The 54,142-nt window shown below is 32.1% G+C and carries 46 protein-coding genes and 1 riboswitch (1 of these 47 running past the window's edge); of the genes, 18 read left to right on the forward strand and 28 right to left on the reverse strand.

Translation table 11 applies throughout. The features are described 5' to 3' along the window. Window positions 1-299: the 5' portion of an acyl-CoA carboxylase subunit beta gene (locus EC396_RS16600; RefSeq protein WP_129367977.1), read on the reverse strand. Its footprint begins 1,258 nt before the window's first position; the window shows 299 of its 1,557 coding nt (coding positions 1-299); it begins with the start codon at window positions 297-299; the stop codon falls past the left edge of the window. Between the two features lie 603 nt (window positions 300-902). Between EC396_RS16600 and EC396_RS16605 the strand changes: the two genes are divergently transcribed. The 5 genes from EC396_RS16605 (at window position 903) to cobC (ending at window position 5,632) form a co-directional block, all read left to right on the forward strand. After that, window positions 903-2,447, forward strand: a complete 1,545-nt coding sequence (locus tag EC396_RS16605) for a bifunctional GNAT family N-acetyltransferase/carbon-nitrogen hydrolase family protein (protein WP_129367978.1) — start codon at window positions 903-905, stop codon at window positions 2,445-2,447. Window positions 2,448-2,779: 332 nt separating this feature from the next. Continuing rightward, on the forward strand, window positions 2,780-3,283 hold the full coding sequence (locus EC396_RS16610; RefSeq protein WP_129367979.1) for a bifunctional adenosylcobinamide kinase/adenosylcobinamide-phosphate guanylyltransferase: 504 nt from the start codon (window positions 2,780-2,782) through the stop codon (window positions 3,281-3,283). 8 nt (window positions 3,284-3,291) lie between these two features. After that, on the forward strand, window positions 3,292-4,332 hold the full coding sequence (cobT, locus tag EC396_RS16615; protein WP_129367980.1) for a nicotinate-nucleotide--dimethylbenzimidazole phosphoribosyltransferase: 1,041 nt from the start codon (window positions 3,292-3,294) through the stop codon (window positions 4,330-4,332). Window positions 4,333-4,340: 8 nt separating this feature from the next. After that, the gene (locus EC396_RS16620) at window positions 4,341-5,099 is read left to right on the forward strand and encodes an adenosylcobinamide-GDP ribazoletransferase (RefSeq protein WP_129367981.1); all 759 of its coding nucleotides are present in this window, start codon (window positions 4,341-4,343) and stop codon (window positions 5,097-5,099) included. Beyond that, window positions 5,084-5,632, forward strand: coding sequence for an alpha-ribazole phosphatase (cobC, locus tag EC396_RS16625; RefSeq protein WP_129367982.1), 549 nt, complete (start codon window positions 5,084-5,086; stop codon window positions 5,630-5,632). Before EC396_RS16620 ends, cobC begins: the two co-directional genes overlap by 16 nt. A 223-nt stretch (window positions 5,633-5,855) precedes the next feature. On the opposite strand, the gene EC396_RS16630 is transcribed toward cobC, so the two are convergent. Then, window positions 5,856-6,905, reverse strand: coding sequence for a YncE family protein (locus tag EC396_RS16630; RefSeq protein WP_129367983.1), 1,050 nt, complete (start codon window positions 6,903-6,905; stop codon window positions 5,856-5,858). Window positions 6,906-6,908: 3 nt separating this feature from the next. Then, complete coding sequence (locus tag EC396_RS16635; RefSeq protein ID WP_129367984.1) at window positions 6,909-8,768, reverse strand: TonB-dependent siderophore receptor; 1,860 nt, start codon at window positions 8,766-8,768, stop codon at window positions 6,909-6,911. Window positions 8,769-8,790: 22 nt separating this feature from the next. Continuing rightward, window positions 8,791-8,998: riboswitch (cobalamin riboswitch) on the reverse strand. A 66-nt stretch (window positions 8,999-9,064) separates the two neighbouring features. On the opposite strand from EC396_RS16635, the gene EC396_RS16640 reads away from it, so the two are divergent. After that, window positions 9,065-10,198 carry an ABC transporter substrate-binding protein gene (locus EC396_RS16640; protein WP_129367985.1) on the forward strand — a complete coding sequence of 378 codons (1,134 nt, stop codon included), beginning with the start codon at window positions 9,065-9,067 and terminating at the stop codon, window positions 10,196-10,198. A gap of 6 nt (window positions 10,199-10,204) precedes the next feature. Further along, the gene (locus EC396_RS16645; RefSeq protein WP_129367986.1) at window positions 10,205-10,768 is read left to right on the forward strand and encodes a cobalamin adenosyltransferase; all 564 of its coding nucleotides are present in this window, start codon (window positions 10,205-10,207) and stop codon (window positions 10,766-10,768) included. Between the two features lie 3 nt (window positions 10,769-10,771). On the opposite strand, the gene EC396_RS16650 is transcribed toward EC396_RS16645, so the two are convergent. Both EC396_RS16650 and EC396_RS16655 read right to left on the reverse strand, forming a co-directional pair. Beyond that, entirely contained in the window at window positions 10,772-13,432 is a 2,661-nt protein-coding gene (locus tag EC396_RS16650) for a DNA gyrase/topoisomerase IV subunit A (protein ID WP_129367987.1), read from the reverse strand. A gap of 87 nt (window positions 13,433-13,519) precedes the next feature. Next, on the reverse strand, window positions 13,520-15,373 hold the full coding sequence (locus EC396_RS16655) for a DNA topoisomerase IV subunit B (protein ID WP_129367988.1): 1,854 nt from the start codon (window positions 15,371-15,373) through the stop codon (window positions 13,520-13,522). 293 nt (window positions 15,374-15,666) lie between these two features. On the opposite strand from EC396_RS16655, the gene EC396_RS16660 reads away from it, so the two are divergent. Beyond that, window positions 15,667-17,808, forward strand: a complete 2,142-nt coding sequence (locus EC396_RS16660) for a cation:dicarboxylate symporter family transporter (RefSeq protein WP_129367989.1) — start codon at window positions 15,667-15,669, stop codon at window positions 17,806-17,808. An 87-nt stretch (window positions 17,809-17,895) separates the two neighbouring features. On the opposite strand, the gene EC396_RS16665 is transcribed toward EC396_RS16660, so the two are convergent. The 4 genes from EC396_RS16665 to pepE form a co-directional block, all read right to left on the reverse strand. Then, window positions 17,896-18,591, reverse strand: a complete 696-nt coding sequence (locus tag EC396_RS16665) for a Bax inhibitor-1/YccA family protein (RefSeq protein ID WP_129367990.1) — start codon at window positions 18,589-18,591, stop codon at window positions 17,896-17,898. A gap of 20 nt (window positions 18,592-18,611) precedes the next feature. Further along, window positions 18,612-19,706 carry a redox-regulated ATPase YchF gene (gene ychF / locus EC396_RS16670; protein WP_129367991.1) on the reverse strand — a complete coding sequence of 365 codons (1,095 nt, stop codon included), beginning with the start codon at window positions 19,704-19,706 and terminating at the stop codon, window positions 18,612-18,614. 218 nt (window positions 19,707-19,924) lie between these two features. After that, window positions 19,925-20,578, reverse strand: coding sequence for a fructose-6-phosphate aldolase (gene fsa, locus EC396_RS16675; RefSeq protein ID WP_129367992.1), 654 nt, complete (start codon window positions 20,576-20,578; stop codon window positions 19,925-19,927). Window positions 20,579-20,667: 89 nt separating this feature from the next. Beyond that, window positions 20,668-21,375: a dipeptidase PepE gene (gene pepE, locus EC396_RS16680; protein ID WP_129367993.1), complete on the reverse strand. Its 708-nt coding sequence runs from the start codon at window positions 21,373-21,375 to the stop codon at window positions 20,668-20,670. 100 nt (window positions 21,376-21,475) lie between these two features. On the opposite strand from pepE, the gene EC396_RS16685 reads away from it, so the two are divergent. From EC396_RS16685 to EC396_RS16700, 4 genes are all read left to right on the forward strand, one after another. Then, the gene (locus EC396_RS16685; RefSeq protein WP_129367994.1) at window positions 21,476-22,255 is read left to right on the forward strand and encodes a carboxypeptidase-like regulatory domain-containing protein; all 780 of its coding nucleotides are present in this window, start codon (window positions 21,476-21,478) and stop codon (window positions 22,253-22,255) included. Beyond that, window positions 22,239-23,003 (forward strand): hypothetical protein, encoded by a 765-nt coding sequence (locus EC396_RS16690; protein WP_129367995.1) that lies wholly within the window; start codon window positions 22,239-22,241, stop codon window positions 23,001-23,003. The genes EC396_RS16685 and EC396_RS16690 overlap by 17 nt, the downstream gene beginning before the upstream one ends. 52 nt (window positions 23,004-23,055) lie before the next feature. Further along, window positions 23,056-23,553: a DUF6702 family protein gene (locus EC396_RS16695; RefSeq protein WP_164975338.1), complete on the forward strand. Its 498-nt coding sequence runs from the start codon at window positions 23,056-23,058 to the stop codon at window positions 23,551-23,553. 82 nt (window positions 23,554-23,635) lie between these two features. Continuing rightward, the gene (locus tag EC396_RS16700; protein WP_129367997.1) at window positions 23,636-25,900 is read left to right on the forward strand and encodes a M1 family metallopeptidase; all 2,265 of its coding nucleotides are present in this window, start codon (window positions 23,636-23,638) and stop codon (window positions 25,898-25,900) included. Between the two features lie 136 nt (window positions 25,901-26,036). Here the strand turns inward: EC396_RS16700 and aroQ are convergent, their stop codons facing one another. The 6 genes from aroQ to EC396_RS16730 all read right to left on the reverse strand — a co-directional run bounded on the left by aroQ (window position 26,037) and on the right by EC396_RS16730 (window position 31,665). Next, window positions 26,037-26,453, reverse strand: a complete 417-nt coding sequence (gene aroQ / locus EC396_RS16705; RefSeq protein ID WP_129367998.1) for a type II 3-dehydroquinate dehydratase — start codon at window positions 26,451-26,453, stop codon at window positions 26,037-26,039. A gap of 165 nt (window positions 26,454-26,618) precedes the next feature. After that, complete coding sequence (locus EC396_RS16710; protein ID WP_129367999.1) at window positions 26,619-26,999, reverse strand: hypothetical protein; 381 nt, start codon at window positions 26,997-26,999, stop codon at window positions 26,619-26,621. Between the two features lie 181 nt (window positions 27,000-27,180). Continuing rightward, a complete protein-coding gene (locus EC396_RS16715; protein WP_129368000.1) occupies window positions 27,181-28,296 on the reverse strand; it encodes an efflux RND transporter periplasmic adaptor subunit in 1,116 nt (371 codons plus the stop codon). A 190-nt stretch (window positions 28,297-28,486) separates the two neighbouring features. Further along, the gene (locus EC396_RS16720; RefSeq protein ID WP_129368001.1) at window positions 28,487-29,734 is read right to left on the reverse strand and encodes an ABC transporter permease; all 1,248 of its coding nucleotides are present in this window, start codon (window positions 29,732-29,734) and stop codon (window positions 28,487-28,489) included. Window positions 29,735-29,736: 2 nt separating this feature from the next. Then, complete coding sequence (locus EC396_RS16725) at window positions 29,737-30,969, reverse strand: ABC transporter permease (RefSeq protein ID WP_129368002.1); 1,233 nt, start codon at window positions 30,967-30,969, stop codon at window positions 29,737-29,739. A 3-nt stretch (window positions 30,970-30,972) separates the two neighbouring features. Further along, window positions 30,973-31,665 carry an ABC transporter ATP-binding protein gene (locus EC396_RS16730; protein WP_129368003.1) on the reverse strand — a complete coding sequence of 231 codons (693 nt, stop codon included), beginning with the start codon at window positions 31,663-31,665 and terminating at the stop codon, window positions 30,973-30,975. Between the two features lie 83 nt (window positions 31,666-31,748). Between EC396_RS16730 and EC396_RS16735 the strand changes: the two genes are divergently transcribed. Continuing rightward, on the forward strand, window positions 31,749-32,159 hold the full coding sequence (locus EC396_RS16735; protein WP_240665762.1) for a thiol-disulfide oxidoreductase DCC family protein: 411 nt from the start codon (window positions 31,749-31,751) through the stop codon (window positions 32,157-32,159). A 1-nt stretch (window position 32,160) separates the two neighbouring features. On the opposite strand, the gene EC396_RS16740 is transcribed toward EC396_RS16735, so the two are convergent. Further along, a complete protein-coding gene (locus EC396_RS16740; RefSeq protein ID WP_129368005.1) occupies window positions 32,161-33,462 on the reverse strand; it encodes a dicarboxylate/amino acid:cation symporter in 1,302 nt (433 codons plus the stop codon). A 150-nt stretch (window positions 33,463-33,612) separates the two neighbouring features. On the opposite strand from EC396_RS16740, the gene EC396_RS16745 reads away from it, so the two are divergent. Together EC396_RS16745 and EC396_RS16750 are read left to right on the forward strand one after the other, a co-directional pair. Next, complete coding sequence (locus EC396_RS16745) at window positions 33,613-34,230, forward strand: DUF937 domain-containing protein (protein ID WP_129368006.1); 618 nt, start codon at window positions 33,613-33,615, stop codon at window positions 34,228-34,230. Window positions 34,231-34,342: 112 nt separating this feature from the next. Then, complete coding sequence (locus EC396_RS16750) at window positions 34,343-34,651, forward strand: DUF6787 family protein (RefSeq protein ID WP_129368007.1); 309 nt, start codon at window positions 34,343-34,345, stop codon at window positions 34,649-34,651. On the opposite strand, the gene EC396_RS16755 is transcribed toward EC396_RS16750, so the two are convergent. The 3 genes from EC396_RS16755 to EC396_RS16765 are packed head-to-tail and all read right to left on the reverse strand — an operon-like array spanning window position 34,648 to window position 36,667. After that, window positions 34,648-34,923, reverse strand: coding sequence for a hypothetical protein (locus EC396_RS16755; protein ID WP_129368008.1), 276 nt, complete (start codon window positions 34,921-34,923; stop codon window positions 34,648-34,650). The genes EC396_RS16750 and EC396_RS16755 overlap by 4 nt on opposite strands. A 38-nt stretch (window positions 34,924-34,961) precedes the next feature. Then, on the reverse strand, window positions 34,962-35,588 hold the full coding sequence (gene msrA / locus EC396_RS16760) for a peptide-methionine (S)-S-oxide reductase MsrA (protein WP_129368009.1): 627 nt from the start codon (window positions 35,586-35,588) through the stop codon (window positions 34,962-34,964). Between the two features lie 56 nt (window positions 35,589-35,644). Next, window positions 35,645-36,667: a low specificity L-threonine aldolase gene (locus EC396_RS16765; RefSeq protein WP_129368010.1), complete on the reverse strand. Its 1,023-nt coding sequence runs from the start codon at window positions 36,665-36,667 to the stop codon at window positions 35,645-35,647. Between the two features lie 159 nt (window positions 36,668-36,826). Between EC396_RS16765 and prfB the strand changes: the two genes are divergently transcribed. The 3 genes from prfB to EC396_RS16780 all read left to right on the forward strand — a co-directional run bounded on the left by prfB (window position 36,827) and on the right by EC396_RS16780 (window position 41,089). Next, complete coding sequence (gene prfB / locus EC396_RS16770; protein ID WP_129368011.1) at window positions 36,827-37,933, forward strand: peptide chain release factor 2; 1,107 nt, start codon at window positions 36,827-36,829, stop codon at window positions 37,931-37,933. After that, on the forward strand, window positions 37,933-38,553 hold the full coding sequence (locus EC396_RS16775) for an HAD family phosphatase (RefSeq protein WP_129368012.1): 621 nt from the start codon (window positions 37,933-37,935) through the stop codon (window positions 38,551-38,553). Before prfB ends, EC396_RS16775 begins: the two co-directional genes overlap by 1 nt. A gap of 145 nt (window positions 38,554-38,698) precedes the next feature. Then, complete coding sequence (locus EC396_RS16780; RefSeq protein WP_129368013.1) at window positions 38,699-41,089, forward strand: TonB-dependent receptor domain-containing protein; 2,391 nt, start codon at window positions 38,699-38,701, stop codon at window positions 41,087-41,089. A 1,147-nt stretch (window positions 41,090-42,236) separates the two neighbouring features. Here EC396_RS16780 and arsC read toward each other — a convergent pair. From arsC to EC396_RS18315, 9 genes are all read right to left on the reverse strand, one after another. Then, on the reverse strand, window positions 42,237-42,578 hold the full coding sequence (gene arsC / locus EC396_RS16785) for an arsenate reductase (glutaredoxin) (protein ID WP_129368014.1): 342 nt from the start codon (window positions 42,576-42,578) through the stop codon (window positions 42,237-42,239). Between the two features lie 73 nt (window positions 42,579-42,651). Further along, window positions 42,652-44,037 (reverse strand): exopolysaccharide biosynthesis polyprenyl glycosylphosphotransferase, encoded by a 1,386-nt coding sequence (locus EC396_RS16790; RefSeq protein WP_129368015.1) that lies wholly within the window; start codon window positions 44,035-44,037, stop codon window positions 42,652-42,654. A gap of 110 nt (window positions 44,038-44,147) precedes the next feature. After that, entirely contained in the window at window positions 44,148-44,897 is a 750-nt protein-coding gene (locus tag EC396_RS16795) for a glycosyltransferase family 2 protein (protein ID WP_129368016.1), read from the reverse strand. After that, window positions 44,898-46,202 (reverse strand): phenylacetate--CoA ligase family protein, encoded by a 1,305-nt coding sequence (locus EC396_RS16800; protein ID WP_240665764.1) that lies wholly within the window; start codon window positions 46,200-46,202, stop codon window positions 44,898-44,900. Next, window positions 46,181-47,185, reverse strand: coding sequence for a glycosyltransferase family 4 protein (locus EC396_RS16805; protein ID WP_240665766.1), 1,005 nt, complete (start codon window positions 47,183-47,185; stop codon window positions 46,181-46,183). The genes EC396_RS16800 and EC396_RS16805 overlap by 22 nt, the downstream gene beginning before the upstream one ends. After that, entirely contained in the window at window positions 47,182-48,531 is a 1,350-nt protein-coding gene (locus tag EC396_RS16810) for an O-antigen ligase (protein WP_129368017.1), read from the reverse strand. The genes EC396_RS16805 and EC396_RS16810 overlap by 4 nt, the downstream gene beginning before the upstream one ends. Beyond that, window positions 48,521-49,609, reverse strand: coding sequence for a glycosyltransferase (locus EC396_RS16815; protein ID WP_129368018.1), 1,089 nt, complete (start codon window positions 49,607-49,609; stop codon window positions 48,521-48,523). The genes EC396_RS16810 and EC396_RS16815 overlap by 11 nt, the downstream gene beginning before the upstream one ends. A gap of 569 nt (window positions 49,610-50,178) precedes the next feature. After that, window positions 50,179-50,469 carry a GIY-YIG nuclease family protein gene (locus tag EC396_RS16820; RefSeq protein WP_129368019.1) on the reverse strand — a complete coding sequence of 97 codons (291 nt, stop codon included), beginning with the start codon at window positions 50,467-50,469 and terminating at the stop codon, window positions 50,179-50,181. 818 nt (window positions 50,470-51,287) lie between these two features. Beyond that, the coding region (locus EC396_RS18315) for a glycosyltransferase family 4 protein (protein WP_164975339.1) at window positions 51,288-54,142 on the reverse strand (2,855 nt) is incomplete at its 5' end.

Raw genomic sequence — 54,142 nt, forward strand, 5'->3', positions numbered from 1 at the left:
CCACCACTTGATGTAAAATCTTGTGAAAAAGCAAAAACTGTTCTACCGTGAACTAAACCGTGACCTACAATAACACCATCAGATGTTACTTCAACTTTTTCCATTCCAAAGTTTGTAGATCTATGTTTTACAAGAGAATCAATCTCATAAAAACTTCCTTCATCAAATAAAAGATCTAAACGCTCCCTAGCACTTAATTTGCCTTTAGCATGTTGTTTTTCAACTCTAGCATCACCTCCCATTTTAAGAGCTTGCTCTCTTTTAGCTTTAAGTAAGGCAATTTTATCTATAACTTTCATATTTTGGTATATTTTTTTTAAATAAAATACTAAATTCTCGATGTAAATTACATTCATTTAACATCACGTACAAAGATAGCCAAAATGAACATTTCACAAACTGATAAATATCATATTTTATATGTTCCAACAATTCGCAAATTACATATTTTTCAATAAAACAGCAACATTAAACAATATAATTTAAAAAAAAGCCATATTTTATGATTATTATATGCAATAAAACGATTTCGTAAATCCGTTAAAAACTGTAAATCTTTTCTAAAAATATTACATTTATGTGACAATTTTAACATAAATGTGAAAATTTGCTGAAAAAATTTTTTTTTGAAACATTTTTTTAGTAATTTAATAGTTGAGTTTTTATTTTAGAAGATGATTGTTTTAATTGAAAAATAGATTTAAATTTTATCAATTAGCAACTAAAACTAGCAAACAAAACTTAACAACTATTACATCTGAAACTACTTTATTTTTATTATAAAATTGTTACCTAATAGACTTGCTTTATTGTACTTTAAATCAATATTTTTTCTACATTTGAACCTTAAATTATAATTTAAAAAACACAACCAGCTTTAAGCAATCATATAAATACAAACAATGATAAAAAATATTGAAAATATTGAATTACAGTTTTTAACAATTGATGATTATCAAGAATTAAAAACAGCCATGATTGAGGCATACGCAACAATGCCTGATGCGTATTGGAGAGAAATTCAAATTAAAACACTTATTGATAAATTTCCTGAGGGACAGGTTGTTATTAAAATTAATGGACAAATAGCTGGCTGTGCTTTGTCAATTATTATTGATTACAAAAATTTTGATAAAAAACATACCTACAGTGATATTACCGGTAATTTTACTTTTAAAACCCATACCTATGATGGTGATGTTTTATATGGTATTGATGTTTTTATTAAATCTGAATACCGTGGCTTAAGACTTGGAAGAAGACTTTATGATTACAGAAAAGAATTGTGTGAAAAATTAAACCTAAGAGGTATTGCTTTTGGTGGTAGAATTCCAAATTACCACAAATATTCAGACACCTTATCTCCATTAGAATATATTAAAAAAGTTAAAAGAAAAGAAATTCACGATCCTGTATTGAATTTTCAAATATCTAACGACTTTCACCCTTCAAAAATTTTAAAAGGTTATTTAGAGGGTGACGAAGCATCTAATGAGTTTGCCGTTTTATTAGAGTGGGATAATATCTACTACGAAAAGAAAAGTACGAAAGCAACTTCTATGAAAACAGTGGTTCGCTTAGGATTGATTCAATGGCAAATGAGATCTTACAAAAACTTGGATGAATTAATGCATCAGGCTGAATTTTTTGTGGATGCAGTTTCTGGATACCGTTCAGATTTCGCGTTGTTTCCCGAGTTTTTTAATGCGCCTTTAATGGCTGAAAACAACCATCTTTCAGAATCACAAGCAATTAGAGAATTGGCAAAACACACTCCTCAAATTGTACAAAAATTTTCTGAATTGGCAATTTCATATAATATCAATATCATTACAGGTAGTATGCCCGAAATAAAGAACAATCTACTTTACAATGCAGGGTATTTATGTAAACGTGATGGTACTTTAGAAAGGTATGAAAAACTTCATGTAACACCCGACGAAGCAAAAGTATGGGGTATGCAAGGTGGTAGTGAATTAAAAACCTTTGATACCGATTGTGGTAAAATTGGAATTCTTATTTGTTATGATTCTGAATTCCCTGAACTAAGCAGATTATTGGCCGATGAAGGAATGGACATTTTATTTATTCCTTTTTTAACCGATACTCAAAACGGTTATTCAAGGGTGAGACATTGTGCACAAGCACGCGCCATTGAAAACGAATGCTATGTTGCTATTGCTGGTAGCGTAGGTAACTTACCTAAAGTACACAATATGGACATTCAGTTTGCGCAATCTATGGTATTTACACCTTGTGATTTTTCTTTTCCTGCAAACGGAATTAAAGCCGAAGCAACTACAAATACTGAAATGATTTTAATTGCAGACTGTGATATTGATTTGTTAAGAGAATTGAATCAATTTGGAAGTGTTCGAAATTTAAAAGATAGAAGAAAAGATATTTTTGATTTGAAAAAAACGGAACCTAAAAAGAAAACCGAATAATAGCATTCAACTTATTACAAACCCAAGAAGCCAGTTTTTGAACTGGCTTTTTTCATTTTTAGCTAAAACAAAAACACCTGAAAATTATTATTTTTGAAAAATATATTTTAAACCATTTTATAAATTAAATATATTCAATTAATATACAACTACTTACATATTAAAAAACTACATAACACCTTCATAATTTACACATATACAACTGTATATCAAACAATTAACCAGCTAGTAAAATAGATTCTAAAATCAGTATAAACAACAAATAATAAATTAAGACTATCTAGCCTTAATGTTTTTTTAAAATATTATATTTGTTCAAAATTTTGCTAAAAATGATCTATTATATCACCGGAGGTGAACGCTCTGGAAAAAGCAGTTATGCACAACAATTGGCCGAAAGTTTAAGCAACAAACCTTACTATTTGGCAACTTCAAGAATTTGGGATGAGGATTTTAAAAAGAGAGTTGAAAGACATCAAAACGACAGAGACGAAAGATGGACAACCATTGAAGAAGAAACCGAAATTTCAAAAGTAATACCGCCAAATGCTGTTGTAGTTATAGATTGCGTTACATTATGGCTCACCAATTTATATTTTGATTTTGAAAACAATGTTGAAAAAGCATTGGCATTTGCCACCAATGAAATTGAAAATTTATCAAAATTAAATAGTGAAATCATCATTATTTCAAACGAAATTGGCATGGGTGGTCATGCACAAAATCATATTGCCCGAAAATTTACAGAACTACAAGGTTGGACAAACCAACGCATTGCAAATAAAGCAGACAAAGCCACTTTTATGGTCTCAGGACTACCTTTAAAATTAAAATAAACACTTCAATGACAACATTTAACATTACACCAACTAACAAAGATTTTAAAAAAGAAATTCAACATAAAATTGACAATAAAACCAAACCCATTGGCTCTTTGGGTACATTAGAAATTATTGCTCAAAAATTATGTTTAATTCAAAACACATTATCTCCAAAATTAAACAAACCAACAATGCTTGTTTTTGCAGGTGATCACGGAATTGTAAATAATTACCCTGTAAGTTCTTGTCCGCAAGAAGTAACACCTCAAATGGTTTTAAACTTTTTAGAAGGTGGTGCAGGAATCAATGTTTTTTGCAATCAACATAACTTTGATTTAAGTGTTATTGATGCTGGTGTTAATTTTGATTTTGAACCAAATACCAAATTAATCAATGCTAAAATTGCCAAAGGAACAAAAGACTACTCGGTTGAACCTGCAATGACCAAAGAAGAATGCAACAAAGCGCTTGTAATTTCTGGAGAAATTGTAGCCGCAAAACATGCAAATGGCAGCAATGTTATTTCATTTGGTGAAATGGGAATTGGAAACACGTCTTCTGCATCGCTATTAATGAGTGCTGTTACAAAACAATCAATTGATTCATGCATTGGTAAAGGTGCTGGTTTAACAGATGAAGGTTTGGCAAACAAAATTGATATTTTAACTAAAGTTCAAAAATTTCATGGTGTTAGCGAAGACCCATTTGAAAATTTACAAAACTTTGGAGGTCTAGAAATTGCTATGATGACAGGTGCTATGTTAAAAGCCGCTGAATTAAAAATGGTATTAATTATTGATGGTTTTATAGCAACTTCTTCATTGTTAATTGCACAAGCAATTAACCCAAATATATTAGATTACTGCTTATTTTCTCATGTTTCAAACGAACAAGGTCATATTAAAATGTTGAATTTTTTAAATGCTACTCCTATTCTGCATTTAAACATGCGTTTAGGCGAAGGAACTGGAGCTGCAATTGCATACCCAATTATACAATCTGCCGAAATATTTATAAACCAAATGGCAAGTTTTGAAAGTGCAGGTGTTACAAGTCCTGTTTAAAATTAATTATGAAAAAAGAGCTCAGTATTTTTTTTACAGCCATAATGTTTTTCACTAGAATTCCTTGTCCGAAATGGATAAATTGTTCTAGTGAATCACTTCAAAAATGCACAAAATATTTTTCTTTAATTGGAATTATAGTTGGTGGATTTGGCGCACTAATATATTGGAGCGCTTCATACATATTACCTCAAAATATTGCGATTATTTTAAGTGTTATTTCAACCATTTGGATAACTGGCGCTTTTCATGAAGATGGTTTTGCTGATGTTTGCGACGGTTTTGGTGGTGGCTATACCAAAGAAAAAATTCTTTTAATTATGAAAGATTCTTTGGTGGGCACTTATGGTATTGTTGGACTAATTTGCCTTTTAACACTTAAATTTACATCACTTTCTCAAATTAACAGCCAACTTATAATTACCTTAATTGCAGGACATAGTGTTAGCAGATGCATAACTACATTTATTTTATACCTATACCCTTATGCCAGAATTGATGAAAGTAGCAAGTCCAAAGATGTTGCAGGAGGTTTTAAACCTACAAACTTGATTTTAAATGTTATTATCGGACTGATTCCGCTATTTTTTTACGATACTTATTGGGTGTTTTTAGCATTGATTCCTCCGTTTATTGCAATGTTATTATTAGGTCGTTTTTTTAATAAATGGATTGGTGGTCAAACTGGCGATTGTGCTGGTGCAACACAACAAATTACTGAAGTTGTATTTTATTTAAGCTTATTGGTTTTATGGAAATTTATTTAATTAGACATACAACACCTGAAATTGAAAAAGGCATTTGCTACGGACAAACAGATTTAGATGTAGCAGCTACTTTTGAAGAAGAAAGTGAAGTGATTTTAAAACAGGTTTTGTTTGACCAAAATAGTATTGTTTACTCAAGTCCTTTAAAAAGATGCACCAAATTAGCACACAAATTCACTAAAAATATAACTGTAGACAACCGGTTAATGGAACTTAATTTTGGTGATTGGGAACTTTTAAAATGGGATAATTTACCCAGAGAAAAATCAGACATCTGGATGAATGATTTTGTAAATCAACCTACACCAAACGGAGAAGCCTTCATTGATTTGGCCAATAGAGCAAATATATTTTTTAATGAAGTTATTGCTTCAACTTCAAAAAAAATTATTATCACAACACATGCAGGTGTTATTAGAGCTATACTTTCAAAAATTAACAATATTCACTTAAAAGATTCTTTTGATATTGATGTTGCGTATGGTCAGGTTTTTAAAATAACAAAGCAAAATAACACGCTTACCCTACTTTAAAACCAGTTAAGACTATAAAACTAAATTTTTAACATGAAAAAAGCCAGCACTAACACTGGCTCCTCCCATCCTTTTCATAATGATTTAGTTGAAATAAATACTGCTAGAAATAATTCCGATAGTTCATGTATTTACCAACAATTTTGTAGATAGGTAGTTATCTCATTTTTTAATATTTGGTTAACCTTCAGTATTTAAAGTGAATGCTACCACCATTTTTAATTTAGTTGAAATAAATACCTCCAGGATTTATTCCAACCTCAATTGTTTTTTCTAATTGTTTCGTGTCTAAGTTATAAATTCTCACTTCCCCACTACTTGCATAATCTTTAGCATCATTAACATATGCATAGTCATCATTAGCAATAAAACTGTATCCAGAATCAGTTATAATTGAAGTTGTAGGTAAAGCAGAACTTGAAGTTTCCATTTCAAAAATTCCTCCGTTGTTTTGGTAGTACAACTTTCCATTTGTGTATGAAAGGTGTTCAGGGTGCGAATCAACAAAATCAAAAGATGTAACTATTTCATTCGATGATGTATTAATTTTTTCTAACACACCGTAAGTCTCTACTGGAGCATAGTATGGGTTTCCTTTACAAAGAACCCATAAATTATTTTCATCATCAATAGTCAATGAAGCTGGTATATCGCCAACCGTAATTACTTTACTAACAGAATTAGAAGTAACATCAATTACAGATATTTTATTATTAAAACCATACGCTCCCTCGTGTGCAACATATATATTATTTCCTAGAGCAATTACTTTTTCTGGACCAAGATCAACAGAAATTGAAGTTTCATACACTAAAGTTTCAGCATCAAAAACAGCAACATAATCATCACTTTCATCAGAAGTATCTCCCCAATTAGTCACAAAAAGTTTACCATTTACTACAACTGCATATCTTGGGTTATTAAGGTTATTAATTATAGCTATTTCTTTTTCAAATGTGTATCTATTCACTTTTACCAATATGTTAGAAACGTTTACAACTAGATATGCACTTTCATTATTGAATGTTAAAGATTGTAATACATTCCCTAAATCCTCATTATTTACAGCTTTATAAATAGTATTTTGAGAAGTAGAAAAATCTTCTGCAATATAAGTAACAGTTCCTGTTCCTGAACCAAAAGGACCTTGATTAGTGATTAAAATTCCATTCTCATAATCCCCTTTTGGCAATTGAGGTTCATCGTCATCATCACACGACACTAATAATACACTTAGTAAAAAGATGCTAAGTAAAAATTTACTGATTTTCATAATTTAAAATTTAAAGTTTATGTTAATATTAAAGTTTCTATTGGGCATTGGTCTACTTGGTAAAACTTGATATTCTTTGTTAAATACATTGTTTACTTTTACGCCCACACCTAACTGATTGTTATTTGTTTTTATAATATTATAATTTACACCTACATTTCCAACATTGTAATACGGCATGGTATAATTGGCTGAATTGTCTGTAGTTGTATATACTTCACCTGTAAATAAGTGCTGATAAAAAGCACTAAACCTTTTGTAAGAATACCCAAAACTTCCGTTAGCCAAATGTTTTGGTACATAGGTTAAAAAGTTATTGGTGCTTTTATCTTTTGCAATTGTGTAGCTATAATTTAAGTTGAAATTCAAAAAATGCTTCCCAATTGCTTTGTTTACCGCCGCTGTAAACTCAATTCCTTTATTAATAGCCTCTGCCACGTTAATTGGAGTCCAAATACCTGGTCGTTCTGGATCACCACCAGGTGTCCAAACTATTTTATCTTTGGAATTTATATAGTAAACACCAACATCAAATTTCACCGTTTTGGTTTTATAACCTACACCAAATTCACCTTGTAAAGAAGATTCAGGAATTAAATCAGCATTACCCAAAGCTGGCCAATACAAATCGTTATAAGTTGGTACTCTGTAATTTTTTGAACCGTTTAATCTTATAAACGTATTTTTTAAAGGCGTTAATTCGGCTCCTAGCGCAAAAACAAAAGGCACATTGTAATCCGAATTAAAATCTTTTCTAACTTTTGCATTTATGGAAGCAATGTTTTCAAAACTAAGATTGTAAATAACGGATTGTGAAAACTGTTTTCGGTTTTTTTCTATAATTTCATCGGTACTTCCAAAAACAGATTCAAGTTCTGTAATACTTTCTATGCTTGAATATTGTGAAATTTTATAGTTAAAATCGTACTTCAACAAATAGGTTTTTGATTTTCCATAATTATAATTGTCTACATTTTTATTGGCAAAATACCGATACTCTTGTGTTAAATAAGCAAATTTAACAAGGTGTGTAAATGCGTTTTTATGAAAATTGTATTCGATTAAATTTCTAAAATTATAATCTTTATATTTTTCTTTTGCTGCGGAAGGATTTGGCAAAGTTCCTGAAAATTCACGATTCCCATTAAATTTAGACGAAAACAAACTCAACTTACTAAAATTATTTAGTCTATAAGCAAAGCCCAAACTAAAACTTAAATTATCATAAGCTCCATTTTCATTTTTCAAACCATCTGTCCCAAGCCATTTATAATCATTATCAGATTGATTGTACGAAACCCCAAATTTTGCTGCAATGCTTTCATTACCAAATGAAAACTTATATAAATTATTATAAGTATTAAAACTTCCTACAGAAGAAACCAATTGATTATTTAAATGATTTCCAAAACTTAATTGATCGTTTAAATGAACAGTTCCGCCAATAGCACCAGAACCAAATTCAATACTTCCACCACCACTTCTTACATCAATATGATCAAACAAATTAACGGTTAAAGCATTAAATCCTGTTTGCCCATTATTAACCGAATTGATATTAATCCCGTTCCAAACAACTGCTGTATTTGAGGCGCTAGTTCCTCTAAAACTTGCAGTACTTGTGCCACCAGCACCATATTCTTTAATATATATGGGTGTATTAAAACGCAATAACGCAGTAAAAGACTCCATATTTTTTACAATAACAGAATCAGACAATGCTAAAACCTTAAAACCTTTTGAGTGTTTTTGTAATTTTGCAGAACTTAGATTTACAACCTTTAACTGTTGAATACTATCTAGTTGTGCAAAAGACTTGCTACTAATTAAAAAAATAAAGAAGAATAAAATATATCTCATCATAATAACCTTTCTCCCGAAAGTTTTAATTAATTAAGATTGTGGCAGGTCTCCTGGCTTGCGTATTGTTATTTACCTTCCCGTTTAATTAACAGTGGCTTAAGTTTAATAACAACCATCGATTTCGTCGACTAAGCGTACAGTTGCGGGAACAGCATCGGATTTTAACCGATTTCCCTTTTAACTCGTTTTATGTAAAATAAAATTCGAGAACCATAATCGGGTGCAAAAGTAATTAATTAAGACTAACTAGTGCTATTATTTTATAGAAATCTTACATTTGCCTAAAATTTTATGAAATGAAATTAAAAAATCATCAAACAGTATTACTTTTTATCGCATCAATTTTTCTTATTTCTTGTAAAAATGAACCAAAAAATACAGAACAAGCAATTGAAAAAGCCAACAACAGCACTATAAAATACGCCAAAGGTTTTGACATTCAAAATTTTGAAAATTACACCAAACTTACAATTAGAACACCTTATCAAAATTCAACCGAAACTTTTGAATACCTACTTTCTAATGAAAACATTGAAAGTGATTTAATTACAATTAAAACACCCATTGAAAAAGTTGTAGTAACAAGCACCACTCATGTGCCTATGTTAGAGTTGTTAAATATTGAAAATAAACTAGTTGGATACCCAAATACACCTTTTGTGTCGTCTGTAAAAACCCGAAGATTGATTGATGAAGGAAAAGTTCAGGAATTGGGTAATGAAGAAAACATCAATACCGAACTTCTTTTAGATTTAAATCCAGATTTGGTTATTGGATTTTCAGTTAACAGCAACAGTAAAATGTTTGCAATTGTTGAAAAAATAGGAGTTCCAATTGTATTAAATGGCGATTGGCTTGAAAAAACACCGCTTGGAAGAGCTGAATGGATTAAATTTTTTGGGGTACTTTTTAACAAAGAAAAAGAAGCCGATAGCGTTTTTAAAGTCATTGAAAAAAATTATTTAGAAGCTAAAAAAATAGCCCTAAATGCCAAAGAAATTCCGACTGTACTTGCCGGTGGCTTGTACAAAGATATTTGGAATATGCCTGCTGGAGATAGTTTTGAAGCTACATTTTTAAAAGATGCAAATACCAATTATTTATGGAAAGATTCTAAAGGAACCGGAAGTCTTGCCTTAAATATTGAAAACGTTTTTGAAAAAGGTAAAGATGCTGATATTTGGATTTCACCTGGGTTTTATGCTACCTTAGAAGACCTTGAAAAAGACAATTTAGTGTGTGCTCAAACAAAAGCTTTTAAAAACAAAACAATTTATTCATACAACAACACAACAGGTGAAACTGGCGGAATTTGGTATTTTGAATTGTCTCCTATCAGACCCGATTTGGTTTTAAAAGATTTGATAAAAATTACACATCCAGAGTTGTTACCAGATTACGAATTCACTTTTTATAAAAAGCTAAACTAATTTTTAATGAAAAAACTTCGCCCAAAATCCAATATAGACGAACTTTGTTACCCTTACATTTACGAAGAATCTTTGCTTTGTGATTATGAGATTTTAACGGACGATTTAACCCGAATGGTTGGTTGGGCAATTAGTGAACTTGGTATTTTAAGACAACAATACACTGAAAGCACTGCACTTAAAACACTTGAAAATGAACTTAACTGGCTTTTACCGCTTTGTTATCATTTAAATGGTTCTATAAGAGGAACGTTGGCAATTACCGAAGAAGATCACCAACAATTATTAGAAAACTACCGCAACTTTAAAAAAACCACAGAAAAATCTATTAGTGGATTTGTTTTACCTGGTGGAGTGTCGCCTGTTGGTGTATTAAATAAATGCTCGTCTATGTGTAAACAAGCCATTAGATTGATGGTTAAAATACACAATGAAGAACAAAAAGAAGTCGCTGAAATTTTACCAAAATTTGCAAACTTATTGTGTAATTACTTTTTTACAGCCACTGTTTTAATCAATCAGGTTACAGGATTTAAAGAAACGCCCTTTGTTAGTAAAAGTTACAAATAGGTTTTAAAACAATGTAATTTGATCAGGATCTTCTTCAATCTTTTTTTTCGGTGGAATTATTGTTGGTTTTACTTTATTTTTATCAATTATTGATGGTTTAATTTCTACATCGTCTAACGGAAATGAATCTACAATCTCCTCATCACTAACCTCAACCTCCTCAACAACAGGTGGTTCATAAGGCAATGATTCTAACATATTTACGACTTTTATTTTATCCGTAGTTAATTGATTTCCTTGAGCTTTAATACCTTTTACTGCAATAAATTCTTCCAAATTAACTTCCATATTTTCAATGCTTCGTTTTGAAAATACAATTTCAGCCATTGGTCTGTAATCTGTTGAAACAATCTCTAATTGCGATTTTGGATGTTCAGAAATAAATATTTCTTCTTTATTTGGGTTATCAATCATAAAACGTTTTACATAATAACGCTCTTTTTCACCATCGTAATAAATTGCTGAAATTGGTTTCTCTGGAATCCATTTTTCAAGCACTATCATATCACTATCAAAATGAGTGGTTAACTCAGGTTTTATCGTTTTCACAACGCCTTTTTGAGTCATAATCAACAAGCGATCTTCACCTTTAAATTCGCCCAATAATTCTCCTCGCTCATCAACATTTAAACGTTGTACAGTTTCATCAAACCAAATTTTACGTGGTTTTAAAGTTGAAACACCTTCTGATTTTAATTCAATTTTTTTAATGGCATATTTGGTTACTGTATTTCCTTTTGAGCTTCGACCTTTGATTGCCAAATCTGAAAAATTAACATCCCACTTTAGTTTTTTAATAGATCCCACAGCTCTTAACAATATTGAAACTGTTTCAGCTTCACCATTAGGGTTTGCAGTAAAATACAATACATATGAACCCTTTGTACCAGCAGTTAAATCATACTCTTTATCACGCGTTACACCTGTAACATTAAAACGCTTCATATAACTTGGGCCGCTTCTTCCATCGCGATAAATCATATTGTAAACAGTACGCTTATCGTTCTTTTTAAATACAGCAACATGAATAATGTCTTTTCCAACAAAAGTTTTTGCATCTACTTTTGTTATCATCATTGTGCCGTCACTTCTAAAAATAATAATATCATCAATATCAGCGCAATCATCAACATATTCGTCTTTTTTCAGCGAAGTTCCAACAAAACCTTCTTCTCTATTGACATACAGTTTGGTGTTACGCATAACCACTTTTGTTGCCACAATATCATCAAACAAACGAATTTCAGTTAAACGCTCTTTACCCTTACCGTATTTTAATTTTAAATTTTTAAAATAGTCAATTGCAAACTCAATTAAATTGGCTAAATGATGTTTTACTTCAGCAATTTTATCTTCCAAACTTTCAATAAATTGTTTGGCTTTATCAATATCAAATTTTGAAATCTTTTTAATTCTAATTTCTGTTAATCGTACAATATCTTCTTCAGTAATAGCGCGTTTTAAATGTTTTATATGTGGTTTTAAACCTTCGTCAATAGCTTTAATTACACCTTCCCAAGTTGCCTGCTCTTCAATATCACGATAGATTCTGTTTTCAATAAAAATTCTTTCTAATGAAGCAAAATGCCATTGTTCTTCCAATTCATTTAACTGAATTTCCAATTCTAATTTCAACAATTCAACAGTGTGATCTGTTGATCTTCTTAAAACTTCAGAAACACCAATAAATACAGGTTTATTGTTATCAATTACACAACAAAGTGGAGAAATAGAATTTTCGCAATTTGTAAAAGCATACAATGCGTCAATGGTTTTATCTGGTGAAATTCCTGGTGGTAAATGAATTAAAATTTCAACATTTGCAGCGGTATTGTCTTCAATTTGTTTAATTTTAATAGTGCCTTTATCATTGGCTTTTAATATAGAATCTATTAAACTTGAAGTTGTTGTACCAAAAGGAATTTCGGTAATTACCAATGTTTTTTTATCAAGCTGACCAATTTTAGCTCTAACTCTTACTTTACCTCCTCGTTTTCCATCACTATAATTTGAAACATCCGCAATTCCACCTGTTAAAAAATCAGGAAATATGGTAAAACTTTTTCCTTTTAAATGTCTGATAGAAGCATCTATCAACTCATTAAAATTGTGAGGTAAAATTTTTGTTGAAAGTCCAACTGCAATACCTTCACCCCCTTGCGCTAATAACATTGGGAATTTTACAGGTAAATCTACTGGCTCTTTTCTTCTTCCGTCGTAAGACGATTGCCATTCGGTAGTTTTAGCATTAAAAACAACGTCTAACGCAAATTTAGACAAACGCGCCTCAATATAACGAGATGCTGCTGCACTATCACCAGTTAAAATATTCCCCCAGTTTCCCTGCATATCAATCAGCAATTCCTTCTGACCAATTTGAACCATGGCATCTGCAATTGAAGCATCACCGTGTGGGTGGTATTGCATTGTGTGACCAACAATGTTTGCCACTTTATTGTATCGGCCATCATCAAGGTCTTTCATAGAATGTAAAATTCTACGTTGTACAGGTTTAAAACCATCTTTGATTCCTGGAACAGCACGCTCTAAAATAACATAAGATGCATAATCCAAAAACCAATCTTTATACATACCAGTAACTTTGGTAATGGTTTCCTTGTTATCGAATTCTTCGTTTTGGAGTTCGTTATTATCTTCTTGCATTCTTATTTTTAAGTATTTAGTATCTGGTATTTAGTATCTGTTAACTCTTTTTATTTACAATTTTAATTAATTGAAAGTATAGACACTTTACTCCTCAACAATATCTAGTTCAACTTTTAAATTTTTGATTATAAATTTTTGTCGTTCAGGCGTATTTTTTCCCATATAAAATTCCAATAATTTTTCAATCGACATTTCTTTATCTAACATCACAGGATCTAAACGAATATCATCTCCAATAAAGTGCACAAATTCATCGGGTGAAATTTCACCCAAACCTTTAAATCGGGTAATTTCTGGTTTTCCCTTTAAAGTATTCATTGCATTTTGTTTTTCTTCTGGCGTATAACAATAAAATGTTTGTTTTTTATCACGAACCCTAAATAAAGGTGTATCTAAAATATACAAATGACCTTCTTTAATCAATTCAGGGAAAAATTGTAAAAAGAAAGTAATTAACAACAAGCGAATATGCATACCATCCACATCGGCATCAGTTGCAATTACAATGTTATTATAGCGCAATTCTTCTAAAGAATCTTCAATATTTAAAGCTGCCTGCAATAAGTTAAACTCTTCATTTTCGTACACAATTTTTTTGTTCATTCCGTAGGAATTCAAAGGCTTACCGCGCAAACTAAAAACCGCCTGTGTATTTACGTTTCTAGATTTTGTGATAGATCCACTTGCAGAATCTCCCTCGGTAATAAACAAGGTGCTTTCTAAACGATTTTCTTTTTTCAAATCGTTAAAATGAACCCTGCAATCTCTTAATTTTTTATTGTGTACACTTGCTTTTTTTGCACGTTCACGAGCCAATTTTCGAATACCCGACAAATCGTTTCGCTCTCTTTCGGCCTGTAAAATTTTCTTTTGAATTTTCTCAGCAACATCTGGATTTTTATGCAGATAATTATCCAAATTGGTTTTCACAAAATCGGTAATAAATGTACGAACAGTTGGCAACTCACCTCCCATTTCTGTAGAACCCAATTTTGTTTTGGTCTGACTTTCAAAAATAGGTTCCATTACTTTTACACTAACTGCTGAAACAATGGATTTTCGAATATCGGAACTGTCGTAATTTTTACCAAAAAACTCTCTTACCGTTTTTACAATGGCCTCTCTAAATGCATTTTGATGCGTACCACCCTGCGTTGTATGCTGCCCGTTTACAAACGAATGATATTCTTCACTATACTGCGCTTTGCTATAGGTCAATGCAATTTCAATATCTTCTCCTTTTAGGTGAATGATTGGAAACAACATAAACTCATCAGCTATATTTTCTTCTAATAAATCTTTTAAACCATTTTCTGAATAATATTTTTCACCGTTAAAAATAATGGTTAAACCTGTGTTTAAGTACACATAGTTTTTAATCATTTTTACAATGTATTCATTTCTAAATTTGAATTTGGTAAAAATAGTTTTATCTGGTACAAACGTTACTTTAGTACCTTTTCGCTGTGAACTTGACTGTGCAGGTTCTACCAGTGTAATATTACCTTGTTCAAATTCGGCAAAAACCGTTTTATCATCTCTGTACGATTGCACTTTAAAATAAGACGACAAGGCATTTACTGCTTTTGTACCAACACCGTTTAATCCAACCGATTTTTTAAAGGCACGAGAATCGTATTTTCCACCGGTATTCATTTTAGAAACAACATCAACAACTTTTCCTAAAGGAATACCACGACCATAATCGCGCACAGAAACAGTTTCGTCTTTTACCGAAACTTCAATGGTTTTACCAGCTCCCATCACATACTCATCAATAGAGTTATCTAAAACCTCTTTTATTAAAATGTAAATACCATCATCAGGTGACGATCCATCACCCAATTTACCAATATACATTCCCGGACGCATCCTTATATGCTCCTTCCAATCGAGAGAGCGAATGTTATCCTCTGTATAATTTGTTTGTTCTGCCATTAAATGTTGTAAAATTCTTGAAGAACTGCTAATGTACTATTTTAACAGAAAAAATAAAAAAAACTCTAGTAAAAATATTAACAGACTTGCAAACAATATAATTTGCAATCTAAATTATTTTTTTAGACAATTTTAAATTGAAATTAGATTAAATCTATCGTTTTTACTTTTAAAATCTGCTAAATTTATATCATCTCATCTTTTTATAAAAAATTAAAATCTCTAGATGATTATAAATAATTTATTAAATTTACTCAGCTATTTTTATCATTAAAACATAAGTTTTCAGCTATATGAGTCTTTCAAAAAAAATTGTTATTTCATTAATTTTAGGTCTGGTAATTGGCCTGTTTTTTGGTGAATACTGTAAATTTATGTCAATATTTGGCGACGCATTTATTGGCTTACTTCAAATGACCGTATTACCTTATATTATGGTTTCTATTATTGCAAATTTAGGCAGAATGTCTATGGCTGATGGAAAAACTTTGGTAATAAACGGACTTAAAGTATTGATATTATTGCTTTTAATTGGGGTACTTACTTTAATTATTTTACCCATTTCATTACCTGCCTGGACAGCTGCAACATTTTTCAATCCTTCAAGTGTTGTTATTGAAGAACCTCTCAATTTAATTGATTTGTACATACCTTCTAACCCATTTGCTTCAATGGCAAATAATGTAGTGCCTGCGGTTGTTATGTTTAGTATTTTTTTAGGTATTGGACTGAGTAAAGTTAAGGGGAAAGAAAATTTATTGCACGGTCTTGATGTGCTTTCTGAAGCCTTAAATCACATCAATAAAATGACTGTAAAATTGACACCTATAGGGGTGTTTTTTATTGCAGCCTACAATGCCGGAACCATGTCTTTTGATGAAATTCAACGACTACAGGCATATATTGTAATTTACAGTATAGCTGTATTGTTATTGGGATTTTATTGGCTTCCTTTACTTATTCAAAGCACCACAGGAATTAGTCCAAAAGCACTTTTTAAAGCTACAAAAAGTACCTTACTAACCATTTTTGCAACAGGCAAAATTATAATTGTATTACCTCAGTTAATGAATGATGTAAAAAAACTATTAATTTACAACAAACAAAACAGAAAAGAAGCTGCTTCAGCAACAGAAATTTTAATGCCATTGGCTTACCCTTTTCCAAATTTGGGAACCTTTGTAATATTTGTTTTTGTACCTTTTATTGCCTGGTATAGCGGAAATAGTTTTGGTTTTATTGAAAACTCAACCTTTATAGCAGCAACACTTTTAAGTAGCTTTGTTGCTCCTGTAACAGGAATTCCTTTTTTATTAAATTTATTGAAGCTTCCGCAAGAAATGTTTCAACTTTTTGTAATATCTAGCGTTTACACAGATAGAATAAGGGTGGTTTTGGGTGCAATTCACCTTATTGCTTTAACAATTATAACGGTAAAATTAACATTAGGCGGCGTTGCAATTAACTGGAAAAAAACGTTTAGAGGCATTATTATTGGCGTTGTTTTAACTTCTTTTACTTTAATTGGGGCAAGATATTACCTTTCTTTCTCTTTGGGTAAAAGTGACCAATACAGCAATTTTATTCACATAAAAATGTATAACAAACACAATTTTGAAGCCATTAAAAATGCAAATACATTAATTGAAGATACTACTTATAGCAAACCTAAAAACCAAATCTCTACCATTAAACAAAGAGGTGTATTACGCGTTGGTTTTTTAGCCAACCGATTACCATTTGCCTTTACAAACAACAGCGGAAAAGCTGTTGGTTTGGATATTGAAATGGCTTATTTGCTGGCAAAAGAACTTGATGTTAAACCCGAATTTTACAAAATTACAGAAAGAGAAATCCCTACCTTAATTAATAGTGGCAAACTAGACATTGTTATGTCGGGTCTGATTACAACTACTGATATGGTAGAGAATTTTAAAATATCCAACTCTTATCTAGATCAAACATTGGCTTTTATTGTACCCAGTTACAATCGAAATAAATTTAAATCAAAAGAAGCTATCTTAAGTCAGGATTCAATAAAAATAGCCATTTCAAATCGCTATTTTCAAAAAAAGTTTGCACCCTATTTACCAAATGCTGAAATTATAAATTTAACTTCTCCACGCGCTTTTTTTACAAATACTGCTGAAGAAATTGACGCTTATTTATTTACCGCAGAAAGCGGAAGTGCTTGGACTATCATTTATCCTGAATTTAGTGTTGCCATACCACAACCAACCATTATTAAAATGCCTATGGCTTATCCACTACCCGATGATTCTGAATGGATTGCTTTTGTAAATACTTTTATAGAATTAAGACAAAAAGATGGTTCTTTAAATCAACTTTTTAGCCATTATATTGAAGGAAAAGGCGCAAACTATAAAGAACCTAGATGGTCTGTTATTAAAGATGTTTTACACTGGGTAAAGTAACCCTCTTTTACATTTTAAACTAAAAAAGTCTGCTAATTTCTTAGCAGACTTTTTTAGTTTTGATTCAATAAAAACAATTCAAATGATTTATTTTCTATCTCCAAAAATTCTCAATAAATAAAGGAAAAGGTTGATAAAATCTAGATACAAAGACAAAGCGCCTAAAATAGCTTCTTTTTTATCTTCTTCAGTACCTTCATTACCAATAATATTCATTTCTTTAATTTTTTGAGTATCATAAGCTATCAATGCTACAAAAATTAAAATTCCTGCATAAGTAGTTATCCAATACATCATTTCACTTTGAAGAAACATATTAACCACAGAAGCAATAATTAAACCTATTAAGGCCATAAAAGCCAAATTACCAATAGAGGTTAAATCGCGCTTGGTATAATAACCGTAAAAACTCATAATACCAAAAGTACCTGCTGCTATAAAAAATGTAGTTGCAATAGATGAAGCTGTATAAATTAAAAATATCATTGACAGCGTTAAACCGTTAAGAACCGAATAACCAACAAACAAACCCGTAGCTGTTTGTGCTGTAATTTTATTTATTCGTGCAGAAATGTATCCTACACAGGCAATTTCAGCAATAATCAATCCGAAAAACAATATTTTGTTACCTACAATTAAATTTATCAATTCAGGTGATGAAGCCACATAATAGGCCACTAAACCTGTAATAAGCAATGCACCGGTCATCCAGCTATAAACTTTTGACATAAAGTTTGCCTGTTCTACCTGAATTTGCTCTTGTGTATAATGTTGAATATTCATAGTAATTATAATTTTATTGATTAAACATTAAATCTAAAATGCATAACGTCACCATCTTTTACAATGTATTCTTTACCTTCAACGCGCATTTTACCAGCTTCTTTAACTTTTGCTTCACTTCCATATTTTGCAAAATCTTCATAAGCAATTACTTCAGCTCTGATAAATCCTTTTTCAAAATCGGTATGAATTACACCTGCTGCTTGTGGTGCAGTATCACCAATATGTATGGTCCAAGCTCTTACTTCTTTAACACCAGCTGTAAAATACGTTTGTAAATTTAACAATTTATAAGCTGCTCTAATTAAAACCGATGAACCCGGCTCTTCCAATCCTAAATCTTCTAAAAACAACTGACGCTCTTCAAAACTTTCCAATTCTGTAATATCAGCCTCTGTGCCAACAGCCAATACAATAACTTCCGCATTTTCATTTTTAACAGCCTCTCTTACCGCATCAACATAGCTATTGCCATTTACAGCAGCACCTTCATCAACATTACAAACATATAAAACCGGTTTGTCTGTAATAAATTGCAATGGCGCAACAAATTCTTCACGTTCTTTATCTGTTAATTCAATAGCTCTTACCGAAACTGCAGCTTCTAAACCTTTTTTAACTTTTTCTAAAACTTCCTGTTCTTTTTGAGCATCTTTATTACCCGTACGAGCTGTTTTTCTCACTTTTTCTAATTTCTTATCAAGTGATTCTAAATCTTTCAACTGCAACTCAATATCAATGGTTTCTTTATCTCTAATTGGATTTATAGTTGTATCAACGTGTATAATATTGTCATTATCAAAACAACGTAAAACATGAATAATAGCATCGGTCTCTCTAATATTTCCTAAAAACTGATTTCCCAATCCTTCACCTTTACTTGCTCCACGTACCAAACCTGCAATATCAACAATATCAACAGTTGCCATTTGCACACGTTCTGGTTTTACAAGCTCCTCTAACTTAGCAATACGAGGATCAGGTACATTTACTACACCTACATTTGGCTCTATGGTACAAAAAGGAAAGTTAGCACTTTGCGCTTTTGCATTTGATAAACAATTAAATAACGTTGATTTTCCAACGTTTGGTAATCCTACAATTCCTGCCTTCATAATTTTATTTTTAGCGGTGCAAATATAGTTTTTATAGTTTGAAAGATTAAAATTGAATGTTAAAAAGTTTTATTTGTTTTTTTGCTGAAGGCTTTTTGTTGATGAAAAACTATATGAAATAATGTATTTACAACTAAAATTTAAAAGCGTTTGAAACAAAAAAGGAAGCTATTGTTTAATAACTCCCTTTTTTACAATCTAAAAATTGTTATTATTTATTAGTTACCTTTTTGGTAATCAGCTAAAAATTGCGCCAAACCACTATCTGTTAAAGGGTGTTTTAACAATCCTTTGATAGATGATAAAGGTCCTGTCATAACATCTGCACCAATTTTAGCACAGTCTATAACGTGCATTGTGTGACGCACAGAAGGAGCTAAAATTTCAGTTTCAAAACCATAGTTGTCATAAATCATTCTTATTTCTGAAATTAAATGCAAACCATCTGTAGAAATATCATCTAAACGACCAATAAATGGCGAAACATAAGTTGCTCCTGCTTTAGCAGCTAACAATGCCTGACCTGCAGAAAAAACCAAAGTAACATTGGTTCTAATTCCTTTGTCCGAAAAATATTTACAAGCTTTTATGCCATCAGCAATCATTGGTAATTTTACTACAATTTGAGGGTGTAAAGCAGCTAAAGCCTCACCTTCTTTAATCATTCCTGCAAAATCAGTTGCAATTACCTCTGCACTAACATCACCATCAACAATGTTACAAATATCGACATAATGCTTTAATATGTTATTTGTCCCTGTAATTCCTTCTTTTGCCATTAATGATGGATTTGTAGTAACGCCATCTAAAACACCTAAAGATTGTGCTTCTTTAATTTGGTCTAAGTTTGCTGTGTCAATAAAAAATTTCATTTTTTTGTTTTTTTTAATTTTGAATGCTGCAAATATAGTTTAATTGTGTAAATGTTTAATTAACACATTGTACCTAAATTATTAATTTATCAATTCAAAAAACTTAAATCAGTATTTGGAGGTAATTCTACAGGTTTTTGATTTTGCTGAAATAAGCGTGCATTTAAAACGCCTTTTAACAAAATTTTCTCTTCCTCAACTTCTAACCAACTCCCTTCTCTTAATCCCAAAACAGGAATTGAGTTGATTTTATGAAACTCATTTATGCGTGTTTCACGGGTTTCTCCCATATGTGTTGAAGTTGGATCTGGATCTAAATAATGCGGATTTAAATTGAAATTAATAAATCCTAATGCATCAAAACTAGGCGGATAAATAATTGGCATATCATTGGTATTTTGTATGCTTACACCTGTAATATTACTGCCTGCACTTGTACCAAAATAAAGAGTTCCGTTTTCAACAACATTTTTTAAAACCGAAATCAACTTATTGTCGTACAACTGTTTTAACAACAAAAAAGTATTTCCGCCTCCTGTAAAAATTCCTTTTGAATTGTTAATCGCTTCAACAGGATTTTCAAATTGATGAATGCCTTTTACCTTTATATTTATTTTAGCAAAACCACGTTGTGCAATTGCCGTATATTCATCGTATGAAATTCCGCTTGGCTGCGCATATGGAATGAATAAAATTTCATCAACATTACTAAAAAAAGCTGCTAATTCTGGTAAAATATATTCTAAATACGCTTTTCCGTGAACGGTAGATGTACTTGCTATCAATAGTTTTTTCATACTCTTTATGTTTTTTCAAATGTAATAATTTCAAACCTTTAACAAAAGTTTACAATTGCATTGATACAAATATTCAAATTTGATGTATTAATTTGTATTTGTGAAAACCAAACTAACCTACTCAACACTATTTGTTTTTCTTGCTTGGAATGCTTTTTCTCAAGAAAAAACAACAACCATTTATGGAAAAATTCATAGTGGAGATACTTTAGTAGAAAATGTTCACGTTTTTAATATGTCTAAAAAAACAGGCGTTATAAGTAATGATTTGGGCGAATTTAACCTTCAGGTTAGTTTAAACGACACCTTATATATTTCTTCATTAACATATCAAAAAACAACCGTAAAAGTTACTTCAAAAAACATAGAAACAAATCAAATTATCATCAATTTAAATCCTTTGGTAAACGAATTAAAGGAAGTTTTTATACGACATTTGACTGGTAATTTAGCTGCTGATATTGCTAACAGACCTATAGATACCATACCAAAACATAATTTTGTGTTTAAATTAAGTGATTTAAAAAAAGAACTTCCTTATGATAGTTATGCTGTAGATAAACGACCAAATGCACAAAGTATAACAGACCCACTTGGTCCTATGGGTGCAACTGCATCATTACCCGACAAACGTTACCAACAAGAATTAAAATTAAAACGTGAACTGGCGCAAAAAAAAGATTTTCCAAATGAAATAAAAAAAGATTTAGGAATTGATTATTTTACAAATGTTTTAAAAATTCCCCATGAAAAAATCAACCACTTTTTAAGCTATTGCGAATACCAAAACATCATATTTAAATATTACAACAATCAGGTTTTAGAAGTAATCGAAATTTTAACCCAAGAAAGTAAAAACTACAATGCAATTAAAAATTAAAACTTTACTAATTATCGTATTCAACCTACTTGTAATTCATATACATGCACAAGATAAACCTGTATTGCTTAACGGTAAGGTAAAATACAATTCGCTGAATTTACGCGACATCAACGTTATCAACCGAACATCAAAAATAGGTACTGCAAGTAATGACAATGGTGAATTTGCCATTTCAGCAAAAAAAGGAGATTCTATTGAATTTTCTTCTATTGAATACCTGCACCGAACAATTTTGATTACCGATACACACATACAAAATAAAGAAATTACGGTATATCTTGAGCCTGGATTTAATGAATTGGATGAAGTTGAAATTTTACAAAAAATGAGGTTTGATTGGAGCAAAGCGCCTGTTCAGCAACGAACAGTTCTTGATATTGATGAAGTTTCTCAAAGTAAAGCACCCGATACCGACAAATATTTAAATCAGGGTTATATGACCAATGGAATGAATTTGGTTGGTATTTACAATTTGCTTACAAAAAATAGCAGGGCCAGAAAAAGAAGCGAAAATGATGAAAAAAATCTTATTGCACATTTTAAAAGTGAATTACCCGATACTTTAAAAAAATTATATGGTACTGATTTTTTTACCGATTGGCTTTACATACCTAAAAATGAAGTTGACCTTTTTTTAGATTATTGTCAGGAAAATGGTTTGGGAGATTATTACAACAGCAACGAGTTTGTAGTTAAAAACTTTTTAGTAATACAAAGCAATCAGTATCTTAAATTAAAAAACTAAGCGATTTTTAAAAACATTTTTGTTACTTAGTACTTTGGTTTATATATTTCAAATGAAATTAAAAAAACGCCTCCTCATACTACTTATATTGCCTTTAATGGCATTTTCAATGCATAAATATTACATTAGTTTATGTGAAATTGAATATGCCGAATCAAAACAAGCTGTTCAAATAATTTTAGGAATATTTATAGACGATTTAGAAGTTGTTTTGAATAAAGAACAAGCTTCAAAATTAAATTTGGCTACTGAAAAAGAACCAAAAAACATCAATGCCATTTATTTAAAATACTTAAACAACAATTTCAAAATAAAAATTAACAATACTGCAAAACCTTATCGGTTTATAGGCAAAAAATACGATGATGACATTGTTCGTTTTTATTTAGAAATTCCAAACATATCACAATTAAACAGTATTGAAGTATTTAACACTTCACTGGTAAATGAATTTGAAAATCAGCAAAACATTATCAAAATAAAAGTAAATAAGCTCAATAAATCGTATTATTTAGATAAAAACAACATCAGTTGCTTGTTAAAAATCTAAATCAAACCAGTTATTATTGTTAAATTTTTTACTTTCGCTTTAAATTATCAAAATTTAACATTTCAAACAATTAAATCACCCCATGAAAAAATCACTTCTTGTAATATTGTTGGCAATATTTATAGTTTCACCAAGCTTTTCTCAAGAAACTTCAGAAATGTTTAACAGGCTAAAAGGGCATTACAACAACAGTAAATTTAAACAACTTAACGAAGAATTGCCAACACCAAACAACCAACATACAGCTTCTGGCGCTCCAGGTTACGAGTATACACAGCAGCAGGTTGATTATAAAATGCACCTTGTTTTAGATGATGAAAAACATCGTATTTCTGGTGAAGAAACCATTACTTATCACAACAATTCAAAAGATAATTTAGAATACTTATGGTTGCAATTAGATCAAAACATGCGCTCTCCACAATCCAAAACACCAGACATTCAGGTAGGCTCACCAAGTGTTTTATATTCGCCTAAAAATTTTGCAAGTACTTTTATGGAAAAACCTTTTGAAGGTGGTTTTAATATTGAAAAAATAAGCAATGAAAACGGAACGGATTTAAGTTATATGATCAATAGCACCATGATGCGTATTAACTTACCAAAACCTTTAGCTGCTGGCGAAAAATTTGTTTTCAATATCAAATGGTGGTACAATATCAATAACTATATGACAGACAGAGGTCGGTCTGGTTATGAAATTTTTGAGGATGGAAATTCAGCTTATGTAATTGCGCAATTTTACCCTCGCCTGGCAGTTTACAACAATGTTGAAGGCTGGCAAAATATGCAATTTTGGGGAAGCAGTGAATTTGCTTTGGAATTTGGAAATTTTGAAGTGAGCATAACAACTCCAAACGATTTTATTTTAAACGGAACTGGTGTAATCCAAAATCCGAAAGAAGTTTTTTCAAAAGAACAATTCAACAGATACGAAGCTGCTAAAAAATCCTTCGACAAACCAATGTATATTGTAACTCCTGAAGAAGCTTTAAAAACAAATAAAGAAACTTCAAAAGGAACAAAAACTTGGAAATTAATTGCTGAAAATGTGCGTGATTTTGCTTTTGCAACTTCCCGAAAATACATGTGGGATGCGATGGCTGTTGATATGAATGGCAAAACTGTGATGGCCTACTCTTTGTTTCCTAAAGAAGGAAATCCACTTTGGGAAGAACATTCAACAAAAACGGTAGCCAATACCTTAAAAGTGTATTCTCATTTTACAATTGACTATCCTTATCCACATGCAACATCTATCAATGCTGAAATGGGAATGGAATATCCTATGATTTGTTTTAACTACGGAAGACCTGAAAATGGAAAATATACCGACCGTTTAAAAAAGGGAATGATTGGAGTTATTACACACGAAGTTGGTCATAATTTCTTTCCTATGATTGTAAATTCAGATGAGCGCCAATGGACTTGGATGGATGAAGGCATCAATTCTTTTGTTGAGATTTATGCTGAAAACACCTACGATCCTGAATTATTTCCAACAAAACAAATTCCAAGTGATATTACCCGCTACATGGCAGGAGATCAAAGTAAAATTGCTCCAATTATGTCTAACGGTGACGATTTATTTAATTTTGGCGCAAACGCTTATGCCAAACCTGCTGCTGGTTTGTTTATTTTACGTGAAACCATTATGGGACCTGAATTGTTTGATTATGCATTTAAAACATACGCTCAACGTTGGGCATTTAAACACCCTACACCTGCCGATTTTTTTAGAACTATGGAAGATGCATCTGCAGTAGATTTAGATTGGTTTTGGAGAGGTTGGTTTTACACTACAGGCTATAACGACATTGGAATTAAAGATGTTAAAAAATATTACATAACAGACAAGCCTACCAAAGAAGCTTTAGCGTTGCTAAAACGCTACAACAGAACAATTAACCAAATACAACCTAGTTTGTATTTAATTTCTGAAGATAATGATGATTTTTCAAGAAATTTAAAAACTAACAAACCCGAAGATTTTGCTATCTTAAATGAATATATTGAAAATTCATTTTCTACTGAAGAAAAAGCAACTTTAAAATCACCTAAATATTTTTACGAATTGGTTTTTGAAAAGCCAGGTGATTTGGTAATGCCTTTAATTGTTGAATTTGAATATGAAGATGGGTCTAAAGAACGCAAACAATATCCTGCTGAAATTTGGAGAAAAAACGATACCGAAATCACCAAAGTTTTTCCTTCAGCAAAACCTATTGCTAAAATCACCATAGATCCAGATCAACAAACGGCTGATGTTAACACAAACAACAATAGTTGGCCAAAAAAGACTGAAAATGAATTTGATACCTTTAAAAAAGAACAAATTAAAGGATAAAACAGTTGGTAAATTCAAAATAAAAAGCCTTTTAGATTGCTCTAAAAGGCTTTTTGAATATATATACACTACAATTTAAAAACATTAAAAAAGACTTTTACAAAAGCACAACCTTAACGAATTATACTAAAAAACGTTACAAAAAACTTTGCAAAGCCAATTCGTAACTTTGTAAACCAAAACCAGCAATTACACCTTTTGCGTTTGGAGCTATGTAAGTAACATGACGAAATTTTTCACGCGCATGTACATTTGATATATGCACTTCAATTACAGGTGTTTCAATACCCTTTATAGCATCACCAATAGCTATTGAAGTATGGGTATAGGCACCTGCATTTAAAACAACACCATCAAAGCTAAAGCCAACTTCGTGTAGTTTATTAATAAGTTCCCCCTCTACATTACTTTGATAATAATGAAGGTCAACAGTAGGATATTTGATTTTTAAACTTTCAAAATATTCGGCAAAAGTTAAGCTACCATATATTTCAGGCTCTCTTTTTCCAAGTAAGTTTAAATTTGGTCCGTTAAGTATCAATATTTTTTTCATACCGTAAAAGTAAATAAAATATAGTATAAAAAAAGAACCGTTTTTAAAAGGATTTCATTTTTTTAATGTTGCATTCAATTTGATTACAGAAATCGAAAACACCTGTTAAAAATTGAAACAAAAAAAAATCGCCTAAAAATTTCTTTTTTGGCGATTGATCTCATTTTATAAATATTTTAGAAAAAAATCCATCATATTTTCTTTTAAATCGTAATGCATTTTAACAAAGGTTTTCATTTCATCTTTTAACAGCACTTGCTTTTCGTGAAATATTACTTCTGGCCTGTTATCATAACTTGCCTGCTCAATTTCACGTTTTTTCATTCTAATCCGGTGTCTTAAATTACCCATCACCTCCCGTTCTCTAATTATTTTATTTTGAAAACTTTCCAACTGCCTCATTACATCATTTCCTAAATTCCGAATAGCTATATTTTCCAGCTTTTCTTCGAAATAATCCATTTCACTTTCTTGAAATTTTAACTCTCTTTTCCATACTTCAAGGTTAAAATTTAGGTCACTTAAGAATAATACCTGACTTTCCATATATCGTTTGGCTTTTAAATTACACTTTTAAATTTCCAACTTTTTTTGAATTTTAAGGCTGATAAAAATCATAAAACCCAATTTTTAAAAAGTTAATTATAAATAGTTCTTGTATAAATATATAAAAAAAGCGTTTTAATTTAAAATTAAAACGCTTTTTTAAGGCCATAAAAATCATTCATTAATTATCTTCTTCCTCTTCACCTTCTTTTTTAGAAGTTTTATTCCAAATTTTAATTTTATCTTCAATAGTTACCCCCGAAATAATTTCAACATTAATTCCGTCTGAAATCCCCAATTCAACATCTCTTTTTTCAAAAACCTGATCCCCTGTTTCAACTTCAACATAAGGTGTTTCTGTTTTTTTATCAAATTGCAATAAAGCTTCTTTGATTGCTAAAACACTATCTTTTTGTTCTAAAACAATATCGGCATTTGCACTGTAGCCTGCACGTACATAAAATTCATCATCTAAAGTAACATCTCCTTTAATTTTAAATTGCACAGCCCCATTTTCTTCTGTCCCTTTTGGAGCAATAAAATTTAATTTTGCAGGATATTTTTTCTTTTCAATCGCACCTAAAGAGACTTCCAACACTGTACCATCTTTTATTTTACCAACTTCTGCTTCATCCACTTTTCCTTCAAAAATCATTTTAGTCATATCGGCAATAGTTGCAATAGTAGTACCCGCATTAAAAGTATTACTTTCAATAACCTGTGTACCTTTGCGAACAGGTATTTCTAAAATAGTTCCAGAAATTTCTGCTTTTACAAAAGTATTGGCTGTTTTTCCCATACCAGATGCTGACCCCTTTTTAATGATTTCAAGGTTATTTTGAGAATTGTTTAAATCTTGTTTGGCACTTTCAAAATTCAATTCAGCAGTTTCAAATTCCTGACGAGAAATAACTCCTTTTTCAAACAATGTTTTATTGCGCTCGTACAAGGTTTTTGTATTTTCAAATCTCAATTGAGCTGTTTTAACACTTCCTTGTGCACTGTTTAACGACTGAACATTTGGCACTACCCTAATTGTTGCAATCAAATCACCTACTTTTACTTTTGCACCCTCTTCAACAAATATTTCTTCAATAATTCCTGATACTTTAGGTTTTATTTCAGCTTCTTCAAGCGGAACCACTTTACCTGTAGCAACTGTTTTTCTAACAATGTTGGTTTTAAAAGGTATTTCAGTTTCATACTCTATTGGATTTTTACTGTTTTTCATTCCAAACCAGACTAAAACAGCGATTAACGCTACTGCTATTGATCCAAAAATTATTGTTTTTTTCATCAGTTAATTGTTTACTTATTAAATGTTATCCCCTAAATCCCCCAAAAAAGGACTCGTATTCTTTATTTATAAAATGAAAATAATTAATTACGAATTGTTAATTATCAATTGTTCATTATTCATTTTTAATTATTAATTGTTCATTATCAATTGTCAATTGTTCATTTTTAATTATTCATTGTCAATTATTTTACTCTTCTCTTAATGCTTCAATTGGACGAATACTTACTGCTGTTTGTGCTGGTATCATACCAATTAAAGTACCTAAAACGACCAATGTTATTGTTGCTGTTACAATTACAGGAATGTCAACCGTTGGATTGTTTAAAATGGCTTCTGGACCACTACCTGCTGTTGCATCAATTATCATCAAAACAAAACCTCCAAATATAATTCCCAAAGCACCTGCAATACTTGTTAAAAAAACCGATTCTAAAATAATTTGTCGTTTAATTTCCCAAGGTTTTGCTCCCAATGCTCTTCGTATTCCAATCTCTTTTGTGCGCTCTTTTACCGTAATTAACAATATATTTCCAATGGCAAATACACCTGCAATAAGGGTTGCAATACCTACAAACCAAGTTAAAAACTGCATTCCTGTTAAAAATCCTGTAAATTTTGCAAACTCTTTTCCTAAATTAAAACTTCCAAATGCACGCTCATCTTTTGGATGTACATTGTGTAAATTTCTAAGCAATAATTTTACATCAGCTTCAATTTGAACAATGTCAAATTCGGGTTTACCCGTGATCATCATCCAACCAATGCTATCTCCACGATTGTACACTTGCTGAAAAGTTGTAAACGGAATGTGAATACTACCTTGCGGACCACCAGTACCTATTTGACCTTGCTTGTACATACCCACAATATCGTAATTGATATCGTTTATTTTTATATAAGTCCCAATAGGATATTCACCCTCATCAAAAAGTTGTTTGTAAATTTCTTCTTCTATAACACACACTTTTTTCTTTTCTTTGATATCGTTATCATTGATAAACCTACCGTATACCAAATCTTTTTTCTGAACTTTATCCAATTCAGGATAATCGCCAAAAATCCCGAATGTTCCAGATTTGAAATTATTTGTCGCCATTGCCTGTGTTTGATGACGAGGCACTACAAATTCGAGCCCTTTAATTTCATTTCGAATGTTTTCTAGGTCAGATACTTTTAAGGTTAAACCTTTTCCTTCTTGAAATCCTTTAAAAGGCTTGCTGGTTTGTTGCGCCCAAACAAATACACTATTTGTTGCAAAGTTTCCAAATAATTTATTGAAATTATTTTCCATACCACGCGCGGCACCCAATAAAACAACCAATAAAAAAATACCCCACATAACACCAATAATGGTAATTCCTGTACGCACTTTATTCTTTTGAATACTGCTGTATATTTCTTGCCAGGTATCTTTATCAAATATAAATTTAAACATAACTATTGGTCGTTTAATGCTACAATTGGTTTAATACTCGCTGCTCTTTTAGCAGGCACATAACCTGCAATTGTACCAGCAATTACAAGTACAATAGTTGCTCCAACAACTACATACGTTTCTACACTTGGATTTAAAATAAAATACTTTTCTAAACTACTTCCAATTGCTTTTAGGGTAAAAATACCAATTAGTAAACCCGAATAACCCGCTAGTGCCGTAATAAAAATAGATTCCATCATAATCATTCCCACAATAGATTTTGGTGTAGCACCCAATGCTTTTCTAATTCCTAATTCTTTGGTACGCTCTTTAACAATGTAAACCATAATATTGCTAATACCTATAATACCGGCAACCAAGGTTCCTATACCTATAAATAAAATAATGATGTTTAAAACCATCATAAAACCCTGTACATTTTTAGTACCTTCGGCATAATTTCTTACCCTTATTGCCCCCTGATCTCTTGGATCTACATTGTGCTTTTCTTTTAGCACTTTGGTTAATAAATTACTAAACGCCAAAGCTTCATCTACTGTTAAAGTGGGATTAAATGTCATTCCAAATCTGTCAATTTCATCATTTGGCTTATACATTCCTTGAAAAGTTGTAAAAGGAGTGTAAATAAAACGCTCATCATTGTCTCCACCCGGATCGTTAAAAACACCTACAACTTTGTATGAAATTCCTTCAATATTGATGTTTTTTCCAACAGCACTTAAGCTTCCAAATAAATCTTCTTCAACCAACCGACCAATTGCAACAACCTTTGCCTTTTTTTCAATATCCAAATAACTTAAAAACCGACCGTCTTGAATTACAGCAGATTCTAAAGGCTGATAATCTGGATAAACAGCTCTTACGGTATAGCGATTTTGCTCTCCTTTGTAAATGGTTTGCATATTATTACGTTGAATAGCCGGACTGAAATATTGAATCTTATCATCAAACTTTTCATTTATAAATTTAGAATCGTCATTTCTAAATTGAATTTGTCTACCACTTTGCAAACCTTTATAAGGCTTGGTAGTTGTACCTGAAAAAACGTAGATAGAATTTTGAGAATCACCTGCAAACTGTTTTTCAAAAGTGTGTTTTAAGCCATTACCCACACCAAATAACAAAGTAAATAACAAAATAGCAAATGCTATGGTAAAACCAGACAAAGCTGTTCTTAATTTGTTTTTACTGATGGTTTGAAAAATTTCTTGCCAACGATCTAAATCGAACATAAGTTATGCGTTTACATTTTTGTTAACCTTCTCGTCGCTAATAATTACACCATCTTTTAAACGCACAATTCTATCTGTTTGCTCAGCAATATCTTCTTCGTGCGTAATTACAAAAACCGTCATACCTTCTCTATTGATATCTTTTAGCAATTCCATTACAGAATTTGATGTGGTAGAATCTAAAGCGCCAGTAGGTTCATCGGCTAAAACAACTTTAGGCTGTGTTGCCAAAGCTCTGGCTACTGCAACTCTTTGTTTTTCACCACCCGAAAGTTCATTTGGCAAGTGATTTGCTCTGTCTTTTAAACCAACTTTCTCTAAATATTTTAAAGCAATTTTTTGACGTTCAGCCCTACCCATACCCTGATAATACAAAGGCAAAGCAACATTTTCAACTGCAGTTTTATATGTTATAAGGTTGAATGATTGAAATATAAATCCTAAGAATTTATTTCTTAAAACAGCTGCTTTCTTCTCATCTAAATTTTCAATCAACTGTCCGTTAAGATGATACGTACCCGAATCGTGACTATCTAACAAACCAACAATGTTTAACAATGTTGATTTTCCTGAACCAGAAGATCCCATAATAGCAACAAACTCACCTTCTTTAATGTGTAAATTTAGACCTTTTAAAACGTGTAATGAATCTTTCCCAATAGGGTATGATTTTTGTAGATTTTCAATCTTTATCATATGTTTGGTTGTTTTAAACTAATTTATAAATTGCTAAAGAGAGTTTTATTAATATTATGTTAAAAGATACCTAACTTTGCATTGTGAACAATTTTAAAGACAAATCAATTGTTATTTTTGATGGTGTTTGTAATTTATGCAACTCATCGGTTAATTTTATTATCAAACACGATAAAAAAAAGACTTTTCTATTTGCCTCACTTCAATCAGACGCAGCAAAAGAAATTTTGTTACAATTCCCTTCAAAAAAAATAACACTCAATACAATTATTTTTATAAACAAAGGAAAATATTACGACAAGTCTACTGCTGTATTGTTAATTTTTAAACAGTTAGACCTTTTTTACAACCTAATTTATGGTTTTATAATTGTTCCTAAATTTTTACGTGATTTTGTATACAATTTTATTGCAAAACACAGATACAAATGGTTTGGTAAAAGCAACACCTGTGCAATTCCAACACCCGAATTAATCGATAGATTTTTACAATAAATTAATTAGGATAATTATCGTCCCAATCTTTTACCTTTGGCTCGTGAAGTTTACCCAAAGATTTACCAACTATCATAGAAACTGCCGCATCACCCGTAACATTTACAGCCGTTCTGCACATATCTAAAGGGCGGTCAATTGCAAAAATCAATGCCAAACCAGCTTCAGGAATTCCTGCCTGACCCAACACAATTACCAACATAACCATACCTGCACCTGGTACTGCTGCCGATCCTATACTTGCCAAGGTAGCTGTTACAATAATTCCCAATTGTACTCCCAACGACAAATCCATTCCAAATGCCTGAGCAATAAATACAGCTGCTACAGCCTGATACAAACTGGTTCCGTCCATATTAATGGTTGCACCAATTGGCAAAACAAAACTACTCACCTCCTCATCAACACCCAAATGTTCTGTTACACGCTCCATAGTTACAGGTAAAGTTGCTGCACTACTACTTGTTGAAAATGCCAATAGTTGGGCTGGAGAAATTCCTTTTAAATAAAATGAAGGGCTCTTTTTTGTAAATAACCATACCATTAAAATATAAAAAGCCATCATTAAAAGCAAACCTATAACAACTGTTAAGGCATACCAAGCCAAAGCTTTAAATAAATCTACACTTGGAGATTCAACCACCAAAGCTGCCAACAATGCAAACACCCCAAAAGGAGCAGCAAGCATTATCAAATCAATCATTTTTAAAATAACTTCATTAAAACCATCGAAGAATTTTTTTACAGGTTTTGCCTTTTTATTTGGAATTAATATCAATCCTATACCAAAAAAAATAGCGAAGAAAATAACTTGCAACATATTTTTATTTTCAGCAGCAGCACCAATAATATTATCTGGAACAATATCTACCAAAGCCTGTAAGGGCCCCGAATCTTTTTGTTTAGCAGCTTCATCAGCATATTTTATGGCATCTCCACTATAATTTAAAACCAAATCTTGGCGTGTTTCTTCTGTTATAGATGCTCCGGGTTTTACAATATTTACAAGTAACAAACCTATGGAAACTGCAATTATGGTAGTTGCAATGTACAAACCAATGGTTTTACCTCCCATTTTTGATAATTTTGAAATATCCTTTAAATCTGATACACCTTTAATTAATGAAGCCAAAATCAATGGTACAGCAATTAATTTTAAAGCATTGATAAAAATAGTTCCAAAAGGTTTAACCCAATCTTTAATAATATCGTTTCCTCCTTCAAATTGCGTCATTAACAACCCAAATAACACTCCAATTACCATTCCCATTAAAATTTGCCAGTGCAGTGCTATTTTCTTCATATTTTTCATTTAAAAATTAAGTCGAAAGATAAAAAATACCTTATAAAACAAGGCTCTTTTTTGTAAAATATTTTTTAAAACTCAATAAAACGACTCTCTTTTTTGCTTATTTTATAAATATGATTACTTTTAAAAAAATTAAAAAAACAAATGGCGGGATTATTAGATTTATTAAACAGTGATTTAGGGAAAACACTTATTAGCAGCGCGAGTCAACAACTAGGACAAAAAGAAAACCAAACAGCTGCTGCGCTTCAAACAGCACTACCTTTAATTTTAGGTGGTATGAAAAACAATGCAGCTACTCCACAAGGAGCAGACGGATTGTTAAACGCCTTATCTGGAAAACACAACGGAAGTTTGCTAGATAATTTAGGTGATTTATTAGGAAACAGCGACACCTTAAGTGACGGCGCTGGAATTTTAGGCCACGTTTTTGGTGGTAAACAACAAAATGTTGCCCAAGCTGTTGGTGCAAAAAGTGGTATGGATACTGCTACTGTAATGAAATTATTACAAATGGCAGCTCCTGTAGTTATGGCTTATTTAGGAAAACAAAGTCGTGAACAAAACGTAAATGATACGGGTGGAATTGAAGGATTATTAGGCAATTTATTGGGAAGTGGCGCTAAAAACGATCAAAATTTAGTGACCAAATTATTAGATGCCAATGGTGATGGAAGTATTATTGACGATGTAATGGGAATGGCAACTGGAAATAAAAAAGGTGGAATTGGCGGACTATTAGGTGGAATTTTTGGAAGCTAATCTATTAAAAATGAATTATTAAACGAAGGTCAGGTTGTAAAACTTGACCTTTTTTTAATTAAAAATTTCCTATTTAAAATAAAAAAGTATTTTTGCCCTGATTTTATTTAATATGGAAAAACTAAAACAACGTTGGGGCTTAACCTCTAACATTCAAGTAATATTTATCATTCTTACTTTTTCAATCAATGGTTCTTTTGCTGCCTGGATTGCTAAACCTTTGACCGAGTTTATTGGTTTGGCAAAGGAAACCACCAACCCTTGGCTATTTTGGCCAGTTAGAATTGGTTTGATATTTATTATTTACCAGTTTACTTTACCCTTGGTAGGTTTTTGCTTTGGTCAATATCAGTTTTTTAAGAAATTTTCCAGAAAAACCTTATCCAGAATGGGGTTTAAGTTTTTATTTAAAGACAACTAAATATCAATCTCTTTTTTTATCAAATACTTATAGACCCAAGTAAGCGTAAAAGTTGGTAAAATATCGGTTCCAAAAATCCCTATTTCTTCTAAAAACGAAATACCAGCACTTACTTTTCCTAAAGTTCCTTTGAACATTTTTGTCATAAAAAACACAGAAACGGGCGCCCAAATAACGTCAGAAAATTCACCAATACCCGGAATTACAAAAGACAGCATTCCAATAGCATCAAATAAAATACTTAGCAATAGTAATTTGTATTTTTTATGCATTTACAATTTATTTTCAACAAAAATAACGAATACAATTGCTATTTCTTTATTTTAGCACTGTATTGCTTTAAAAACTTGTCTAATTTTGGGTTGATTACTGCCACACAATAACCTTGCGTTTTGTTATTATTGTAATAATTTTGATGGTAATCTTCGGCCTTATAAAAAATATCCAACGCAGTAACTTCTGTAACTATTGGACTATTAAAAACTTTTGCATCAGTCAATGCTTTTATAAATGCAATTGCAATTTCTTTTTGCAATGGCGAATTGTAAAAAATAGCAGATCTATATTGCGTACCCTTGTCATAACCTTGCCTGTTTAAAGTTGTTGGGTCGTGCGTAGCAAAAAACACCTCTAAAAGTTCTTGATAACTAATTACCAAAGGGTCAAATACAATTTGAATAGCCTCTGCATGACCTGTTGTTCCTGTACAAATTTCTTTATAAGTCGGATTTTTTATAGTACCTCCTGTATAACCCGAAGTTACTTTTTCAACACCTTTTAATTGTTGAAAAATAGCTTCAGTACACCAAAAACATCCATTTGCAAAAATTGCTGTTTCCATAGTTGTTGCTTTTTTTGATTTTTTAGTTTGAATTGATTGTGCATTCAACATTACCGAAAACAACAATACAACTGTTAAAATAATTTTATTTTTCATTTTATCTGATATTTAAGATATCAGTCGGAACAACATTGTGAAAATTACACACTAAATTATATATGCTCCAAAGTATGCACCACAGACTCTAACATTTCTTCTGTAAAATCCAAATGTGTTACCATGCGCAATCTTCCTTGCCCCATAGAAATTAAACCAATACCAGCATCATTTAACCTATTTATAAAAGCATCGTGACTAATATTATCAGACACATTAAAAATAACAATGTTGGTTTCTATAGGTTCTACATGCTTAACAAATTCACAGTTTTTCAAAGCTTTACCAATTATTTTTGCTCTGGTATGGTCTATTACCAATCGCTCTACATGATGGTCCAATGCATAAATTCCTGCAGCCGCCAAATACCCCACTTGCCTCATAGCACCACCAAATAATTTTCTAATACGCAAGGCTTTTTCAATATGTTCTTTTGTGCCCAAAAGCACAGAACCAACAGGCGCTCCCAAACCTTTAGACAAACAAATTGAAATGGTGTCAAATACTTTACCGTATTGTTCTGGCGTTTCGTTTTTCGCAACCATTGCATTGAATAAACGCGCTCCATCTAAATGATATGCCAAGTTTTTTTCTTCACAAACTTTTTGAATTCGTACCAATTCACTAAAACTCCAACAAGCACCACCGCCTTTATTGGTTGTATTTTCAACAGCAACCAATCTGGAATATGGCGAATGTATATCTGATCTACCGCCCGCAAGCGCTTCTTGTAATTGGCTGGCTGTAAACATCCCTCGTTCACCATCAATCAAATGCGATGTCACACCCGAATTTGATGCTGCTCCACCACCTTCAAAATTATGCACATGCGCCCATTTATCGCAATACATTTTATCGCCGTGGTGTGTGTGTAATTTTATTGCTGTTTGATTTGCCATTGTTCCCGAAGGAAAAAACAAAGCATCTTCCATCCCAAACATTTCTGCCATTTTAGCCTGTAAAATGTTAACCGTTGGATCTCCTTTAAAAACATCATCCCCCACTTCAGCGGCCATCATTGCTTTTAACATTCCCTTAGTTGGTTTGGTAACGGTATCACTTATTAAGTTTATTTTCATTGTAATATTCAAATTATTTTTAAACAAGCTAAGATAAATTATTTCAGGTAAAAAGAGACTAAATCCTCTAGTAAATTACAAGGATTAAAATGAATGAAACTGAATTAATTTAGTAAATATTAAAATGAAAAGTTATTTTTGTACCACTTAAAAAAATAAATGATTTCAAACGAGCACATATTAAAATTACAATCGCGTATAGCGCACTTAAAAACTTATCTTGATATTGATAGAAAGTTGATTGAAATTTCTAATGAAGAAGAAAAAACGGTCAATCCAGATTTTTGGAACAATCCGAGAGAAGCTGAATTATTTATGAAAGAATTGAGATCCAAAAAAAAATGGGTCGATGATTACAATCTTATTGCTTCAAATTTTGAAGAAACAAGCATACTTTTAGATTTTTTTGCTGAAGGCGAAGCTTCCGAAGAAGAAGTAGAAAAAGCATACAACAACACGATTCTTTTGGTTGAAAATCTTGAATTTAGAAATATGCTTTCTGAAGAAGGCGACAATTTAAGTGCTGTACTTCAAATTACAGCTGGTGCTGGTGGTACAGAAAGTTGCGATTGGGCAGAAATGCTGATGCGTATGTATTTAATGTGGAGTCAAAAACAAGGTTTTAAAGTAAAAGAACTGAACTTTCAGGCTGGTGATGTAGCTGGTATTAAAACAGTTACCATTGAAATAGAAGGCGAATTTGCTTTTGGCTATTTAAAAGGCGAAAATGGCGTACACCGATTGGTGCGTATTTCTCCGTTCGATAGCAATGCTAAAAGACACACTTCTTTTGCTTCTGTTTACGTGTATCCATTGGTTGATGACAGCATCGAAATCAATATAAATCCGGCTGATGTAGAAATTATAACTTCACGATCAAGTGGTGCTGGTGGACAAAATGTGAACAAAGTTGAAACCAAAGTTCAACTAACACACAAACCTACAGGAATCCAAATTGCCTGTTCTGAAACACGTTCGCAACACGAAAACAGAGACCGGGCTATGCAAATGCTAAAATCCCAACTCTACGAAATTGAGTTAAAAAGTCAAATGGAAGCCAGAAGTGATATTGAAGCAGGTAAAATGAAAATTGATTTTGGTTCTCAAATTAGAAACTACGTTATGCACCCGTATAAATTGGTGAAAGATGTTAGAACCGCTTTTGAAACTGGCAATGTAGACGCTGTTATGGACGGAGAAATTGACGGATTTTTAAAGGCTTATTTAATGCAACAAGGACAAAAAGAAGATAAAAACCAACTGTAATGAAACAACAAATTGACACCATTATTTTTGACTTAGGAGGCGTTTTGGTAGACTGGAAACCTGAATATGTTTATAGAAAGGCTTTTAACGGCGATGAAGAAAAAGTACAATGGTTTTTAAAAAATGTGTGTACACCCGATTGGAATATGGAGCAAGATGCGGGCAGAACAATTGCAAAAGGCAATGCTGTTAAAATAGCAGAATTTCCTGAGTACGAACACTATATCAAACTTTTTTATGGTGAATGGACTGATATGCTTTCTGGTGCAATTGAAGAAAATCTACAATTGTTTAAACAATTAAAAGCTTCAGGAAATTATAAAATATATGCCCTTACCAATTGGAGTGCCGAAAAATGGGATATTGCAGTTCAATTATTTCCATTTTTTAACGACTTTGATGGTGTGGTTGTTTCAGGAATCGAAAAAACAAGAAAACCATATCCTCAAATTTACAACATCCTTTTAAATCGATTTGCTATTACACCTGAAAAATCAATTTTTATAGACGATAATAAGGACAATATTTTAGCTTCAAAAGCATTAAAAATAAATGGCATACACTTTCAAAACCATCAACAGTTAATTGAAGATTTAAAAGCATTTCAATTAAATTATTAATTCAAAATACCCGCAAAAACAACAAACGGTAGATTATTTCAAACAAATAGTTGTCAATTAACAATATTTTACATATTTTCGTTCTTTAAAATAGTCAAAATATAAGTTAAACAATTACACAGAGAGTCTAAATTTTGTTTTTAATATGAGAAAACTCATTTTATTATTAACAATTTTGCCCATTTCGTTTTTTGCCCAAAATAGTACAACCCCCACTTATACGATTTCTGGAAAAATCATAGATGCTACCACAAAAGCGCCCTTAGAATATGCTACGGTCATTTTTAAAAGTATCGATTCAACAAAAAATATTGCTGGGGAAATTACAAACCAACGGGGAAATTTTTCCATTGAAGTTAAAAATGGCACCTACAATTTAGCCATTGATTTTGTTTCCTATATTTCCAAAATAGTAGCCATCACCGTTAACAATAAAAGCATCAATATTGGCAATATTGAACTTGAAAACGACACCGAATCTTTAGATGAAATTTTGATTAACGGAAAAGTTGAAGCATTTAAAATTACCCAAAACAAGCAGGTGTACAATGTTTCTAAAGATTTTTCGGCAAATGGCGTTTCAGCAACACAAATTTTAAACAATATACCCTCAGTTTCTGAAGGTGCCGATGGTGAATTAACTATACGCGGACAAGGCAATGTAACTGTTTTAATTGACGGTAAAATATCTTCGCTTTCAAAAGCTGATGCCTTAAAATCACTTCCTGCAGGATCAATTGATAAAATTGAAGTAATTTCAAACCCAGGTGCAAGCTATAGAGCTTCTGCAACCGGAATTATAAATATCATCTTAAAAAAGGGTAAAAACCACGGTTTAAACAGTTCAATAACCGGATCAGGAGGTTATAAAGATATTTATGGCGGACTGTTTAATATGAATTACAAATCTAAAAGCATCAATATTTTTAGTACTTTAAGTTATGCGCACAGTGCTAAAAACAATTTAATTGCCATTAAAAATGAATATTATAACAACAATATTACAACAGGTTTTTTAGACGAAAACAGCGAAGTTAATAGTCCGTCAAACGATTATATGGCCATTGTTGGTGCAGAATTTTATTTATCGCACAAAAGTACATTAACTGCAACTGCTAAATACGACAACATCAACAGAAAGCAACTAACAAACACCAATTCTAAATTTTACGACGCTTCAAATAACTTTATTTCTGAAAATATTGGTTTAAACGATACCGGATTTAAAGATGAAATTTTTGAATATACGCTAGATTTTAAAAAACATTTTAACAAAGAAGGTCAAGAAATCTCAACATACATCACTTATTCTAACGACAACGAACATTTTTTATATGATTTCTCAAATTCAAACCCTTCTTTTAAAGATGAAACCTATACGGAAGAAAACACTTTAGAAAATCTTGAATTTAGTTTTAAATACAAACATCCTTTTAGTGAAACTTCAGGAATGGAAATTGGCTATTTAGGTACTTTTGGAAAAACGCCTTTTATACAAACAAAAGCGCAAATTGATGAAAAAATTACTTATACCGATTATATTCACGGGGTATTTTTAGAATATGAAAAGTCGTGGAATTCATTTTACCTTGGCGTAGGTTTACGTGCAGAGTTTACAGCACTAAATACCAATTTTAACAATTTAAATACGGAACAAAAAAATACTTTCAACGATTTATTTCCCGCTATTTATGCTGAATACAATTTAAACGATTCAAATAGTTTAAGTCTGAGTTATTCTCGTACAATTCAACGTCCTGGCTACAATGAATTGCGACCATTTGAGATAAAAATAAGTGAAACTACCTCTTATATTGGAAATATCAATTTACAACCTGTAGACATCAATTCGAGCAATTTTTCATATAACTATTATGGTAACAAATTAACATTAATAAGTTCGTTGTATTGGAATAATTACGAAAATATCATTCAACCAATTTCATTTGAAACAAACGAAAACAGTGTTATTGGGATCCCTAAAATTGTAACCACATTTATAAATGTTGGAGCTATTGATATGTATGGTTTATCTTTAACCGCTAATTTAGACGTCACAAAATGGCTGGATTTTTCGGGAAGTGCCAATGTTTATGAAATAATAGACACCGGAATTTATAAATACACCAACGATGCTAATGAAATTATTGAAAAAGATTTTTCAAACTCCGATTTAAGTGGCAATTTTAACTTATTAAGCAAAGTCAAAATCCCTAAAGTTTTTGATTTTCAATTTAATATCATCAACTCTTTGGCCTTAACATCTGCATTTTCTAACCGGATTGGAAATACCTATGCAACTGCATCAATCAACAAAGATTTATTTAACAACAATGCTTCCTTAAGTTTGGCTGTTGATGATATTTTTAATTCGAAGGTAAGAAACAAAACCTGGTACGAAACCAACTATACTTCTAACAGAATTAAGAGTCAACAGTTTCAAACCGTGGTACTTTCTTTTACTTATAGATTCAACCAAGACAAACAAAGTAAAAGTATCAATTTTGATAAAAAACAAAAAACACCTCAGATTTAGTAGTTGAAAGTTATAAGTTTTAAGTCAAAAGTTAGTATTCAGTAGCAGTTTTCAGTAGCAGTTCTAAGTTTTAGGTTTTAGGTCGGTATTAATTAATCATTCATTTTTCATTATTAACTTTTCATTATTAATTATTAACCAACCAAACCGTCATTGACTCCGTCGAATCTTCGATTTCTCGCGTATGCGGGAATCTGTTGCTGTAAGAACTAAAAAAGTATCTTTGAACTAAACAAAACACTCCCCTAGCCCCTCTCAAGAGGGGAATGGATTTGAACCTAAGGACAAACTGATTTCCAGTCAATACTTCGAATTAGCTTAGCAAAGGGCTGAAAATGACGTATTAAATCCCTCCTTGAGAAGGGCAGGGAGGTGTATTTTGAAACAAAATGGCAATAATTAAAGTATTCAGTATCTTGTAATAATCATTCATTTTTCATTATTAACCAACCAAACCGTCATCCTCGCGTATGCGGGGATCTGTTGCTGTAAGTACTAAAAAGCATGTTTTGTCATTTCGATTGCAATGAGAAATCACATAAAATTGAGCATTGGGTGTGGTTCCTCCTTCGTCGGAATGACAAATGATAAATTGAATTAAGTTTTAATTATTGAGTTTTAAGTGGGTATTCAACATCTTGCTTTTGGTGGCTGAGCGTAGTCGAAGCCATTATTTGGATGAACTACAATTTTATATTTACAATTATCTTTCTTGTTCTTTTTTTACTCACTTTTTTTTATTGTTTTTTATGTGTTCGTGATGTGCTTCGCAGTTCCATTGATGATCCTTCGACTGCGCTCAGGAGAACCAAAAAAATCTAGTCTGATGTTATTTTTCTATAAAATTATAAAATCCTTTTATCCATCACGCCCAGACCGCTGCGCTCTTTGGACGCTGCTACGCCCAACGCTAAAGAATTTGATATTTTATAACGAAAAATCCCATAGGACGGGGGTATTATCAATACAAAAGCCTAAAGCTAATAGCAAATAAAGTCCAAAGCCAATAGCCAGTATTCAGTAACAGTATCCAGAAGCTTACAACCAACAGATTTCCAGTCAAGCTTGAAAGTTGAAAGTCGAAAGCTGAAAGTTCTAAGTTTTAACTTAAAAAACTAGTATTCAGTAACAGATTCTTTTTGTAAGATTACAAAATTGTTTCAATCAATTCTGGAGGTCTACCTACAACTGCTTTGTTATTATTTACAACTATTGGTCGTTCTATCAATTTAGGATTTGCAACCATCGCTTTAATAATTTCATCGTTGCTTAAGTCCTTACCTTTGAAATTTTCTTTCCAAATAGCTTCATTTTTTCGTACCAAATCTATGGGTGCAATGGCCAATAATTTTACAATTTCTTTTAATTCCTTTTCAGAAACAGGATTTTCTAGGTAATTAACAACTTCAAAATCAAGTCCTGAATTGTTTAATATTTCTAAACCTTGTCTGCTCTTACTACAACGTGGATTGTGATAAATTTTCATAATATTGTTGGTTGTTTTTATGCTTCTGACTTTCGACTTTCGACTTTAGACTTCTAACTTTAGACTTTCGACCAATTTACGTTCCTCTAAAAAATAAAACAGTACTAATTGTTTTAATCACTATTTTAAAGTCTAGCATTAAATTTCGTTCTTTAATATAATACAAATCAAACCATAATTTTTCTTGCTGATCTTTAACTGTACCAGCATATGGATGCATTACCTGCGCCCAACCAGTTAAGCCTGGCTTAACTACGTGTCTTAAACCATAATAAGGTATTTCTTCCTCAAGCTTATAAACAAATTCAGGGCGTTCAGGGCGGGGACCAATCAAACTCATTTCACCTTTAAAAACATTTATAAACTGAGGTACTTCATCCAATCTAGATTTTCTCAAAATTCTTCCAAAAGGTGTAATTCTAACATCTCCCTTTTGAGCCCAAACAGCTCCATTATTTTCTGCATTAGAAACCATTGATCTAAATTTTATAATTTTAAATTCAACAGCATGTTTTCCAACCCTCTTTTGGGTATAAAACAATGGACCTCTATTCCCAATTAAATTCAGTAAAAAAATAAAAGGTACAAATACCACCAAGAATGTTATGCCAAATACCGACAAGATAATATCAATAATTCTACGAAATGCCAGATATAAATTGTTTTGATGGCTTTGACTAAAATAAAAATAATTGTAAAAATTACCAACCAATTGATTTTCAGAGATTTTAAACAATTCATTTTCTAAAAACAAATCTGCACTTTTAATACTTACTCCTTTTTCAAAAGAGGCTATTAATTGTGCATTCAATTTTTTTGCATTTTGATTGTTGATTGTCGAGCAAATCAAGATTTCATTGATGGCTTTTTCTTTTATCAAACTTTCAATATTTACATTTTCAATAGCAGTATAATTAAGCAAAGGATATTTAGTCAATTGATTGTTAGATACATAACCCACAAAATGATTTGCCTTGTTAAATGTAACTTTGGTAAGTACCTGATCAATACTGTTGGCATCTCCAATAAGCAGTATGTTTTTTAAAAAAATAGGCGCAAAAATAAATTGAATATAAATCAACCTATTTAGTAAAACAGACATAAAAATAGTGAAAGAAAAATAAACTATTTGCAATCTGTTGTCTGGTAAATTGGGTGATATTTTTGGCGTAAAAACATAAAAAAGAGTTGTAAAAAAAACTGTTATTACCAAACTTCTAAAAGTTGAATATCGATCACTGGCAACTTTTAAATCGAATAACTCAAATACCTCTCCAAAAAAATAATAATAAACAACTAAAACCAGTAACCAAATAAACAAATAGTGATTGTTAAAATTAAAATACTCAAAATCAAAAACATAACTAAAAATTGAAAGTCCAGTTATGATAAAAACAACATCTAAAGCGCGCAAATACACCTTACGCTCAGAGATTGAAAAATGAAATTGATCTTTAGACATTCATCTAATATTAACAACTAATGATTAAAAAAATCAAATTTATAGTATTTTTTAACACTTCAACAACAATTTTAGGTAAAGTTTTGCAACAGTTATTGTTAATAAACTTACTAATTGGCATATTTTATAAAACCATAAATCATCCATAAAACAAAGTAATAAGCAGATTTAAACACCGATAATTTTTCTACCTTTCTATAAAATTGCCATTGATGTTTCAATAAGTTTAACTTATTTCTAGAATGTGAGTTTTCTCGAATTCGATAAATAGCCAAAGGGGTTTGATTGCCAATTGCATATGGTATTTTTTTTAAATAACTCAACCACAACCCCATATCTTGTCTATACCGCACATTAGGCATATACAATTTCCCCAGTTTTTCAATATTTATAAATGCCGTTAAACAACTTATCGAATTTGTTTTTAAAATATCAGCATAAGTAACTTTTAAAGGAACAATAAAATCGCGGTATTTAGGCTGTAAGTTTTCATCATAACGATGATAAGAAGCAAAAACAAACCCTTCAGATTTCTTAACAAAACTTAAGGAGGTCTTCAAAAATTCTGGTAACCAAATATCATCTGAATCTATAAATGTCATAAAATTGCCTTTTGCAAGTTCAATTCCTTTATTTCTACATTTAGCAGGGCCTTGATTGATGGCTGATTTAAACAATTTAATCCTTGAATCTAATTTACAGTAAGATTCAATAATTTCAATCGATTTATCTTTAGAACCATCATCAATAATATACCACTCCCAATTTCTATACGATTGATTGCGCACACTTTGTATGGTAGCTTCAATAAATTTTTCGCAATTGTAATTGGGTGTTATAATAGAAATCAATGGCTGCATTTAAGATAGGTTTGAAATAAAACTTTGTGTTTTCTTATTTTTTGATTCGTCACTTTCTAATTCTTCAACAGTATAAATCATATCATTTTTAAAATATTTTTCAATTTCCTGTTGAAGTATTTTTAAATTGTTAGCTGTTAGTTCTTGTTCAACTTTAAAAATAAGCTGTCCTTTTACTTTTTGATGCACCTGATATGTTAAAGGCAATCCGTTTTTTGCTAAATTTTTAAAAATATAGTAAAAATACAAACTCGGATATCGCTGTTTTATACCAAAAACCTCAACACCTACCCTACCTGTTACCTCTTCTAAAATTGGATGCTGCATACCACAAGTACATTTTTTTTCTTTGGAAGCTAATTTGATATAATCGCCCAAACGGTATCTGATAATGGGAAAAGAGCGCATTTGTAAATTGGTCACTATAATTTCATTGTTTTCTTCTTCAACCAACACACCTTCCATATTGATGTGCATATTGCCTTGTTTGCATTCAAAAGCAATAATACCTGTTTCTGCCGCACCGTATTCACTGATCATTTTTAACCCAAAAGCCTGTTTTACCTCGCGTTGATAGCTTTCATAAATTTTTTCTGAAGTCCCTTTAATCATTTTTAATTTAGGAAATCCTTGTAAATTATTGGCATTTACAAACTTTGCCAAACCGTATATCATAGAAGAATAGCCGTGAACATAGGTGGTATTTTTCATTTTTTTTGTAAAAACTTTCAACTCATTTTGTTGAAAACTAAACAATCTAAATCTATTTTGAAGGCTGTCTAAAAAGTAGGTATTTACTTTTGAAAGTCGGTCAAAATTAAATCCCCAAAAGTAGCCATTGCTTTCCCAAGGTTTTACATTGTACCAGGAATACCCTCTAAAAATACTGGCTCTATTAAAAGAATCCGCACTTTCTTCCCGTTTAAATTTCAAAGATGCTCCTGAACTTCCAGAAGTATTCGCCTTAAAAATTTTATCGAAATTGATTTGAGTATGCAACTTATTGTTATGAATTAACAAGTCGTTTTTTGAAATAACGGGTAGCTTTTTAATTGCATCAAGCGATTGTATTTCATTGATAGCTACTCCATGTACATCAAATAAATGTTTGTAAAATTCTGAATATTGATAAGCTGCATTTAACAAATCCTTTAATTGCTGCAATTGGTAAGCTTCTAGTTGATCAATAGACCAACCTTCTGATTTTTTCAAAAACAGATACCATCCTTTTAGCGAAGGATTTCGAAAATGCTGTCCTATTTTAAATACCAACTTTGCCAACATTATTTCAAAATTTGTTCCCATTGTTGCTGTACTATTGCTACATCAAAATTCTCAACCATTTTTCTGGCATTTTGCGACATTTCAAGGGCTTTTATTGGTGCTTCCAACAAACTTATCAGCTGCTTTACCATTTGATCTGCATCGTCTTTTTCAACCAACAAACCATTTACAGTATCTTCAATCAAATAAGGAATACCTCCCACATTGGTTGAAACCACAGGCAAACCCAATGCCATTGCTTCTACAATACTTACTGGGGTATTGTCTATATTGGTGGTATTGATAAATAGATCAAACTCTGCTGCCTTTGCAATCCAGTTTTCTTTAGACAAATAGCCTGTAAACACTAAAGCATCTTCCAAATTTAAATCTTTTGCTAATTTTTTAACATCCTCTAAAGAACCATCTTTATCTGGACCAATCATACACAAACACGCATTGGGAAAGCGCAACTTTAACTTTGCCAATACCAAAACCGCCAATTGCGGATTGTAAATTTTATCAAAAGCTCGTACCCACAATAATTTTGGCCGAAGTACTGCTCTTGTTGTAAAAGGATAATTGTTTATTTGAATTGCATTGGGAATAAATTGTGTTTTAAACCCTTTTTGCTGAAACTCATTTAACAAATACTTTGAAGGTGCTATATTGACATCCGCATTTTTAAAAACCATTGCTGCCAATTTGGGCGTTTTTTTTAACCTGTTTGGTAAATTACCACCGTGTAATATGGGTATGTACGGAATTGCTAAAAGACGTGCAATTTGTGACACCACCAAAGCATAATAAAAATTAAAAGTACTGTAGGTATCTATCAAAATATAGTTGGCATTGTCGTTTTTTAAAACACCCCAACACATGGAAATCAACCTTAAAAAAATATTTTTTTTACTGGAATATACCCATACTTTAAAACCTGCTTTTTTTAACAAATCACACATCAATACCAAAGTAGTAGGATTGGTTGTTTTTAAATTGTTCCCTATGTACACTATTTTTTTCAATCTGCTAGTTGTTCTACTTCCTCATGTTCATAAAAGGTAATTTGCATCAAGCTTAAGCCATAAATAAATGCTGGAAAAGCGATCCGCATTGCTGAGTGGTTGATGGTTAAAAACCAAAACAACAAAAAAGCACTTAAAAATGCCCTTGCCAAATATGGCTGCGTTAAAATATGTTTTACCGGAATTACAATTAATATAAAAAGTATCACCAATCCAATCATCCCATGTTCACTCAACAACCTGCTTACCTCATTGTGTGAAGCCGCAACAATACCTTCCTCCTCCAATCTTTCATATTTAGAACCTCCAACACCAATACCAAAAAAAGGATTTTCATAAAAATTATCCAGTTCACTTTTAAAAAGATCTATCCTACCTGTACTTATATCTGCTTTTTCAATACCCCGTGCATTTTTATTGGTATACCTGTTAATCAGCATACCTCCTGTAGCATCAGCAGTATAAACAATCAGTACAATTCCAAACAATGCAACAAAGCCTGCATATCTAACAAACTGTTTCAATTTGTCTCTTCTGGCCATCATATAAAAAAACATAAATGCCAATAAAGCAAATACTGCTGTCAAAATACCACCGCGCGAAAATGTAATTAAACCTCTATACACAAGGTACATCAATAAAATGGCATCAAATACAAACAAAGGGAAAATCCGTTTTTCAAAAAAAAGATGCACTGCAATAATAAAAATACCCAAACCTAAAATGGTCGCTACCTGATTGGGTCCAAAGCCACCTGAAGCTACAAAATTAGCAGAACCACCAAAAGCGATTTGTTTTAAATCTGGTGTTTTAAAATACAACAAACTTAGCATGGAAATAACAGGTAAGACCATTACAAATAGCATATTCAATACCGTTTCAATAGACAATTTCCGATGGTAAAAATAAATGGCTGATAAGCCCAATAAAATAGGGCCACTTAAATTAAAAGCTATGGCCTTACGTATCGATTCATTAAAAGGAATATCTATAAAAGCAATCCCTATCAATAACAACAACATATAAAAAACATAACTTACAGAAACATGGTGTCTTTTATTTTCCACATACAAACCTGTCAACAAAAATAGAAATACCGAATATTTTGGCAGTTCATGGAATATCATCCCGCCCGACATCCTAAACAACACTTCTGCACCTACCATATAGGCAGCCCAGTAAATGGCCTGATTTTTATCGTTTTGTGATTTGACAATTGCTCTAAAACCTATCAAAACAATTAAAATCGAATATACCTTGCTAATAAAACCCGACAACAATAAGACGCCCAATGCCAAATGAAACAGGGCCAATAAAGTATGTTGCGTGGCATTTTTAAAATTCATTGTTATAGATTAACCTTAGTTGTTTTATATAATCTTTGGATCCATATTTTTTTTCAACATTGCTTTGGAGTGCTAAACCATACAATGCAGTCTTTTCTTTGTTTTCAATCAACATTAACAATGCTTCTGAAAGGGCTACTTCATTGCTTTTTGGTACTATCAAACCATGTTGTTGATGCACTACCACCTTGCTACATTCACCTACATCTGTTACAACCACGGGTAGTTTTGCCAACCCATATTCCAACAATGAAACGGGCAAACCTTCAGACAAAGATGCCAAAACACCTATATTAGCCTGTTTTAAAATAGCATTTGTATCTGTACAAGATCCGTACAAAAATACATGATTCTGTAAGTTTTGTGACTTTATAAAGTCTTTTATTTTAGTTGCATAGGCATCGGCTAAATCCATTCCAACCAAATGCAAAGTACAATCGTTGTATTTTTTGTGGACTAACAAAAAAGCTTTTAATAAATTTAAATGGTCTTTTTGAGGTCGTAAATTTGCCAAACATACCAACCGCTTCCCTTCAACACCTTTTAAAATTGTTTTTACTTTTTGGTTGGTATCAAAGTTTGCAAAATTTTGTAAATATACAATCTGCTTAGATTTCAACTGTTTTTTATTCCAATTTAACAATAATGAATTTACGCATATAACCCCACTAAAATAATGAGATATCAACACCAATGGAAACTTTTTTCTGAGGTGTAAATTTTCACTCATCCCAAAATGATCGTGCCAAATCAGTTTTGTATTAGGATTGCGCATTTTCATTAAAAAGCCCATAAAATAAGATGAAGAATGTGCGTGGATTGTTGTGATTTTATGTTTTCTAATAAAATGATTTAACTTTTTGATTGCTTTAAAATCGATGATTTTTGTTTTATTCAAGTATAAATAACCAACATTTGAAGCTATTTTAGCTTTTAAATCGCCCTCTTTTCTTGTTGCACATAAATAGGAAGCTATACCATCTGCCGCTAAAGCATTGGCTATGTTTACAGCCATCATCTCTGCACCTCCCGGGTTTAAAGAATCTATGAGTTGTATTACTTTGAGGTTGTTGTTCATGGATTTAGTTATGTCGAACTTGATTGAAAGTCTGTTAATTTTAGCATTCAGTATATTTTCTTTCTAAAGATTGAGATTCCGCATCAAGTGCGGAATGATGTTTATTTTAATTTTTCGTCATCTCGGACCTGATCCGAGATCTGTTACATTGGAATACAATTGTATTTTAAATCCTCTGTTAAAGATTCCCAGTCAATACTTCGACTTCTCTCTGCACAGGGCTGGGAATGACGTTCGATTTCAAATCATGAGATTCCGCATCAAGTGCGGAATGACGTGTGCTTCTTCCTTCCCGTCATCTCGGACCTGATCCGAGATCTGTACATTGGAATACAATTGTATTTTAAATCCTTTGTTAAAGATTCCCAGTCAATACTTCGACTTCTCTCTGCACAGGGCTGGGAATGACGTTCGATTTCAAATCATGAGATTCCGCATCAAGTGCGGAATGACGTGTGCTTCTTCCTTCCCGTCATCTCGGACCTGATCCGAGATCTGTTACATTGGAATACAATTGTATTTTTAAATCCTTTGTTAAAGATTCCCAGTCAAGCTGGGAATGACACACGTTATAATTTTAAATCTTCGTACAAATCTAATAAATTTGGATTCATTAATTTAATCAAATCCCATTTCCATTCTTTATTCCATTTTTTTAATTGTTTCTCCCTTAATATAGCTTCTTTTATATCAGTAAAAACTTCATAATATAATAAATCACTAACATTATATTTTTTTGTAAATGAAGACCCATTTCCCTTTTTATGATTTTCGATTCTTTCTATCAAATTTGAAGTAACTCCAATATACAATAGGGTTCTATTTTTATTACTTACTATATAAATATAACTTTCCTTCATACTTCAATATTAAAATTTTGAATTCCTAATTTACAGATTCCCAGTCAAGCTGGGAATGACGTATCTTTTGAACCGTCATTGACTCCGTCGAATCTTCGATCTCTCGCGTATGTGGGGATCTGTTGCTGTAAGTACTAAAATTATCTTTCTTGTTCTTTTCCATTGATGAAAAGAACCAAAAATCTAGTCTGATTTAATTTTTCTGCAAGCCTACTTAAAAAATATTACCCACCATTTCCAGACCGCTGCGCTCTTTGGAAAACCCGCCATCCAGCGCTATATTTTTTAATTGTTTGCAACGAAAAATTAAATAGGACAGTTTTCAAAACGACAATTTACTTTTGAAGGAACTCTTTTTGTAAGAATAGTGCAGCCAAAGCTCAGAGATTCAGTGACTGTAAGGAGCGCTGAGTTTGGCAAACGGTGCTTGCAATTCCTACAAGGCTGGAGTGTTAAAAAATGTTTGAGAAACATTTTAACGATCAGGCCGGGGTGCGCAAGGGCTTCTTTGGTTGTCCAACGCGCCATCTAGCTCCATCGCTAAAAACAGTTACCAACTGTTTTCTGAACGCTCGGCCCTGGGCAGACAATTGCGCAGCACATCACGAATTCATTATACAATAAAAAATGGATGAGTAAAGAAATGAACAAAAAGCATCTTTTGAACTACACAATATACTGATTCCCAGTCAAGCTGGGAATGACGTGTGCTTCTTCCTTCCCTTCATCTCGGACCTGATCCGAGATCTGTTACATTGGAATACAATTGCACTTTGAACTCCTTTGTGAAAGATTCCGCATCAAGTGCGGAATGACGTTTATAACAACTTCCCTATCTCCTCTTCAAACTTTTCTAAAGTATATTGCCTAGACCAATCCATTGCTTTTTGTGCCTGCTCTTTATAGATAGACGGATTTTGTAAATAGGTTTCGATTGCTGAAATAATTTCATTTGCATCGGCATTTACAATACTGCCTCGTTTGCCAAAATCCAACATAGATGGTATACAAGACACGCTACTAGTAATAGGAACACAAGCCCAAAACATAGCTTCTGCCACCACTTTTGGCCAACCTTCAGATTTTGATACAAACACCAAAAAATGTGCTTTTTGATAAGCTTCTTTTACAATTTCTTTTGAAGTATTTCCATGTAAAACTACTACATCTTCTAAGGCATTGTCCAATATATAATCAGCTATTTTAGTACGTTCAATACCATCACCATACATATCTAATTGTACAGCATAGCCTTTCTTTTTTAACTTGTGAACAACCTGAACGCTTAATAATGGTTGCTTTCCGGGGGTTAAACCTCCTACGTAGATGAGTTTTAGATTCGTTGGTTGAGACCCTTCGACAGGCTCAGGGTGACGTTGTGTATTGTCAGTCTGAGCTTGTCGAAGACTTTTCTCATTCTTCTCTATATCATGAGATTCCGCATCAGGTGCGGAATGACGTTCTTTAGGCTCAGGGTGACATTTACTACTGTCATTGCGAGGAGGCTTTCGACTCCACTCAAGACAGGTTGGCGACGTGGCAATCTCATCATTTCCTTCCACATCATGAGATCCCCAGTCAAGCTGAGGATGAAGTTCTTCAGGCTTAGGGTGACATTCAGTATTGTCAGTCTGAGCTTGTCGAAGACTTTTTGCTTTTTCATCTATTTCAACCTCTTCCATTTCATCTTGTGAATAACTCGCTGTAAAAAACGGCATGATATTGCTACTTTGATTTGGCCATTCACCATATACCAATACTTTGCAATTTCTGGTTAAAAAAGTATTGCTTACCATCCATTTTTGCAGTTTGTAACTATAGGGTTGCTTGCTTTGGGGATCCCAATTGCCTGCATATTTTACCGTTTTGGGTTTGTTAGGAAATAATACCTGCACAAAACATCCCAACAAGCCTATATTACCAGGGCAACGCAGGTGAATATGATCTGCCCACTGCATGGCTTTGTATATTTGATATATAATGAAAGGGATTTTAAAAATAGCTTTTACTGTATTTTTTAATGAGGTGATGTCAATTGAAGGTATTTTAGTGAGTTGGATTTTTCTTGTTTCGTCATGCTGAACTTGATTACTCACCAATCTTTTTTTAATGCTGTGTTCGTGAATCTTCGATTTCAGCAGCTCATCATTGCTTTTCATATCATGAGACCCTTCGACAGGCTCAGGGTGACATTGAGTGTTGTCAGTCTGAGCTTGTCGAGGACTTTTTACATTTTTCTCTATATCATGAGATTCCGCATCAGGTGCGGAATGACGGTTGGCTGAGACAGACATAGGGTGACATTGCGTTTCGTCATGCTGAACTTGATTACTCACCAATCTTTTTTTAATGCTGTGTTCGTGAATCTTCGATTTCAGCAGCTCATCATTGCTTTTCATATCATGAGACCCTTCGACAGGCTCAGGGTGACATTGAGTGTTGTCAGTCTGAGCTTGTCGAGGACTTTTTACATTTTTCTCTATATCATGAGATTCCGCATCAGGTGCGGAATGACGGTTGGCTGAGACAGACATAGGGTGACATTGCGTTTCGTCATGCTGAACTTGATTACTCACCAATCTTTTTTTAATGCTGTGTTCGTGAATCTTCGATTTCAGCAGCTCATCATTGCTTTTCATATCATGAGACCCTTCGACAGGCTCAGGGTGACATTGAGTGTTGTCAGTCTGAGCTTGTCGAGGACTTTTTACATTTTTCTCTATATCATGAGATTCCGCATCAGGTGCGGAATGACGGTTGGCTGAGACAGACATAGGGTGACATTGCGTTTCGTCATGCTGAACTTGATTACTCACCAATCTTTTTTTAATGCTGTGTTCGTGAATCTTCGATTTCAGCAGCTCATCATTGCTTTTCATATCATGAGACCCTTCGACAGGCTCAGGGTGACATTGAGTGTTGTCAGTCTGAGCTTGTCGAGGACTTTTTACATTTTTCTCTATATCATGAGATTCCGCATCAGGTGCGGAATGACGGTTGGCTGAGACAGACATAGGGTGACATTGCGTTTCGTCATGCTGAACTTGATTACTCACCAATCTTTTTTTAATGCTGTGTTCGTGAATCTTCGATTTCAGCAGCTCATCATTGCTTTTCATATCATGAGACCCTTCGACAGGCTCAGGGTGACATTGAGTGTTGTCAGTCTGAGCTTGTCGAGGACTTTTTACATTTTTCTCTATATCATGAGATTCCGCATCAGGTGCGGAATGACGGTTGGCTGAGACAGACATAGGGTGACATTGCGTTTCGTCATGCTGAACTTGATTACTCACCAATCTTTTTTTAATGCTGTGTTCGTGAATCTTCGATTTCAGCAGCTCATCATTGCTTTTCATATCATGAGACCCTTCGACAGGCTCAGGGTGACATTGAGTGTTGTCAGTCTGAGCTTGTCGAGGACTTTTTACATTTTTCTCTATATCATGAGATTCCGCATCAGGTGCGGAATGACGGTTGGCTGAGACAGACATAGGGTGACATTGCGTTTCGTCATGCTGAACTTGATTACTCACCAATCTTTTTTTAATGCTGTGTTCGTGAATCTTCGATTTCAGCAGCTCATCATTGCTTTTCATATCATGAGACCCTTCGACAGGCTCAGGGTGACATTGAGTGTTGTCAGTCTGAGCTTGTCGAGGACTTTTTACAT

Origin of the sequence: Lutibacter sp. HS1-25 (assembly GCF_004121075.1) — a bacterium.
In the GTDB taxonomy this organism is placed as follows: domain Bacteria; phylum Bacteroidota; class Bacteroidia; order Flavobacteriales; family Flavobacteriaceae; genus Lutibacter.

Bases quoted from the DNA above. Each gene is read 5' to 3' on its own strand.
- cobT (WP_129367980.1), top strand. From the start codon at position 3,292: ATGACAACATTTAACATTACACCAACTAACAAAGATTTTAAAAAAGAA.
- ychF (WP_129367991.1), bottom strand. From the start codon at position 19,706: ATGAAGGCAGGAATTGTAGGATTACCAAACGTTGGAAAATCAACGTTA.
- EC396_RS16750 (WP_129368007.1), top strand. From the start codon at position 34,343: ATGGAAAAACTAAAACAACGTTGGGGCTTAACCTCTAACATTCAAGTA.
- EC396_RS16720 (WP_129368001.1), bottom strand. From the start codon at position 29,734: ATGTTTAAATTTATATTTGATAAAGATACCTGGCAAGAAATATACAGC.
- EC396_RS16610 (WP_129367979.1), top strand. From the start codon at position 2,780: ATGATCTATTATATCACCGGAGGTGAACGCTCTGGAAAAAGCAGTTAT.
- msrA (WP_129368009.1), bottom strand. From the start codon at position 35,588: ATGAAAAATAAAATTATTTTAACAGTTGTATTGTTGTTTTCGGTAATG.
- cobC (WP_129367982.1), top strand. From the start codon at position 5,084: ATGGAAATTTATTTAATTAGACATACAACACCTGAAATTGAAAAAGGC.
- EC396_RS16780 (WP_129368013.1), top strand. From the start codon at position 38,699: ATGAGAAAACTCATTTTATTATTAACAATTTTGCCCATTTCGTTTTTT.
- pepE (WP_129367993.1), bottom strand. From the start codon at position 21,375: ATGAAAAAACTATTGATAGCAAGTACATCTACCGTTCACGGAAAAGCG.
- EC396_RS16660 (WP_129367989.1), top strand. From the start codon at position 15,667: ATGAGTCTTTCAAAAAAAATTGTTATTTCATTAATTTTAGGTCTGGTA.
- EC396_RS16740 (WP_129368005.1), bottom strand. From the start codon at position 33,462: ATGAAGAAAATAGCACTGCACTGGCAAATTTTAATGGGAATGGTAATT.
- EC396_RS16620 (WP_129367981.1), top strand. From the start codon at position 4,341: ATGAAAAAAGAGCTCAGTATTTTTTTTACAGCCATAATGTTTTTCACT.
- EC396_RS16730 (WP_129368003.1), bottom strand. From the start codon at position 31,665: ATGATAAAGATTGAAAATCTACAAAAATCATACCCTATTGGGAAAGAT.
- EC396_RS16630 (WP_129367983.1), bottom strand. From the start codon at position 6,905: ATGAAAATCAGTAAATTTTTACTTAGCATCTTTTTACTAAGTGTATTA.
- EC396_RS16795 (WP_129368016.1), bottom strand. From the start codon at position 44,897: ATGCAGCCATTGATTTCTATTATAACACCCAATTACAATTGCGAAAAA.
- EC396_RS16775 (WP_129368012.1), top strand. From the start codon at position 37,933: ATGAAACAACAAATTGACACCATTATTTTTGACTTAGGAGGCGTTTTG.
- EC396_RS16700 (WP_129367997.1), top strand. From the start codon at position 23,636: ATGAAAAAATCACTTCTTGTAATATTGTTGGCAATATTTATAGTTTCA.
- EC396_RS16815 (WP_129368018.1), bottom strand. From the start codon at position 49,609: ATGAACAACAACCTCAAAGTAATACAACTCATAGATTCTTTAAACCCG.
- EC396_RS16635 (WP_129367984.1), bottom strand. From the start codon at position 8,768: ATGATGAGATATATTTTATTCTTCTTTATTTTTTTAATTAGTAGCAAG.
- EC396_RS16745 (WP_129368006.1), top strand. From the start codon at position 33,613: ATGGCGGGATTATTAGATTTATTAAACAGTGATTTAGGGAAAACACTT.
- EC396_RS16605 (WP_129367978.1), top strand. From the start codon at position 903: ATGATAAAAAATATTGAAAATATTGAATTACAGTTTTTAACAATTGAT.
- EC396_RS16695 (WP_164975338.1), top strand. From the start codon at position 23,056: ATGAAATTAAAAAAACGCCTCCTCATACTACTTATATTGCCTTTAATG.
- EC396_RS16790 (WP_129368015.1), bottom strand. From the start codon at position 44,037: ATGTCTAAAGATCAATTTCATTTTTCAATCTCTGAGCGTAAGGTGTAT.
- EC396_RS16645 (WP_129367986.1), top strand. From the start codon at position 10,205: ATGAAAAAACTTCGCCCAAAATCCAATATAGACGAACTTTGTTACCCT.
- EC396_RS16655 (WP_129367988.1), bottom strand. From the start codon at position 15,373: ATGGCAGAACAAACAAATTATACAGAGGATAACATTCGCTCTCTCGAT.
- EC396_RS16710 (WP_129367999.1), bottom strand. From the start codon at position 26,999: ATGGAAAGTCAGGTATTATTCTTAAGTGACCTAAATTTTAACCTTGAA.
- EC396_RS16665 (WP_129367990.1), bottom strand. From the start codon at position 18,591: ATGAATATTCAACATTATACACAAGAGCAAATTCAGGTAGAACAGGCA.
- EC396_RS16690 (WP_129367995.1), top strand. From the start codon at position 22,239: ATGCAATTAAAAATTAAAACTTTACTAATTATCGTATTCAACCTACTT.
- EC396_RS16715 (WP_129368000.1), bottom strand. From the start codon at position 28,296: ATGAAAAAAACAATAATTTTTGGATCAATAGCAGTAGCGTTAATCGCT.
- aroQ (WP_129367998.1), bottom strand. From the start codon at position 26,453: ATGAAAAAAATATTGATACTTAACGGACCAAATTTAAACTTACTTGGA.
- fsa (WP_129367992.1), bottom strand. From the start codon at position 20,578: ATGAAATTTTTTATTGACACAGCAAACTTAGACCAAATTAAAGAAGCA.
- EC396_RS16810 (WP_129368017.1), bottom strand. From the start codon at position 48,531: ATGAATTTTAAAAATGCCACGCAACATACTTTATTGGCCCTGTTTCAT.
- EC396_RS16755 (WP_129368008.1), bottom strand. From the start codon at position 34,923: ATGCATAAAAAATACAAATTACTATTGCTAAGTATTTTATTTGATGCT.
- EC396_RS16650 (WP_129367987.1), bottom strand. From the start codon at position 13,432: ATGCAAGAAGATAATAACGAACTCCAAAACGAAGAATTCGATAACAAG.
- EC396_RS16800 (WP_240665764.1), bottom strand. From the start codon at position 46,202: ATGGGAACAAATTTTGAAATAATGTTGGCAAAGTTGGTATTTAAAATA.
- EC396_RS16640 (WP_129367985.1), top strand. From the start codon at position 9,065: ATGAAATTAAAAAATCATCAAACAGTATTACTTTTTATCGCATCAATT.
- EC396_RS16820 (WP_129368019.1), bottom strand. From the start codon at position 50,469: ATGAAGGAAAGTTATATTTATATAGTAAGTAATAAAAATAGAACCCTA.
- EC396_RS16725 (WP_129368002.1), bottom strand. From the start codon at position 30,969: ATGTTCGATTTAGATCGTTGGCAAGAAATTTTTCAAACCATCAGTAAA.
- EC396_RS16765 (WP_129368010.1), bottom strand. From the start codon at position 36,667: ATGAAAATAAACTTAATAAGTGATACCGTTACCAAACCAACTAAGGGA.
- prfB (WP_129368011.1), top strand. From the start codon at position 36,827: ATGATTTCAAACGAGCACATATTAAAATTACAATCGCGTATAGCGCAC.